Here is a 48,541-nt window from a genome sequence, read left to right as displayed (position 1 = left end):
GAGGACGTACTCGCGGGGGGCTTCCTTGGCGAGGGTGGCGGCGTTGGTTTGCCTGGTTGCTTCTTGCTGGCGGGCCTGGGCTTCGGCACGGGCGTCGCGGCTGGCGCTCCAGCCCCACTGGGCGAGGAGGGCCAGGCATGTAGCCAGCAGGGGCAGGCCGAGCCAGATTTTCCATTTTTCCATCGAACTCACCTTCGGATTGCTAAAGACGGGTAGATCGGTCTGTATCAGGTAGAGCGTCCAGGCTGCCAGGGCGAGGACGAACATCAGTGAGCCCCACACCGCCGGAAGTTTCCAGCTTCGTTTGCATTTGGCATCCATTCTATCGTTTGCGGTCGTCATTTCGGCTTTTCGATCTTTTTCGACGGAGGACTCCGGCCGTCGGTGGTTTCAGCGATGACGACCTGGGGGCGTTCGGCGATGGATTTGACAAAGTCAGGAAAAATCCCTTTGGAATAGTAGTCTGAGCTGCCCTCGATGATCGCTTTGCGCGACTCGTCTTCAACGTCCAGATAACGCTTGTGGGTCAGACTAAATTCGTTCCAAGTGAGAATGCCGGGACGGATGGGGTCTCCTTTTCTGGGCTTCTTCAGCCTCCAGTCCGCCACCGCGCACAGATACCGATAAAACCCTGGGTCAGTGACAGCACGGCCTCGGCCGATGGCAATGTCGTAGGCGGTGACCTTGGCGTGGTTGGCCTTGCTGCCCCAGATTGCGCCGTGGAAGGAGCGTGGGCTGGTGGCTTGCTGGTGGCGCAGGCGGGCTTCGTTGGGGGTTTCCAGCCGGGTGATGGACAGGCGCCGCTCCCGTGTCACGACGGCCGTGATGAGTTTTATCTTGTCGCCTTGGGCCTTGTGCTCGTTCCAGCGGGCTTCCACGTCGGCCAATTGGTCTGGACCGAGCTTCAAACCGGGAGCGCCGTTACTGTCGGCTTCGCCGGGTTTAGGGGGGCGGGGGTCGTCGATGAGCTGCCGTGGTGCACTTTCGATCCCATAGTCGCTGGTCACCGCGATGGCTGCGTCGATAGGGTCGACGTTTTCACGAAGACTCCCGGCGACGGCAGGGTTGCTGCCGCCGTGGAGTTCGGCGGTATGCGGCTCTTTCAATTGTTCGCCATTGATCAGTCGGCGTGAGGCCAGTTGCTGGCGTCTGGCGGCCTGAAGATTTGGAGCGATTGCGTCGGAAGGGATGCGCTCCCGGTTCTCCAGGTTTTTGTCGAAGCGAGCACGTAGTGTGGTGACACTGCGGTCGGCGTGGGCGTGATCATCTTCTTCTCTCAGCGAAAGGATGAAGTCCTGGGGTGGCAGGCCCACCTGGAAGACTTGCTTCGTCCCGCCTATATCGCGCAGTTTTTGGGTGAAGACACGCTGCAGGAAGCTTGGGCCCAGTTCTTTTAGTGGCGATCGCTCGACACGTGCCCCTGGGCCAGGTTGCAGCGTCTCATTGGGTTCAAGTGCTTGCCGGCGCTGTCCGATAGTCTTGCCCACCCCGATCGAGCGTTCATCGAGTAATTGATGGGGCACACCCTGCCAGCCGATGCCCTGTACGTTTGGCAGCGCAACGGTCATGTCCTCGGGGCAGAAGTAGAGGTAAACCTTGCCCCGGTTGTCCCGGTCCTCGGTCACTTTCCACGCCTTGGTGTGGAGGCCGCCGCGTTCCATGCGTTCGAGTTCGTCGGCGCTCCATGTTTCCTTGCGCCCGGCTGCCACGCCATGGACGATGTTGACCAGGGTTTTGAGCCGGGCTCGGACGCTTTGCAGTCCTTTGAGGGCTTCGTAGAGGCCCTGCATGGCTGTGTCTTCGCCACCGGGTATGACGGGTTCGGCGTCTTCTTTTGGGGCCTTGTTGTCCAGCTTGCCGCTGTCCTCGGCGGGCTTCTTGCCCGCCTTTTTGGTGTGGGTTTCCCGGTTGTACTCTTCAGAGGAATGGGGCTCCAGACTGTAGGGCGGATGGGTCAGGATGAGGGTGTCGGCGGGCTGCTCACCTTCTTCCATCAGGAAGGCCTGGGCCAGCAGCGAGATGAGGCAGCCCTGGCTGTGGGCGATGATGGTGACGGTCTCGGGCACGTCGTCGCCGTAGTCGCGGATCATTGCCACCAGGGCCGCCAGGCGCTGGGCGGCGAGCACGAGATACATCCGCCCTGGGCCACCGCGCAGCGGGCGATAGGGGTCGCGGGATCCCATTTCGGCGTATTCGTTGAATTTGGCAGGGGTACCCCTGTTCCACATGTCGGCGAGGTTGGTTGTGGCGTTTGCGAAGGGGCCGCCGCCCTTGCTGCGGTCGAGGTCGAGGCGGTTGCCGTAGTCATCCACCAACTGGCCGTTGATGGTTCTGTTCCGGTCTGATTTTGCGTCCCGATACCCCCAATAAAACGGAATCACCGGGCTATACGTCTTGGGCTTGATGCTGCGCTTGAAGAACACCGCGTCCGGGTCGGCTTCGAGCTTCTTGCTGTCCTCAAGGCCAGGCATGCGGTATTCGGCGGCGGTGTAGGGCGGCTGGCAGTTCTTGGATGCATCTGGTTGCCAGCCCAGGCGCCGGGCGAGGCCTTCAAGGAGGCCTTCCTCGACGGCCTGGTAGCTGTTGCCCACGTCGTTGACGCCGTGCACCACGATGCAGGCGCCTACGTGCTCGGCGGGAACATCGACGCACTTGGGGAGAGTGCTGGAGCTGAGCACCGCGGTCTGCCGAAAGATCGGGAAATCGGCTTTCGGGTAGCGTGCCTTGGGCCTGCTCATGCCTTGCTCCCGGCGCTGATGGTGGCGATGTGCATGGCGTCCCGCTCGGCGAGGCTGGTGCGGCCTTCGGCGTCGGTGATGCCTTCGACGACGCTGCCGTCGGACAGCTCTATCTTGTAGGGCTGCTCGGCGAGGGGTGGGCTGTGGGGGTTGCTGGCGTTGCGGCGCAGGACGAAGCTGGCCTGGACGGCCTCCTGGGTGAACTCGGGTTTTTGCGCGGCGACGGTCTGCGGGCCGGCGTGGGGAAAACTGGCAGCGTGCTGCTTGATGGCGCCATTGGTGCCGAGGGTGATGCCGTCGCCGATCTTGATGAAGCTGCCGTCCTCGGCCACCAGGGTGATGCTGCGGGCGGTGATGCGGGTTTCCTGGCCGGCGTTGAGGTTGATGTTGAGGGCGGACTCTAGGCGGGTGTTGTCGTGCTGGCTCTGCATGACGAACTCGCCCTGGTGGGCGATGTGGTGGATGCCGCCGCCGTGGGCGAACTGGCGGATGCCCTGGCCGGCATTGACGGCGTAGTGCTGGCCGGCGGCGATCTGCACATGATGCTGGGCGACGGTGTCGGCGTTGTGCCCGGCGTACTGGGCGATGGTTTCGGGCGTGGTGTGGACGATGCCCTGGGGCGCCGTGAGGGCGATGAAGGCGGTGTCGGCGGGCTCGGCCTTGGGGGCGGTGTTGGTGCCGTTCTCCCACTGCTTGGCGAGGGTGTGCAGCGCTGCCTGGCCGTCGGCCTCGGGCGGGCGGCCCTGGTGCCGCGCGGCGTAGTCGCCCATGCTCTTGAAGAGCTCGAGGCCGGATTCCATGAGGGCCAGGGCTTCGGCGTAGTCGAGCTGCCCGCCGCTGCTGCCAAGGCGCTTCCAGGCGCTGAGCAGGATGCCGCGGGCGGCGCGGGTGGCGGCGGCGCCGTCGGTGCGCAGCTCGAGGCCTTCGCCGCGGGGCTCGGCCTTGCCGTCCTGGCGGGGGTGGACGATGTAGCCGAGGTTGAGCTGGCTGTGGGTGAAGTCGCAGTGGGCCTGGAAGCGGGGCTGCCCCGGCGTGCTGTCGTGAAGCACATGGGTGGCGCGGCTGCCCTTGATCTCGATGCTGCGGTTGCCGGAGAGGTGGCGGTTGCCGGGCAGGTTGCCGCTGTCGTGAAAGCGGGGCGGCGGGTTGGCGGGGCTGTGCACCGCGTGGGTGATGATGGGCTTGTCCGGGTCGCCACCCATGAACGAGACGATCACCTCGTCCCCCCGGCGGGGGAGCTGGATGAAGCCCTGGCGGGCGCTGGCGGCGGGGGTGGCCACCCGCACGGGGGCGCTATCGCCGGGCGTGCCGCTGGTGCCGGCGCCGGCGGCGTGGCTGTGGTCGGTGGCCCGCAAGCCCTGAAACTGCACGTGTACCCGGCCGTGTTCGTCGCAATACACCTCCTCGCCCTCCGGGCACACGACGACGGCGCTCATGGGGGGCAGGCTGGGCCAATGCAGGGCGGGGTCGAACGCCGGGCTGAGCGGGGTGTGGCGGGGGATGGCGCAGAAGGTGTTGGCGTAGCGGCGGGCTTCGTCGTGCTGGCCGATGTTGGGGCGGGTCAGCTCCCAGCCGCTGGCGGCGATGAGGCTGTCGAGGGCGTCGGCGATGTCTTTGGGAAGGTTGTTGCTGCCCCAGTGGCTAACCTGGGTGAACAGGAATTCATTGCCGGCGGCCTCGGACGGGCCGGCGAGTGGCAGCTCGCCCGGGATCTCGTCGATGGCGGCCCAGGTGAGGCAGGCCAGGTCGCGGGCGGTGCTGGCGCCCGACACGGCGGTGGCGTTCATTTCGTGGTGCTGCATGCGCAGCAAGGTGAGCTGCTGGTGGTGGGTGGTGCCGTCGGCCCAGTGGGGCGGCTCGATGCGGACGTCGGTGAGGGCGCGGGCGAGGGCGTCGCCCTGCTCATCCAGGTGGGCCATCGAGCGGGTGTCGGCCCGCAGTGGCTGCTGCTGCGTGTAGCTCCAGGCGGCACGCTCGACGAGGCTGGGGACGACCCGGCCGACGGGGCTCCACAGGGTGATGTCGTCGTGCTCGCGAACCGCGGTGCCGGTGTGGCAGCGTAGGCGGCCGGCCGGGTTGGCGGGGAGCTGGGCGCTGTCGTCGACCAGCACCAGGGTGTGGCGCGGCGGGTCGGTGGGGCTGGTTTCGGCCTCGGCCCGAACGCCCCAGGCGATGCCGTGCTTGCGCCACAGGCGCATCAGGAAGGCCGGGTCGGATTCGTTCCACTGGATGCTCATCTCCCGCTGGGGGTAGCGGTCGGGGGTGAGCTGGCGGGTGTCGAAGTCGAAGCAGCCGGCCAGCACCGGGCTGTGCGCGCGCCATTCGCCGAGGAGCTGCTCGGTGATCTCGATGACGTTCTTGCGGAGGTAGATGCGGCTGTTGCGGCCGGCGCCCATGAAGGTGCAGGCATCGACGGCTTCGATGAGCCAGGTTTGCAGGCTGCCGTCGAACTGCCCCGGCTGGGCGCGCACGATGAGGGCGTTGAAGGCACGCAGGCGGCCGCTGTCGGTGACCACCTGGAGCTGAAGGGGCTGGCCCAGGAACTGCCAGGGTGGGATGTCGGCCCGGGTGGTGACGCACAAGAGGCGCAGGCTGAGGCTGGTGGCCGCACAGGTGGCCTCGCTGGCGTGGAAGCGGTGGACCATCAGCGTGTGGGCGAGGGGGGCGTCGGCGCCGCCGATGCGCAGCCGCAACGGGCGGTTGGCCTGGGCGAGGCCGAGGTTCTGGAGCCAGGCATGAAGCAGCCCGCCAGGGCTCGGGGTCGAGGTCGAGGAGGACGACATCTGGCCTTCCTTTGCTGGTTTGAGGGTGTGGGTGCCTGGGCCCTGCCCTTGGCGTGCCGCGAGATGACTTTGAAGTAATCGTAATGGCATTTAGCTGTAAAAGTAAACAGGTTCGAGGGCCCCTGGGCCCGAAGCCGCTCCGAGGCCCGGGCGGGCTTGCCGGTGCCCGCTCCGGTTAGGGAAACTCCCGATGCCCCGCGGGCGCTTCCGCCAGCACGATGCGGGGACATGCCAAACGACGAACTCCCCCCTTCCGCGCCGCCTGCCGCGTCCCGCGCCGCCCGCCCCGACTGGTACTGGTCGGCGCCCTATATCGCCGTGCTGATCTTTGCGTTGGCGATGCTGGTGCTCGTCTGGGTGCTGCAGCGCCAGGAGGGTGAGACCCAGCGCAACGCGCTGGCCCGCGACGTGCAGTGGGCCGAGCAGACGATGCGCCTCCACATGCAGGGCACCGAAGACTTCCTGGGCCAGCTGGCCCGGGAGCTGGCCGCCGGCACGCTGGATGCCGACGGTTTCCAGGTGCGCGCCAACCAGCACATCGCCAACAACCCCGAGCTGGTGAATGTGGTGTGGGTGGCCGCCGACCTGCGGGTGAAGTGGGCCGCCCCCTTCGACACCACCGACTGGCTGGTGGGCGATGCCCTCTCGCCGGAGCAGGTGGTGGTGCTGGCGCGGGCCCGGGAGCTCGGCCGGGCGGTATATGGCGAGGCCTACGTGAATGCCCGCAACATGGCGGTGCTCGAGGTGTACCTGCCGGTGCAGGATGGCCGCAAGCGCCTCGGGGTGGTGGTCGCGGTGTATTCCATCGAGCGCATGGTGGCGCACCTGGTGCCGAGCTGGTTCGGCGAGAAATACCGCCTCACCTTCAGCGGCCCGCAGGGCGAGACACTGGCTACCAACTCGGCGGTGCGCTCCCTCGACGAGAGCTTCGCCTTCGGCGTGTCCCTCGACCCGCCCGGCAACGGGCTGTCGCTGCAGGCCATCGCCTACCGCACCGAGGGCGAGCTGCCGCGGGGCTTCCCGATTGCGGTGATCGTCGCGCTGTCGTTCTTCGTGCTGTGGAGCCTGTGGCTCTTGCGCATGCACATGCTGAGCCGGGTGCGGGTCGAGAAGGAGCGCGACCGGCTGTTCAACCTGTCCCTCGACATGCTCGCGGTGCTCGGCCACGACGGTGTGTTCCGGCGCTGCAACCCGGCCTTCGAGCGGGTGCTGGGCTACGCGCAGCCCGAGGTGCTGGGCCACTCGCTGCTCGACTTCATCCACGCCGAGGATGTGGCCGACACCGTCGCCCACCTGCGCAGCCTTGCGTCGGGCACTCCCGGTGCCTTCGAGAACCGCTGCCGTTGTGCCGACGGCGGTTACAAGTGGCTGGCCTGGAGCGTGAACTCGGTGCCCGAGGAGAAGCTGATGTACGCCGTGGCCCACGACATCACCGGGCGCAAGGCGGCCGAGGATGCACTGCGGGCCCAGTCGGCCTTTCGCCAGGCGATGGAGGAATCCCTCGTCACCGGCCTGCGGGCCATCGACATGAGCGGCAAGATCATTTATGTGAACCCGGCCTTCTGCCGCATGACCGGCTGGTCGCGGGAGGAACTCGTCGGCGCGGTAGCGCCTTTCCCCTACTGGCCGCGGGACAGCATCGAGACCCTGCAGCACAACCTGGCGCTCACTCTCAGCGGCGACGCGCCGGCCACCGGTTTCGAGATGCGCATGCGCCGCAAGAACGGCGAGGAGATGGACGCCCGCTTCTATATCTCGCCGCTGATCGACGGCGACGGGCACCAGTCGGGCTGGATGGCCTCGATCACCGACATCACCGAACCCAAGCGGGTGCGCGCCGAGCTCGAGGCGTCCCACGAGCGTTTCGTGGCGGTGCTCGATGGCCTGGATGCTGCCGTCTATGTGGCCGACGCGGCCAACGACGAGATCCTGTTCGCCAACCGGGCCTTCAAGAGCATCTACGGCTTCGACGCGGTGGGGCGCATCGTCGCCACCTTCGGCCTGCCCAGCCCGCCCGACACCCTGTGGTACGACGTCGACCCGCGCCGCCTCACCCCCGACCACGTGCCCCGCGAGCTCTACGACGGCGAGCTGCGCAACGCCCTGTCGGGTCGCTGGTACCACATCCGCGAGCGGGCCATCCGCTGGGTGGACGGCCGCGTGGTGCGCATGGCGATCGCCACCGACATCACCGACCGCAAGCGCGTCGACGAGGAAAACCGCGCCCAGCAGGAGCGCCTGCAGCGCACCTCGCGCCTCATCACGATGGGCGAGATGGCCTCCACGCTGGCCCACGAGCTCAACCAGCCGCTAGCCGCCATCGCCAACTATTCGGCCGGCTGCGTCAATCGCCTGCAGTCGGGCGACTACCGCCGCGAGGACATCCTGACCGCAATGCAGAAGGCCAGCGCCCAGGCCGAGCGGGCCGGCAAGATCATCCGGCGGGTGCGCGAGTTCGTCAAAAAGAGCGAGCCTCGCCGCCATCCGGTGGCGCTGGGCGGGGTGGTGGAGGACGCCATCGGTTTTGTCGAGATCGACGCCCGGCGCCACGGCGCCCAGGTGATCAGCCAGGTGCCGGCCGACCTGCCGCCGGTGTTTGCCGACGCGGTGATGATCGAGCAGGTGGTGCTCAACCTCGTCAAGAACGGCATCGAGGCCATGCGCGACATGCCGGCCGACGAGCGCATCGTCACCGTCTCGGCCCGCCCTGTGGATGACAATCAGGTGGAGGTCGAGGTGGCTGACCGCGGCCCGGGCCTCTCGGACGAGGCGCGTGAGCGCCTGTTCACCCCCTTCTACACCACCAAGGCCGAGGGCATGGGCATGGGGCTCAACATCTGCCGCTCCATCGTCGAGTTTCACGAAGGGCACCTGTGGGTGGACGCGAACCCCGCCGGAGGCTGTATCTTCCGCTTCACGCTGCCCCTGGAGACTCACCGTGAAACCGCAATCCCCGTTGTCTGAACAGATCATCTACCTCGTCGATGACGACGAAGCCCTGCGCGACTCCCTCGTCTGGCTGCTCGAATCCCAGGGCTTCAAGGTCGAGGCCTTCGCCTCGGCGGAGGCTTTTCTGAGAGTCTGGCGGCCCGAGTTCAACGGCTGCCTGCTGCTCGACGTGCGGATGCCCGGGATGAGCGGCCTTGAGCTCCACGAGCGCCTGCGCGCCCACTATTGCACGCTGCCGGTGATCTTCATCACCGGCCACGGCGACGTGCCGATGGCGGTGGCAGCGCTCAAGAAGGGCGCCGTCGATTTCATCGAGAAGCCCTTCAACGACGCCGAGCTGCTGCGCATCGTCAACCAGTGCCTGGCCAACGAACAGGAGAGCCGCGCCCGTCGCCGCCAGGACGCCGAGGTCTCGCGCCGCCTCGACCAGCTCACCCAGCGCGAGCGCGAGGTGCTCGACCTGATCATCGTCGGCAAGCTCAACAAGCAGATCGCCGACGTGCTGGGCATCAGCATCAAGACCGTCGAGGTGCACCGCGCCCGGGTGATGGAGAAGATGGCCGCCCAGTCGCTGGCCGAGCTCGTCCAGAACGTGATGGCGATCGAGGGCAGCCGGCAGGCGTAGTGATACAAAAATATTGCTTTTAAGGTTTTGGCTGTATCGTCTTGTTGACCTGCCTCAAGCCGGCCCCGCGTCCATGCTCCTAGACTTCCAGGCTTTATCTGCCGGAGTCCAGCTTCATGGGAAACGCCCTGTCTGCCGAGGTGGCGAGCCGCCTGTTCCTGTCGGGTAACGACGCCGTCGCCCACGCCGTGCGCGACGCCGGCGTCCGCGTCGCCGCCGCCTACCCGGGCACGCCCAGCACCGAGATCCTCGAGGTCGTGGCGCGCTTCCCCGGCCTCTACGCCGAATGGTCGCCCAACGAGAAGGTCGCCCTCGAGGTCGCCCTCGGTGCCTCGATGATGGGCGCCCGGGCCTTCAGCGCAATGAAGCACGTGGGCCTCAACGTGGCCTCCGACGCGCTGATGACCCTCACCGTCACCGGCGTCGAAGGTGGCCTCGTGATCGCCGTGGCCGACGACGTGGGCATGTCCTCGTCCCAGAACGAGCAGGATTCGCGCTTCTGGGGGCGCTTTGCGCACATCCCGGTGTTCGAGCCCGCCGACTCCCAGGAGGCCTACGACATGACCCGGGCCGCCTACCGCCTGTCGGAAGCCTTCAAGGTGCCGGTGCTGCTGCGCCTCACCACCCGCATCTGCCACGTCAAGGGGCGGGTCGAGCTGTCGGCCGCCGAAACCCATGAGCCCGGCGGCTTCACCAAGGACCCGCGGCGCTGGGTGATGGTGCCCGGCAACGCCAAGCCGCGCCTGCCGCTGATGTTCGAGCGCGAGGCCGCCCTGGCCGCCGAAGCCGAAGCCTCGCCCCTCAACCGCCTCGAGGCGGGCAGCGACCGGCGCATCGGCTTCGTCACCTCCGGCCCGGCCTACATGCACGTGCGCGAGGCCTTCCCCGACGCGCCGGTGCTGAAGCTCGGCCTCAGCTACCCGCCGCCGCTGACCAAGGTGCGCGAGCTCGCCGCCCTGGTCGAAACCCTGGTCGTGGTCGAAGAGACCGAGCCGCTGCTCGAGAACGAACTCCGCGCCGCCGGCATCCGCTGCGAAGGCAAGAACCTGCTGCCGCGCCTGGGCGAGCTCGCCCCCGAGGTGCTGCGCCGCGGCATCGCCACATTACGCGGCGACGTGGTGGCCGACGCGCCGGCGCTGCCGGCCCAGCAGGTCTTCCCGCGGCCGCCCACCATGTGCGTGGCCTGCCCGCATCTGGGCATCTATTACACCCTGTCGCAGCTGCGCAACATCATCATCTCGGGCGACATCGGCTGCTACACCCTGGGCGCCGGCCACCCCTGGAACGCCCTCGACACCTGCATCTCGATGGGCGCCTCGATGGGCATGGCGCTGGGCATGGACAAGGGCCGCGGCGCGGCCGACCAGAACAAGAAGATCGTCGCCGTCATCGGCGACTCGACCTTCATGCACATGGGTATGCAGGGCCTGCTCGACATCACCTACAACCGGGGCAACGTCACCATCCTGCTCCTCGACAACCGCGCGGTGGGCATGACCGGCGGCCAGGACAACCCGGCCACCGGCCGCGACATCCACGGCATCGAGGCGCCGCGGGTCGACTTCCCCCGCATCTGCGAGGCCCTCGGCGTCAAGAAGGAACGCATCCGCGTTGTCGACCCCTATCAGCTGCCGGTGCTCTTCAAGGCCCTGCGCGAGGAGACCAAGATCGAGGAGCCGTCGGTCATCATCACCGACCGCCCCTGCGTGCTGATCGACGACTACAAAAAGACGCCGCCCTACGCGGTGACCGAAGACAAATGCACCGGCTGCGGCAACTGCCTCGACGTGGGCTGCCCGGCCATCCACGTGACCCGCCGCGGCAAGGAGGTCAAGGCCTCGGGCAAGGAGGTCGACCTGGCCTTCGTGCGCATCGAAACCAGCGCCTGCACCGGCTGCGGCCTGTGCGTGCAGCCCTGCGCGCCCGAGGCCATCGCCCATTCGGTGCCGGTGATGCCGGTGCGCTTCATGCAACGCAGCGGAGGAGCCGCCTGATGAGCCGCAACACCAACATCCTCGTCTGCGGGATCGGCGGGCAGGGCGTGATGACCGCCACCGAGATCCTCGCCGAAGCCGCGCTGGCCCTCGGCTTCGACGCCAAGAAGACCGAAGTGGCGGGCATGAGCCAGCGGGGCGGGGTGGTCGTCTCCCACCTGCGCTTTGGCGCCAAGGTGCTGTCGCCGCAGATCGCCCCGGGCGAGGCCGACCTGCTGGTCGGCTTCGAGGCCGCCGAAACTTTGCGCTGGGTGCACATGCTGCGCCCCGGCGCGCCGGTGCTCACCAACACCTCGCGGCTGACGCCGCCGGTGGTTGAGTGTGGCGTGTTCGACTATCCGGACGACCCGGTCGGCCAGCTGCGTACCCTCGGCGTGCCGCTGCAGGCCTTCGATGCCGCCGAGATCGCCCAGGAGTTCGGTGACATCCGGCTCGGCAACACCGTGATGCTGGGCGCCATGTCCGACCACCTGCCGTTTCCCGCGGCAGTGCTGCGGGAGGCCGTGGCGGCGCGCTTCGCCCACAAGAAGCCGGGCCTGCTCGACATGAACATGCGGGCTTTCGACGCAGGCCGCGAGCGGGCCGCGGCGCTCACCGGCCAGGGCTGCGTGGCCGCCTGAGCCCCACCCGGCGCCTGCCGCGCGACTGCGGTGGGCGCAGCTAAGTCGTGGTAGACTCTCGGGTTTTTCTGAGGGCGGTGTGGCATGACGGCTCGCATTATTGACGGTAACGCGCTTTCCGCGAAGCTTCGCGGCGAACTCGCCGCGAAGGCGGCAGCGCTGACGGCCCAGGGCACCCAGCCCTGCCTCGCGGTGATCCTGGTGGGCGGCGACCCCGCCTCGGCGGTTTACGTGCGCAACAAGGTGGCCGGCTGCGAGAAGGCCGGCATCAAGTCCCTCAAGTTCGAATACCCCCAGGATGCGGCCCCCGCCGACGTGCTGGGCAAGATCGCCGAGCTCAACGCTGACCCGTCGGTGCACGGCATCCTGGTGCAGCTGCCGCTGCCCAAGCACTTCGACGAAAAAGCCGTGCTCGAGGCGATCAAGGTTGAAAAGGACGTGGACGGCTTCCACGCCGAGAACGTCGGCCGCCTCTCTCAGGGCCAGGAAGCCTTCGTGCCGTGCACGCCCAACGGCGTGATGGAGATGCTGAAGAGCATCGAAGCGCCCCTGCGCGGCGCCGAAGCCGTCGTGATCGGCCGCTCCAACATCGTCGGCAAGCCGATGGCGATGCTCCTCACCGCCGCCGGCGCCACCGTCACCGTGTGCCACTCGGGCACCCGCGACCTCAACTTCCACACCCGCCGCGCCGACATCCTGGTGGCCGCCATCGGCAAGCCCAGGTTCGTCACCGGCGACATGGTCAAGCCCGGCGCCATCGTCATCGACGTGGGCATCAACCGCCTGCAGGACGGCCCGGATGCCGGCAAGCTGTGCGGCGACGTGGATTTCGACTCCGCCAAGGAAGTCGCCGGCGCCATCACCCCGGTGCCCGGCGGTGTCGGCCCGATGACCATCACCATGCTGCTCGTCAACACCGTGGTCTCCGCCGAGCGGGCGCTGGCCAAGAGCCGGGGCTGAGCGCCGCCCAGGGCCGCCTGGCGGCCCGGCGCTCCCCGCCTTGCGTTCATCAACATCCGAACACACAACACACCAATGAATAGCTCCTCCCCCGTCATCGGCATCGTCATGGGCTCCAACTCCGACTGGCCGACGATGCAGGCCGCGGCCAAGGTTTTGAAAGACTTCGGCGTGCCCTTCGAAGCCCGCGTCGTCTCGGCTCATCGCACGCCCGATCTGATGTTCGAGTACGCCGAACAGGCCCGCGCGCGCGGCCTGAAGGCGATCATCGCCGGGGCCGGCGGCGCCGCCCACCTGCCGGGCATGATCGCCGCCAAGACCACGCTGCCGGTGCTCGGCGTGCCGGTGCAGTCCAAGGCCCTGTCGGGCAAGGATTCCCTGCTCTCCATCGTGCAGATGCCCAAGGGCATCCCGGTGGCCACCTTCGCCATCGGCGAGGCCGGCGCCGCCAACGCAGGCCTGTTTGCGGTGGCCCTGCTGGCTGCCACTGACGCCGCCCTGGCCGACAAGCTCGACGCCTTCCGCGCCGAGCAGACCGCCAGCGTGCTGGCCATGAACCTCGACCCGATCTGAAGCAGGACGTGACGCGATGATCCTCCCGCCCGCCACCCTCGGCATGCTCGGCGGCGGCCAGCTCGGCCGCTTCTTCGTCGCCGCCGCCCACGAGATGGGCTACAAGATCTGGGTGCTCGACCCCGACCCCAACAGCCCGGCCGGCCTCATCGCCGACCGTCACCTGCAGGCCGCCTACGACGACTACGCCGCGCTCGACGTGCTGGCCGAAGGCTGCGCCGCGGTGACCACCGAGTTCGAGAACGTCCCGGCGGACACCCTGGATTACCTCGCCAAGTTCGTGCCGGTGCGACCTGGCGCCTCGGCGGTGGCGGTGTGCCAGAACCGCATCGCCGAAAAGAGCTTCCTGCGCGACAACGGCCTGCCCCACGGCCCCTTCGCGGTCATTAACGTGGACGCCGACATCGCCGCGGCGCCGGCCAGCCTCTACCCGGCCATCCTCAAGGTGGCCCGCTTCGGCTACGACGGCAAGGGCCAGGCCCGCGTCGCCAACGCCGCCGAGGCGCTGCACGCCTTCCACGCCTTCAAGGGCGAGCCCTGCGTGCTCGAACAGATGCTGAGCCTCGACTACGAGGTGTCGGTGGTGCTGGCCCGCGACGAGAATGGCCGCGTCAAGTGCTTCCCCACCGTCGAGAACCGCCACACCAACGGCATCCTCGACGTCTCCATCGCGCCGGCGCGGGCCTCCGCCTGCCAGCGCGACGCCGCCCAGGAATACGCCGAGCGCATCGCCGAACGGCTGGGCTTCATCGGCACGCTGGCGGTTGAATTCTTCGTCAGCCGCGGCGAGCTGGTGGTCAACGAGATGGCCCCGCGCCCCCACAACAGCGGTCACCACACCATCGACGCCTGCGTCACCAGCCAGTACGAGCAGCAGGTGCGCGCCCTGTGCGGCCTGCCGCTGGGCGAAGCGCGCCAGCACAGCGCCTCGGTCATGGTCAATCTCCTCGGCGAGCTGTGGTATGACGGCGGCGAGCCCCACGGCCGCTACCGCGAGCCCGACTGGTCGCTGCTCCACGCCGTGCCCGGCCTGCGCCTGCATCTCTACGCCAAGCACCACGCCCGCCATGGCCGCAAGATGGGCCACTTCACGGTGATCGGCAGCGACGCCGACGACGTGCTCGCCAAGGCCCTGGCCGCCCGCCAGGCCATCGGCATCCGGGGCGATTGAGCGCGGCCATGAACGACATCCAGCGTGCGGTCCAGCTCCTGCGCCAGGGCGAACTCGTCGCGCTGCCCACCGAAACGGTGTATGGCCTTGGTGCCGACGCCCTCAATCCGGACGCCGTTGCCAAGATCTTCGCCGCCAAGGGCCGCCCGTCCGACCACCCGCTTATTGTTCATCTGGCCGACGCCAGCCAGATCATGACCTGGGCGCGGGAAGTCCCGAAAGACGCCATCGCCCTCGCGCGGGCCTTCTGGCCCGGCCCGCTCACCCTGATCCTCAAGAGAGACGAGAGCGTGCCCGACCTCGTCACCGGCGGGCAGGACACCGTCGGCCTGCGGGTGCCCAACCACCCGGTGGCGCTCGAGCTGCTGCGCGCCTTCGGCTCCGGTGTCGCCGCGCCGTCGGCCAACCGCTTCGGCCGCATCAGCCCGACCACCGCCGCTCACGTGCGCCAGGAGCTCGGCGAGCGGGTCGCGCTGATCCTCGACGGCGGCGCCTGCGCGGTGGGGCTCGAATCCACCATCGTCGACCTCTCCCGCGGCGTGCCCTTCATCCTGCGGCCCGGCGCCATCGGCGCCGACGACATCGCCCGCGTTCTCGGCCGCCGCCCGCGCCTGCGTGGCGAAGTCGAGGCTGGGAACGCAGCGGAGGAGGGCGCCACGCCCCGCGTGTCCGGCGCGCTCGCCGCCCACTACGCGCCGCGCACCCCGCTCGAACTCGTCGCCACCGATGCCCTGGCCGCCCAGGCCCGCCCCGGCGACGCGGTGCTGGCCCGCTGCGCCGCGCCCGCAAGCCTCGCCGAAGGTGTTGCGTGGGCCCAGGCCCCCGCCGACCCCGCCGGCTACGGCCACGATCTCTATGCCCAGCTGCGCCGCCTCGACGAATCCGGCGCCGCCCGCATCCTCGTCGAAGCCCCACCCGCCAGCCCCGACTGGGCTGCCGTCGCCGACCGCCTCGGCCGCGCCGCCGTGGGCTCCGGCGAAGACGACGAAACCTGAGCTTCAAGCTGCAAGGGGGGCTTTTCAGCGGCAGGAAGCATCGTTATAATGCGCGGCTTACGTGGGCCGATAGCTCAGCTGGGAGAGCGCCGCGTTCGCAATGCGGAGGTCGTGAGTTCGATCCTCATTCGGTCCACCACTCATTCAGTACAAAACAGCCTGTTGCGCTTTGAGCGTGACAGGCTGTTTTGCTTTGTGCGCTCCGTTGGGCGGGTGTGGTTTGTCCAGGATGAAGCGATTGGCTGCGGCCGACTCGCGGCCCGTGGAACCAATGACGGCAGCTCGGCCGGAGCGGTCGTTCGAGCGGAAGCCTGTGTAGGTCGGCAATGCGCCGGTTACCTGCCTCTTAATCGCAAACTGCCATGAGCGACAGCGTCCCATTCCGGCGAGTACGTACTACCGATCCATAGCGGTCTGCCTCGACTGAGAAAAGTCAGTGCTCAGCGTCGAAGTGAGCGCTGTGCGTGACTTTTCGTTGAGGTCGTCCCAACTGAAGTCTTATACGCTACGGGGCATCGCTTGGACATCCGCTTCAATTTGCTTGTCAATCCATTCCTTCGTGACGCCATGAGACTCCCAAGCGGACAACCAGTATTCATCCATCACTTGATCTACCTTGGCAAGGTGGATCCATATGTCGATCAGCTCGTCGATCATTTTCTTTCGGCCCGCGGGAGACATGTGATTGATGTCGTGCTCCCTGAAGAAGTGATGAGCGAGGTGATTTCTGTATTTCAGAGCAAGATTAAGATCTGCAACAAAAGCGTCTGGAAATGAATGCCACCGCTTAGTAACCTTGACGACCTGTCCAAAGGTCTTCTCGTCGAATGACTCATATAGTTGGATTACATCGGCAGCGCTAATCCCAAGATTTCCCTGAATCAACAAGGCAACTGCAAGATTCAGTACGCCATGCTCAAGTACATTGGCTTTGTAGAAAGCCAACCCAAAGAAGGCATAAATCTCCTTTGGATCATCGTAGTCCGGTGTGGGCGGAGTGAGCTTGGTCATGACGTAAAAAATTTAATATGGTCGCACCATAGCAGTGAAGTCGAGAAGGGAACCCAAATTGTGGGTTCCTTTCGATGGAATTGTTAGCCGAATGTGGCTCAAAATGGAATGCTGTCGAGATCGTCTGCTATTGCCCGCTGGCTTGATGACGTGAATGCGCCAACTTTATCGATTGTGCTTCTAAGGTTTTTCTTCTCGAACTCAGACAAAGATGAGCGCTCAAGTATTTCTTTAATTTGCGCGTCTGTTGCTATTGACCACGATTCAAAAAGCCGAATTTGGTCAATTTTTTTATCAGACGAGAGGCCGGCTAGAGCTTTCGACATGCTCTGTAGTAATTTTTCTCTATGTGCTGGCTTCTTCAGCAGGGTTTGAACAATTTCATCCGCAACAGCCTTTGGCTGCTTGCCTTTGATTTGAAGGCCCTGGTACTTTCCAAAAAATCCAAAGGGATCCATGCCCGCACGCAACGGAATAATGTCTACTCTTCTTCCTAACGCATAGCCAACTTCTTGGGCGCACCAATCAGACTCTTTGAATCCTGGCTCTACAACGGCAATTAGAACTTCCATTGTTTCAAGGCCCGCCTCAACTTCCTCGCGCCACTCTCTAGATGCTTCAATATCCTCATGGGCAACAAATGCTGATATCCCCCAGTTAGAAAGATTAGACTTTAACGCAGACATGCGTGCGCGATTTGAAGAGAGGTGGCTTATGAATGCTTTGACAAAACCATCTCCCCAGAAATCTGCGACTGTTGTTGGGGGTGACAAAAATATTCTTTTGTGCTTTTCTGGAGCCTTATTTGAATACCAAAGATCTATATCAAAGTATTCAATTATCTCGGCGATACTTGAACTGTCCGAATTGAATACTTCATCAATTACTTGTATTGCGCAACTCTCGTAGTCATCGTCACCAAAACTCAATGCACGTAGAAGACGGGGGTGATCAGTTACAGCTTTTAAGTTACCTGTGATTTGTCCCAGGCTATACCAGTCGCTTTCCGAAAATGACTCTACAGCGTACTTGGCAATCACAGCGACCTTCTTGCGATCGGTGGGTGTCATAGAAATTTCGCCTATTTCAAGATGGCCGGCGTTGCGCGGCTTTATATTTCAGCATCGAGCGACCAATGAGAGCGAGGTTGAACGCCATCTTAGATATTGTTCTCAACATAAGCATCGGTAAGACTGTCAGGTTTTATCAAAAGAAAAGCTGCGAATAACATTCGGCGATCAATGCCGAGGCACGCTACTTTTGACACAGGTACGCCGCGGACGGAACCCCGTTCGTCGTCTCGATAACGAGACGGTTGATCGCTTGGCGGTCGGCGCTGACTGTCTCAAGTTTTACTACGATCTCTTCGCTACGGCGAAGGCCATCTTGGAGCGCATGTTTTCCAACCTTGGCAGCCGACTTCACATCAGAGCGCCTTTCATTGATGGTGCTACCGAGGGTGAATGTTGCGCTGATCAACTCGCAATCGTCCTTTACCGACTTCGACAATCTATCTTGTAACGAACTTATCTCCTTGATGCTCTTCTTGATCTGCTCGAGGCGAGGCTCAAGTGTCTTGCTGCTATCATGGTAAATTGAGCAAAGATACCAGTTTGCCAGTCGTGCCTCATTGCAAAGTATCAACTCCTCGCCTAAACGGCTAAGGCGTTTGTGCTTGGCAAGCGCACTTGTGTATTCGCCTTCACAACCGACAGAGTCACGTTCAAGTTCAATTCTTGACTCGCGTTTTGCCTGTTCGACGAGTGACATGCTTGCGCGATCAAGCTCGATGTCGAAGCGCTCCAATTCAGCCCTTGTACGCTCAAGAAACTCGCCATTTTCGACGGCTTTTCTCGCCACTTCGAGATAATTGATTGCGCTTTTGATCACTGCGAGACGCTCTTCTTCTAGGAAGCTCTGAATGCTGTCCACTTTGGATTCAACGCGTTTCAGCGTTGCGCTAATGTCGGCCAAGTGCTTCTGAGCAACAACAACGGAAGCGAGTTGCCAGATGGCAGCGGCATTGGCAATATTCTGTAAGTTGCTTGGTTCGTAAAGGCGCGCGTGCTCAAATCCCTTGCCTGCCTTGGCAATTGCGCGAAGGCCGTTACCGTCAGTTGCTGCAAGCATCTGGCCGTTGATCACTACTTCCATCAGTTGCTTGCTGTGGGTCGCTACAGCAGTGACTACTGAGGGCGCTACCTGCATGAGCGGCTCTACGAGGGACTTGAGTACTCCAGATACTACATGCTGAGGCAATCTGGTCGCATTACGCAGCAGTTCCATGTTTGGATCCGAGTCGTCCAGTTTGGTCATCGACATCACTTCCTGATCACCATTGGCAACAACTACTTTTACTGGCGCCACGCCGTCGGCCGAGGGAGCTTCCGGATGCTCATCATGGGGCGTTGTACCAGCGCTTCTCGCACGGATCTTCATCCATACGACAGTCAGACCGATCCCGAGCGCTAAGCACGCCAAGCTAACAATGACTATTTCCAAGACCATCTCTCCTTCATGAAGGAACACCACGCTGCAAGCTGATCATGCTTAACGCATTGACGGGGCCATTAGGCCCAATAGGTGTACATACTATCAGGATGGACGGTTGTGTCTGCGCCTTGTGTGCTCTGGCGCAGATAGGGAGTGCCGCCATGCGGCAACGCCAAGGTCACGGCATTGCACTTGGTGGGTTGGTAGCGCTAGTAGCGCCAAGGCGGCGCGCCGACTGATTTCACCGAAGTTTCGCGATCAGACTGCCATTTGTTATAAGTCAGCAAGGGTCGGGTACTGGTGGTCGGAGCTGGGTGATTCGGACATCTGAGCGTCAGGTAACTGATGCACTGCTGACTGATTCAGTACGAACCATGAGCGTCCGCAAAGGCCGACAAGCCGCCACATCGAGCACTGACACATCCCTTCGCGGGGGGCCGCCGCCTGTCAGGCTGTCAGCGCCAAACCCACCGGGACGAGTCCGGCCCGCTGTGGGACGTCGTCTGGATGGCCGCACGCTGGCGCCAGCCCCCCGCCGTGGTGGATGGTTTTGCGTCTCCGGGCGTGTGACGCGCTTGAAAGCTGGGTTGCCGGCGGGTGTTAGGCTGCTCGTTCTTGTAAGTGGCTGTTTTGTATTATTTTATTTTCTCTCTCCGACTCCCCCGACGATTCCGTGCACCCGCGCGATTTTCCAGTCAACCCACGCAATTCTTCATCCACCTGGCGCAGGCCATAGGAGACTCTCCGCACATTTCCGGCGACACGCCTTGAAGTTCGGGAGATCTCTCCTGACCCCTGCGCCAGGTCTTCCAACCCATGCGACGTTCTCCCCGGTGATTGCGCCATGCCCCTCGGCGTTTGCGCGGGTTGGCTGGAAAATTGCTCGGGTTGGCTGGAAAATCGCGCGGGTCTCCGCAGCGATTGCGCGGGACTCCTCGATGATTGCGCCACCCGTCGCGACGCTTGCGCGGGTTTCCTCGGCGATTGCGCCACGCGTCGGGGTGTTTGTGCGGGATGCCGCAGGTGCTTGACTAACTCGCCGGCCCGTATATAATCCGCGCCCTGTGTCCCGTGGAGGGATTCCCGAGCGGTCAAAGGGATCAGACTGTAAATCTGACGGCACTGCCTTCGAAGGTTCGAATCCTTCTCCCTCCACCATCCAGCACAAGCCAAAAGGTCCGCGCGAAAGCCCGGGCCTTTTTGTTTTTGTGCTGTGGGGGCGACTTCAGTCGCCCGCGGAGCTTGAATGAAGGATCAGGCGTCATTTGACCAGCTGCGGGCGACTGAAGTCGCCCCTACAAGTCGCCCCTACAAGTCGCCCCTACATGGCGCCGCAGCGCTTGTCCGCTTCAGCGCACGCTCAGGCTGATGCGGTCGTAGGCGCCGCTGTCGTCCAGCACGGTGATGTCGTAGCGGCCGGGTTCGGTGAGGCGTTGTTCGAAGCCTTTGCCGGCGGGCTGGCGGGCGCTGGGGCGGCCGTTGACCAGCCATACCACCTCGCTCCCCGGGCCGGTGCCGGCCGTCTGGCTGCGCACCGCGTGGCCGCGCACTTCGAGGTGGAGGAGCGGCGCGTCGCCGCCGGCGGAGCGGCGCAGGATCTCGCCGTTGCTCGCGCCGACGATCTTGAGGCCGCTCTCCGGCCTTGCCTGGCCGGCGCAGGACGCGGCCCACTGGGGCGGCAGCGCGCGGCGGCGCAGGTTGTCGTCCAGCCAGGGTTCCAGCACCGCCGGCCAGCGGGCCATCGGCCGGGTTTCGAGCGGGCCGGCGTGGCAGTCGGGGCGGGCGCGCAGCTGGCCGTCGGGGGTGAGCTGGATGTCGTAGCGGGCCTCGCCGCCGCGCAGGCGGTCGGGGAAGGTGGGCGGGGCGGCGTCGTTGAGGGTCCAGGCGAGGCGGCTCTGGTGGCACAGGCGGTCGTCCACGCCGGCGGCGCGGGTGCCGAGGGGCCAGCAGATGCGTTCCTGCTTCACGCCGTGCGGCGGTGTGCGCGGTGCTGGCGGGCCGGCGTCGAGGGCGTTGAAGAGGTCCACCAGCAGCGGGGCCGCGATGTTGGCGCCGAAGAAGCCCGGGTTGGGGGTGCCGTCGGGCCGGCCGACCCACACGCCGATGGTGTAGCGGTCGGAGACGCCCACCGACCACGCGTCCCGGAAGCCGAAGCTGGTGCCGGTCTTCCAGGCGATGCCGCGGCGGATGCCGGCGCCGCTTTCCACCGCCCGGCCCAGCGGGCCGCCCGATTCGAGCAGGTCGCGGATGATGAAGGCGGCGCCGGCCGACAGCATGCGCTGCTCTTCGACGGGGGCGTCCGGCGTGTAGCGCGGCTTGCCGGCGAGGCCCTGGCGGGCGAAGGCGGTGTAGGCGCCGACCAGCTGCTCAAGGCGGGTGCTGGCGCCGCCGAGGATCACCGCCAGGTTGGGCTCGCCGCCCTTGGCAAATTCCAGCTTCAGCCCGCCCCGCCGCAAGAGCGCCACGAAGCGCACCGGGTCGAGGCGCTCCAGCACCTCGACGGCCGGCACGTTGAGGGATTTGGTGAGGGCCTCGGAGACGCTCACCGGGCCGTGGAAGGATTGCTGGAAGTTGCCCGGCTGGTAGCCGCCGAAGGACTGGGGCACGTCGGCCAGCAGGGATTCGGAGTGGATCAGGCCCTCGTCGAGGGCCAGACCGTACAGAAAGGGCTTGAGCGTCGAGCCGGGCGAGCGGGCGGCCTGCACCATGTCCACGTGGCTGAAGCGCTCGGCGTCGCTGAAGTCGGCCGAGCCGGCGTAGGCGCGCACCTCCAGGCTGGCGTTGTCGACCACCAGCGCCGCCATCGACACCCGCGCCGGCAGCCCGCCGAGCCGGTCGGCCAGCAGCAGCTCGACGGTCTGCTGGGCCTGGGCGTCGAGGGTGGTGTCGAGGCGCGGGCGGCCGGCGGCGGTTCTCTTGAGGCGTTCGGCGAGCAGCGGGGCGAGCAGCGGCTCGCGCAGGGCCTGGGCGTAGGCGGGCTCCTGCAGGGCGTCGGCGATGTCGGCCTCGCGCCACGTGCCGCGCATGCGCTGGAGCACCTTGTCGCGGGCGGCGCGGGCGGCGGCGGGGTGGCGGTCGGGGCGCAGCAGCGACGGGGCCTGGGGCAGCACCACCAGCAGCGCGGCCTCGGCGTGGGTGAGGCGGCGGGCGGGCTTGCCGAGGTAGGCGCGGCTGGCGGCCTCGACGCCTTCGAGCACGCCGCCCATCGGGGCGTGGTTGAGGTATAGGGTGAGGATCTCGTCCTTCGACAGCCGGGCTTCGAGCTGCAGCGCGCGCAGGATCTGGCGGCCCTTGCCGGTCAGGCTGCGCGGTGTGGGCTCGAGGATGCGGGCGACCTGCATGGTGATCGTCGAGCCGCCCGAGACGATGCGACCGTTGATGGCCCACTGGCCGGCGGCGCGCGCGAGCGCGAAGGGATTGACCCCCGGGTGCCAGCGAAAATAGCGGTCTTCGTAGCGCAGCAGGGCTTCGTGGTAGGCGGGCGCCACGTCGCCCAGCGCCACCGGGTGGCGCCACACGTGGTTGCGGTCGGGGAAGGCGCGCAGTGGCGTGCCGTCGCGGGCCACGATGAGCAGGGCCTGGCCCGTGTCGTGGCCGGGCAGGGGTGGCGGCAAGAGCTGGTCGGCGATCAGCATCGCCCCCAGCAGCACAGCCAGGCCGTGGCGCAGGGGGCGGAAGCGGAGTGGGAGGCCCGCGGCCACGGGGCTACTTGCCGTCGATCACCGTCAGGCTGCCGTCGCCTTCGGCCAGCCCGTAGGTGTCGGGCCGGTACATGTCTTCGGCGTACACCGGCGGAACAATGAACTTGCCGGGGGTGACCACCCGGGCCCGGTAGAACAGGTTGATCTCGCCCTGCAGGCGCACGGCGGCCACGAAGCGGTCGTCGCGGAACTCGACGTGCTGGATGCGCCGGTCGGCCATCGCGGCGGCGGGGTCGATGCCGGCGATGCTGACCGCGCCCATCGCCTCGCCCTGCGCGATGTTGAGGTTCTCGATCTCCAGCCCGGCCGGGATGTGGTCCACCACCAGGCCGTTGCCGATGTGCACCTTCGGCCTGACCTGAACGCGCACCAGCACGCTCTCGCCCACCTTCAGCGGCCGTGCCCCGATGGGCGTGCCGTCGCCGGCGTGGAGCGTGCGGACCAGGGCGATGGCGTCGCTGCGGGCAGCGGGCATCTTCGCCGGGTGGCCGCCGATCGCCAACTCGACGAAGAGCTTGTCGCGGTGGGTGTTGCGGATCGCCAGCCCGCCGGCGAGGGCGGCGGCATCGAGGGGGCGGATCTGGCTGCCGGGGCCGCTCACGCTGGCGGGCTTGCCGTTGCCGACTTCGGCCGTCCAGGCGACGCCCTGGCCACGGCTGCCGAGCTCGCGACCGATGAGGAAGAGGGCGAGCTTCTCCTGGGTGCTGGTCCAGGTGTTCTTCTCGAGCTCGGCGGCGGTGAGGGCGACCAGGCTGGCGCTGCCGGCAGCGTTGATCTTGTGGCGCTGCAGCAGCGTGTACGACAGCGCCGCGTCGCGCAGCGGGCTGCCGTAGTCGCCCCACCAGGGGCCGGTGTCGCGGGGCTTGGCGATGCCTTCGGCGATGGCGGTGTTGCCGCGGGCGTCGTCGCCCATCAGCTTGAGGGCGATGCCGAGCTGGACCAGCGCCAGGCCGGAGTGGGCCTGGGCGCGCAGCTCATAAAGCTGGCGCAGGGTGGCCAGCGGCGCCTTCGATTCCCGCGCCAGCACGTAGGCGCCGTAGGCGAGCACGCCGAAGCGGCCGCTGCCGGCGTAGCGGCGGTCCTGCCAGATGGCGTCGGCGTTGTAGCTGGGCTTGCCGGTGGGCAGGCCGGCGACGCCCTCCTGCAGCGCGCGCAGCAGGAAGTCGGTGGCCTTTTGCTGCATCTGCGCCGGCACGTTGAAGCCCTGCTCGCGGGCGTCGAGCAGGAAGTGGGTGACGTAGGCCGACAGCCAGTATTCGTACTCGGAGACATTGCCCCACAGGCTGAAACCGCCGCTCGGCGCCTGCATGGCGCCGAGGCGGGCGATGGCCTTTTCGAGCATGGCGGCGCGCTGCTCGCGGCTGAAGGGCTTGAGGCCGAAGCGGCGGGCGCTGTCTTCGTCGACGAACACGTGGGGGTAGGCGGTGCTGGTGGTCTGCTCGGTGCAGCCGTAGGGGTACACCAGCAGGCCGCGGATGGCGCTGCGCACGTCGATGGGCGGCTGGTCCGACAGGGTGAGGTGGGCCTCGACGGAGGCGCGCAGGAAGCCGCCGGTGTCGGCGTCCTTGATGTTGAGGGTCTCGCCGGGGGCGACGGTGAAGCGGCGGCTGATCTGCTGGCGCGGCGTGGGGGCCTGGACCTGCAGCGCGAACTGGCGGCTGAGCTTGATCGGCCCGCCGCTCACATTCACCTGCACACCCGCCAGGCCGAAGGCGCTGCCGGCCTCGACCGGGAAGCGCAGGGTCTGCCGGCGCTGGTCGGGGAGCGTGACGGTGCTGCTGGCGTTCTGGATGCGCAGGCCGTCGGGGGAGCTGACCTCAACTTTGAAGGTCTGCGCAGCACCCGAGAGATTGTGCAGATCCAGGGCGATCACTGCGCTGTCGCCCACCGTGAGGAAGCGCGGCGTGGCGAGCTCGGCCACCAGCGGCGCAGCCACCTGCACCTCGGCCTCGGCGCTGCCGAACTGCTCCGGCGTGGCGACCACCGCCATCAGGCGCAGGCTACCGTTGAAGTCGGGCACCGGCAGCGTGACCTCGGCCTCGCCCTGGGCGTCGAGGCTGACCGGGCCGGAGAACAGGTCGATCAGCTTCACCTTTTTAGGCAGGCTGGTGGTGGGCTTGGGCGCCGCGTCGCCGCCGAACTTGAGCTTGCCCTTGCGGCCGGCCATCTTCTCGATGAGGCGGCCATACACGTCGTACTGGTCGGCGCCGTAGCGCTGCTTGCCGAAGAAGTGGCCGTGGGGGTCGGGCGTGGCGAAGCGGGTGATGTTGAGGATGCCCACATCCACCGCCGACAGGGTGAGCAGGGCCTGCTGCCCCTTGGCGGCGGGCACCTTGACCTTCACCTTGAGGGGCGTCTCGGGGAGCATCTTTTTGGGCGCATCGAGGCTCACCGCCAGCTTGCGCTCGCCCCGCTCGAGGGGCAGGTGGACGAGGCCGAGGGCGCGCGCCGGGGTGACCTTCTCGCCGGCGCTGCCGGGGCGCAGCACCATTACCGACACGTAGAGGTCGTGGCGGCGCCAGGCCTTGTCGAGGGGGATGTCGATGGTGCTGCCGCCGTCGGGCATCGCGATGCGCTGGGTCCACAGGGTTTGGTCGGCCTCGACGCTGATCAGGGCCTGGCCACCGTGGGGCGGGGTGATGGTGAGTTTGGCGGTGTCGCCGTCCCGGTAGGCGGGCTTGTCGAGCTTGAGGGCGACCCGGTCGGGGCGGATGCCCTGGTCTTCGTCGTTGCGGGCGCTCCAGCCGGCGTAGAAGCGGTACTTGAGCGTCTTGCCGGTTTCGGGGTCGGCGATCTCGAGGCGGTAGCGGCCGTACTTGACCGGCACCTCCAGCTTGCCGCGGCCGCCGGCGGGCACGCTGACGCTGCGGGTGGCGACGAGTTCGTCGGTTTCGGTGAAGCCGGAATGCCAGCCGCGCTGGTCGTCGAAGCGCCAGTAGTAGTCGCGGTTCTCGCGGAACAGGCGGGCCGGCAGGCTGGCGCCGAGGAGCTTGGCGCTGCGGTCGGCGCGGATCACCTCGAAGGGCGCCTGGCTGCCCTCGCGGGCGTAGTCGCCCTGGAACAGCGGGCGCACGCCCACCAGCACCGGCGCCGGCCAGTAGGTGCGCTCGACCGAGCGGATCACCGGGCGGCCGCCGCTCTCCAGCAGGCTGAGGGTGGCACGCACGGTGAAGGGCGACTGGCGCTCGGCCACCGGGGCGAGGTCGATGTCGAGGTGGCCCTTGCCGGCTTCGTCGAGGGCGCTTTCGTCCAGCTCGGCGCGGCTCCTGGCGCTGTCTTCGTTGGCGTCGCCGAACTCGAAGCCGGGGAGCTGCTGGGCCAGCGGGTTCTTGTGCCGTTCGTACTGCACCACGCCGAGCAGGCGGTTGCCGGCGGCGGGGGCGCCGTAGAGGTAGCTGCCCTGCACGGCCAGCGCGAAGGGTTGCTTCGCGTCGAGGTTGGGGTGGCTGGGGGTGAGCTCGAGCTTCATGCGTTCGGGCAGGAACTCCTCGACGTTGAAGCGGTAGCTGTTGGTGGGCAGCTTGTCGGCCGGGTCGGCGCGCAGTTCGAGCACCCAGGCGCCGGTGGGGGCGTCGGTGGGGAGTTCGATGGCGCGCCGGTAGTAGCCGCTGACACCACCTGAGCCGGCGTCCGGCTGCCAGCTGGCGGTGAACTGGCTCTTGCCGTCGGGCCGCTTGAGGATGGCCTGCACCGGCTGGGGCGGCACCGGGCGGCCGTCGGCGTCGCGGGCGAGCACCGACAGCTCGAAGCGCTCGCCAGGCCGATACAGGTTGCGGCCAGACCACGGGAACAGGCGCACCGGGCGCCCGGGCAGGCCGGCGATGTCGAATTCGGAGAGGTCGAGGGCCGGCTCGCGGGTGGCAATCAGCGACAGCTGCTGGCCGTGGCGCGCGACGATCACGCGGGCGTCTTTTGGGCGCTCGGCGAAGCTGGCGCGGCCGTCGCCGTCGGTCTCGCCGCGGGCCAGCACCTTGCCGGCCGCGTCGAGCCACTGGATCTCGACGTTGCGGCGGCCCTTGCCATCGGTGAGGGCGCTGACCACCGCGTCGGCGCCCTTGTCGAACAGGCGCAGGTGCAGGCCCAGGTCGCTGACGTAGAAGTAGCTCACCTGGTAGTCGTGGCGGAAGCGGTTGGGCTGGCTCATCACCGCGATGTAAACGCCGGGCTCCTGGAGCGGCTTGATGTCTTCGACCGGGATGAAGGTGACGCTGCGCCGGTTGGGCTGCTGCTCGGTGACGAAGCGGCCGGCGTACACGCTGTCGGTGAGGCCGTGGAGGCTGTCGAGGTCCCAGTTGCCGACGGCGCCGCGCAGGCTGAGGCGGCGGTTCTCGTAGTCTTCTTCTTCGCCTTCCTCATCGGTGTCGTCGCCCGGCGCGGGTTTGGGCGCCCGGGCCTGGCTGATGACCCGGTCGAGGAAGCGCGGCAGCTGGTCGGGCCGCACCCGCAGGAACTGGATGTCCACCTCGGGCACGTTGACGGTGACGACCGGCAGGCCGCCATTTTGTTTGGCTGGCAGCACCATGCCGCGGCTGGCGAAGTAATAGGCCGGCGAGACGGCCGCGGTGCGCAGCGACAGGCGCGCTTCGGCGTCGAGCCGGGCATCGCTGCGGGCCGGCAGGCCGGCGGCCACCTTCACCACGTAGCGGGTCTGGGGCTTGATGTGGGGGAAGAACAGCAGGCGCGGGTTGTCGCCCACCGTCCAGGCGCCCTTGACCCGCTTGCCGCCGTCGGTGGCCACGTCCTTGGGGTCGGCGCTGGCCGGGGCGGCGGCTGCGGCGTCGGCGCCCTGATCGTCGCCATCCTCGCCGGCGTCATCGGTGCCGCTGCCGAGCACCTCGCCGTCCCGCGGCGGCATCTCGAAGACTTCGATCTCGCCGTCGTAGGCGTGGCGGGGGTCGAGGGGCAGGCTGAAGGTGAGGGCGAGGGCCGGGGAGCCGTCGAAATCACGGCTCGCCAGCTCGACGAGGCGGAAGGGGCCGCCGCCGTCGGCCTCATCGCCGGCGCCGGAGCGCGTGAAAAGGTAGAACCCGGCGGCCACGGCAACGGCCAGCGCGACCAGGACGGGAATCAGGGCAAAGCCCCGGCGGGTGGAGGCGATCACGGGCGGCTTCCTTTCGGGCGGGCGCCACCGGGCGCCGGCCTGCATGACGTGAGATTCACCCGCCAATCTACACGACTGCGGCCCCCGGTGGCCGGGATGAAGGCCACATCCGCGGCGGGCGGCGACGCCTGCGGGCACCGGCTGCGCGGTAGCGCCGGCGACGTATAATCCGGAGCCCGAAACCTGTGCGCCGGCACATGCGCCGTGCGTTGATGCGCCGGGTGAGCCGTGGGGCAAGGCTTCCAGGCTCATGGGGCGGCGGTGCTGCCGTGCCTCGTTTCATCGTCCTGTTCAAATATCCCGGCCCTTGCCGGAAGTTCGAGATCCAGCCTGTGGAAAATACACCCGTCGAAATTCTCGTCGTCGATGACGACCCGGTGGCCTGTGCGCGGCTCAAGGCTTATTTCACGGCCGAGGGCTACGCGGTGTTCGTCGCCAATGACGGCGGTGGAATGTGGCGGGTTCTCGACAGCGAGGCGATCTCGGTGGTGCTGCTCGACGTGGGCCTGCCCGGCAAGGACGGGCTGGAGCTGGCGCGGGAGCTCCGCGCCCACGACGAGGGGCTCGGCATCATTTTGGTGAGTGGCCGCGGCGACGACGTGGACAAGATCGTCGGCCTCGAGTCGGGCGCCGACGACTACGTGACCAAGCCCTTCAATTCGCGGGAGCTGCTGGCGCGGGTGAAGATCGTGCTGCGTGGCCTGCGCGGGCGCGGGCCGAAGGGGGGCGGCGGCGAAACGATCAGCTTTGGCCGTTGGACCTTCGACATCGCCCACCGCCGCCTGCAGGGCAGCGACGGGAAGCGCGAGATCCTGACCCGCGGTGAGTTCGACCTGCTGGCGGCGCTGGCCGGCCACCCGGGCGTCGTGCTGAGCCGCGAACGCCTGATGCAGACCGTGAGCCACCGCAGCTGGGACCCCAACGACCGGACAATAGACGTGTTGATCTCGCGCCTGCGCGACAAGCTCGAGGACGACCCCAAGCACCCCGAGATCATCACCACGGTGCGCGGCGAAGGCTACGTGCTGATCGCCGGAGACGGCGGCCGCTAGCCGCCCGCGCCAGCGTCGTCGTCGGCGAGTTGGGCCTGGAGGGCGTCGCAGCTGGCGAGGCAGTCCTCCATGAGCTGCTCCAGGGCGGCAGCCATGGGCTCGCTGGCCACGGTTTCACCGTTGGCGGCGGTTTCGATCTCCCGGCTGGTGGCCATCACCTTGCTCATGCCCAGGTTCGAGGCGGCGCTGCGCAGGCGGTGGGCGCGCTTGCCCAGGGCGGCCCAGTCGTGGGCGCGGCGGGCGCTTTCCAGTTCGTCGAAGGCCGCAGGGAGATCGTCGGAGAACAGCTTGAGCAGCTCGGCCATGGTGCCGGCGCCTAGGGTGTCGATTTCGGCGGCGAGAAACACCGGGTCGAGCAGGCCGGGGGCGTCGGCGGTGGGCTCGTTGCCGGCGGGGCTGTCTTCCAGCGGGCTGGTGGCAGCCTTGAGGCTGCGGGCGAGGGTGTCGAGCGAGAACGGCTTGCCCATGAAGAGCGACGAGGCCGCTGCCGCACCGGCGGCCGCCATCTGGGGCGAAACATGCGCCGACATCACGATGAGCGGCACGCCGGCCCAGCGGCCACCGTCGAGCTGGCGGATGTCTTCGGCCACCTCGAGGCCGGAGCGGCCCGGCAGGCTGATGTCCATCAGGATCGCGTCCACCTGCGCGCCCGGGGCCTGCAGCAGTTCAAGGGCTGCGGTGCCGTCGCCGGCGGTGAGCGGCTGGTGGCCCAGCAGCTCGAGATAGCGGGTGCACACCAGGCGGTTGATCTCGTCGTCCTCGACGACCAGCACCGTCAGCGGCCGCAGCGCGGCGCATGGGGCGGCAGCGTCGTCGGCGGGGGCTGGCAGGCTGTCGGCGATCTCGAAGTCGAGGCTGAAGCGCACGCAGGTGCCCTGGCCGAGCTGGCTTTCCAGCGAGATCTCGCCGCCCATCGCCTCCACCAGGCGCTGGCAGATCGCCAGGCCCAGGCCGGCGCCGCCGTGCTGGCGGCGGGCGGTGTCCTCGACCTGAAAGAACGGTTTGAACACCTCGGCGGCCTTGTCGGCCGGGATGCCGATGCCGGTGTCGCAGACCGTGAAGGCGAGCCGGGCCGGGCCCCCGGCCTCGGCGGGCGCTGCCGCCACGCTTACGGTGACCGAGCCTTCGTCGGTGAACTTGATGGCGTTGCCGATGATGTTGAGGAGGAGCTGGTTGAGCTTGCGCCGGTCGCCAACCACCAGCCGCGGCACCTCGGCCGCCACGTCGCGGATGAGCGCGATGCCCTTGCCGGTGGCCTGCACCGATTGCAGCGACAGCATGTCGTCGATGGTTTCGCGCAGGTCGAAGGGCTCGCGTTGCAGGTCGAGCTTGCCGGCCTCGATCCGCGAGAAGCTGAGCATGTCCTCGAGGATCTCGAGCAGCGTGAGGTTGGCGTAGCCGATCGTGTCGAGATACTGGCGCTGGCGGCTGTCGAGGGGGCTCTCGCGGAGCAGGCGCACGATGCCGAGCACGCCGCTGAGCGGGGTGCGCAGCTCGTGGCTGAGGGTGCCGAGGAAGACGCCCTTGGCCTTGTTGGCTTCTTCGGCGACCTGGCGGGCCACGGCGTGTTCGGCCACCTCGCGGGCGAGCAGGGCGTTGCTATGTTTAAGTTCGGCGGTGCGCTCGGCGACCTGGCTCTCGAGCACCTGCTGGTGGCGCCGCAGCTCGTCTTCGAGGCGCAGCCGCTCGCGGGCGTTCTCGCGGAACTGCTCGAGGGCCCGCCCGAGGGGGGCCAGCGGGTCCTGGTCGCCGGTGGCGATGGTGACGTCGTAGTCGCCGGTGCTGAGGGCGCGGACGGCGGTTTCCATGCCGTTCAGGCGGCCCAGCAGGTGGTAGCGGAAGACCGCCCAGACGGTGACGATCAGCGTGAAGAACATCAGCCCGGCGACCACCACGAAGATGATCAGCCCCCGGTCGACGGCCTGCCGGGCCTGGGCGCCGGCGGTGCCCATGGCCTTGCTGCCGACGCCGACCAGCTCGCTGGCCTGCCGGTTGAGTTCGCCCCCCAGCTGGCGCCCCCGGGCGCGCAGCTGGCCCAGGGCCTGCTGTTCCTCCAGGCGCTGGCGGTGGATGCGGAAGGGGTTGTCGACGTCGTCGCCCGCCAGGTGGCGGTAGTGTTCGAGGCTGCGCTCGCGCTGGCTGGGGTCGCGCAGGTCGTCGATGCGCCGCTTGAGGGGCGTGAGGCTGGCGGCGAAGGCCTGGTTGAGCTGGGCCACGCCTTCGGGGCTGGTCTGGGCTTCGACCTGCGCCAGCAGGGTCTGCAGCTTGAAGCACAAGAGCTGGAACTGGGACATCCGCTCCATGCCGTCGATGTCGACCTCGATCAGGCGGTCGAGGGCGTCGAAGAGCCGCGGTGGCTTGCTGCCGCCGTCGATCAGCCGGTAGAGGTTGGCGATGTTGGCGGTGGTGGTGGTCGAGGCGTTCGCCACCAGGGATTCCGACAGGCTGACCAGGGCCATCAGGCTCTCGCGGCGGCGCATGATCGCGGTGCGCTCGGCCTCCTCGGTGTCGAGGCGGTGCAGCGTTTGGGCGGTCTGCTGGCGGAGGTTGCCGGTGATCGCCACCACGGTCGCGCGCATCGCGGCGCCGAGTTGCGGGTCGAAGCCCTGGGCGTCGAGCTGCGCCAGGGCCTCGGCCATGTTGCCGAGCTGTTCCTCGAGCAGGCTGCCGATCTGCCTGGCCTCCTGGTGGCTGTCGACCCGCGGCAGCTGGTCCACCAGCGCGCTGATGCTTTCAACCCTGGCGCCGCTCGCCCGGGCGGCGGAAGTCCTGCGCTGGGAGCCGCCGTTCTCCTATGCCAGCCCCGCCACGCGGCAGCCCTACGCTCCGCCGGCCAAGGCCCGCCGGGCCTGGAAGCTGTGTGTGGTGGTGCCCCACCTGAAGGACGCCTACTGGCTGGCGGTCAACTACGGGATGATCGACGAGGCCCGGCGGCTCGGCGTGCACATGCAGGTGCTCGAGGCCGGTGGCTACCCCAACCTGGAGCGCCAGCGCAGCCTGCTCCAGGCCTGCGCCGAGGCGGCCGACATGGATGCGATGATCCTGGGCACGGTGTCCTTCGACGGGCTGTCGGATCTGCTGCGCGACGTGAGCCGCAAGAAGCCGGTGCTGGCCACCGTCAACGACATCGCTGACGCGGGCCTCGCCGCCAAGGTGGGAGTGTCGTGGTACGACATGGGGCGGCAGGTCGGCGAGTATCTGGCCGGGCTGCCCCACCCGGGCCAGGCCAGGGTGCCGATCGCCTGGTTCCCCGGGCCGCGGGACGCCGGCTGGGTGCCGTTTGTGGACAAGGGCTTCCGCGACGCGATCCGCGACAGCCCGATCGCCATCGTCAGCACCGGCTGGGGCGACACGGACAAGACGGTGCAGCGCGACCTCGTCCAGGAGGCCCTCGATGCCCACCCCGAGGTGCGCTACCTGGTGGGTAACGCGATGATGGCCGAGGCGGCGGTAGGGGTGCTGCGGGGGCGCCAGCCAGAGGGCGGGCCGGGCGGTCGGGCGGGCGACATCGGGGTGCTGTCCACCTACTTCACGCCGGGTGTCTATCGGGGCATCGTGCGCGGCAAGATCATGGCTGCGCCCACCGATTCGCCGGTGCTGCAGGGGCGGCTGTCGGTGGATCAGGCGGTGGAGCTGCTGGAAGGGCGGCGCTACGCGCGGCACATGGGGCCGGTGATCCGGCTGGTGGACCGCCGCAGCCTGCCCCACCTCGACCTCGATGAGTCGATGCCGCCGCCCACCTTCACGCCCCAGTTCCGCTACCCGCCGCGCTGAGCTGCGCGGGGCCGGCGCTCAGCTGCCCGGTTTGTCGAGCTGGGCGGTGGCCTCGGCCTCCTTCATGCCGTCCCGGAAGCCCTTGACGGCGCCGCCCAGGTCTTCGCCCATGTTGCGCAGCTTCTTGGTGCCGAAGACCAGCATCACGATCACCAGCACGATCAGCCAGTGCCAAACTGAAAAACTGCCCATTTTTTGATTCCTTGCCTGAGAGGGTTGGTTGCGGTGGCGGGGCGTTCAGCCCCCGGTGGCGGACATCATGCGGATGAGGCGGTGCTGCGTGTTGCCGAAGTCGTGGCGGGCGGGCTTGTGGGCGAGGCCGGCCTGCAGCGCGGCGAGGATCTCGGTGTCGCTGTGGCCGCTGCGCATCAGCTGGCGGAAATCCACCGCCTCGTCGCGGCCGAGGCACAGGTGCAGGGTGCCGTTGGCGGCCAGCCGGATGCGGTTGCAGGTGTCGCAGAAGTGCTGCGAGATCGCGGTGATGAAGCCGATCTTGAACTTGCGGTCCGGCGACACCAGGTAGCGCGCCGGCCCGCCGCCGGGCACCACGCCGTCGATGAGGCCGAACTGTTCGCGCATGCGCTGCATCACCGGCCGCAGGTCGATGAAGCCGGCGTTCTGGCCGGACTGGCCGACCGGCATGGTCTCGATCAGGCGCAGGATGAAGCCCCGCGCGATGCAGTATTCGGTCATTGCCTCGATCTCGTCGTGGGAGGTGTCGGGCAGCGCGACCATGTTGATCTTGATCTGCCTGAAGCCCAGCCCGCGGGCTGCTTCCAGCCCGTCGAGGATCTGCGGCAGCACGTCGCGTCGGGCGATCTGCGCCACGCGGTTGCGGTCTAGGGAATCCAGGCTCACGTTGAGCCGCGCCACGCCGGCGCGCCGCAGCTCGCCGGCGAACTCGGCGAGCCGGGTGCCGTTGGTGGACAGGGACAGGTCGCGGATGCCCGGCACCGCGGCCAGGCGCGCGGCGAGCTCGGGCAGGTTGCGGCGCAGCAGGGGCTCGCCGCCGGTCAGCCGGATGTGCTCGACGCCCTGGCGGGCAAAGACGCCGGCGAGCCGCTCGAGCTCGTCGAAGCTCAGCCACTCGCGGGGTTCGTCGTCGCTCTGGAAACCTTCGGGCATGCAGTAGGTGCAGCGCAGGTCGCAGCGGTCGGTGACGGACAGCCGGAGATAGCTGATGTGTCTGCCTGAACCGTCGATGAGCATCGCGTCCTCGTCTGGTCAAAGGGCCCGGGGCGCTGCGCCTCGGGCCGGGGTGGAAAGTCGGCGGGCGCTCAGAAGCTCTTCGAGACCGCGAACACGACGCGTTGGTCGAAGATCTTCAGGCCAGCCGGCGAGCCATACACCTTGTGGCCGGAGGTGATGTCGGTGTCGTGGTAGCGCAGATCGAAGGTGAGGCCGACGAACTTCTTGCTCACGCCGAGGTTCCAGTGGTGCCAGCCCTGGGCGCCGGTGCCGTCGAGCTGCTGGTAGCCGTAGCTGCCGTCGAGGGTGACGCCGTAGGGCAGGGCCATCTTGGGATGGACGGCGTAGTTGATGCCCTTCCAGCCGTCCACGCCGAACCAGTCGTTGAGGGTGGGGGTGACCTCGAACTTCAGGTTGAAGTCGCCGAACTGCTTCCAGGCGTACATGTACAGCTCGGTGTAGTTGTACTTGTTGGCGCCCGGATACTGGTAGTCGAAGACCATCACGTTGTAGCCGATGTCGGCGGCGCTGATGGTGCCGGTCTTGCCGATGTAGGGGCCGACCACGGCGCTGATGTCGGGGGCGCTGGCGAACTTGTTGGTGGAGCCGAAGAAGCCGGCATAGTAGCCGCTCGGGTGGCTCCAGGTGATCGAGCCCTGGATGGCGGGGATCTGGCCGTCGTTGGTCTCGGATTCGCCGCGGAAGACGTAGTCGGTGGCGAACTTCATGTTGGCGCCGAAGGTGCCGCCGAAGAGCGTCTCGGCGTCGTCGGCGGCCATGGCGGAGTGGGTCAGGGCCACGGCCATGCCGGCGATGGCAAGTCTGGAAAGCTGTTTCATTTGATGCTCCCTGGTCGTCAGATGGACGGTGATTCGAACTGTCAGTGCAAATCGCTTCAGGGCGGATGATGGCGATCCGGTATGAACGGCAGTCCCCGGAAACGTGAATGCAAGGGCGCATCGTGTTAATGGGGCGAGGGCGCGCCAGGGGTGGGTGTACCCCGCGCCGGCGCCGGGATTCAGGGCCGTGCGGGGGTGGGCGGCGGTGGTTGTTGGCGGGCCTGTTAACGTCGGTTAACACAAAGGCGGCCCAGGCTTACGAAACCGTGCCGAACTGTTCATCGCCGGTGGCTAAGCTTGTCTCCGTGGAAGGCTTCATGGCGAAGCCGATCTTTACGGGAGATGCGGTCATGGCTGTTTCGAGAAGAGAGTTTCTGAAGGCGTCCGTTGCCACCAGCGTTGCTGCGGGCAGCCTCAGCTGGTTCGGCGCGAGCGAGGTGTTCGGTGCCGACACGGTGGTGATCCCCAGCGCGAGCCACTGGGGGCCGTTCAAGGCGGTGGTCAAGAAGGGCGTGCTGGTGGGCATGCAGCCGCTGCCCGGCATCGATGCGATGCCCACCAAGATGCTCACCGAGGGCCTGATCAGCCGCGTCTATCACAAGAGCCGCGTGAAGTACCCGATGGTCCGCAAGTCCTACCTGGCCAACCCGATGGGCGACACCAAGCCCCATCTGCGCGGCAAGGAGCCGTTTGTGCGGGTGACCTGGGAGGAGATCCTGGCCCTCACCGCCAACGCCATCCTCACCACCGCCGAGAAGAACGGCAACGAGGCCCTTTTCAGCTCGAGCTACGGCGGCTGGTCCCACGCCGGCCTGCTGCGCCCGCAGGTGCTGCAGGGGCGCCTGTTCGGCCTGATCGGCGGCCATTCGGTGACCACCGGCGACTATTCGGGCGGCGCCTCGCAGATCAGCCTGCCCCACATCATCGGCGACATGGAGGTGTATTCGCCCCAGACCGCCTGGGAGGTGATCGCCGAGCATACCGAGGTGGTGGTGTGGATCGGCTGCGACCCGTGGAAGAACAACCGAATCGAATACACGGTGGCTGACCACCAGATGTTCCCGCGCTGGAAGCAGATCAAGGAGCGCGGCGTCAAGTTCATCTCGATCAACCCGCAATACACGCCCACCGACAACGCGCTGGGCTCGGAATGGGTGAAGATCATCCCCAACACCGACACCGCGCTGTTCCTGGCGATGGCCTACCACGTCTATACGACGGGCAAGTACGACAAGGCCTACCTGGGCAAGTACACCGTGGGCTTCGACAAGTTCCTGCCCTACCTGCTGGGCAAGGACGCCGACGGCACGCCGCCTAAGACCCCCGAATGGGCCGCCAAGATCACCGGCATCCCGGCGCAGAGGATCGTCGAGCTGGCCGAGCTCTTTGCCAGCAAGCGCACCCAGTTTGCCGGTGCCTGGTCGCTGCAGCGCGCCCACCACGGCGAGATGACCCACTGGGCGATCATCAACTTCGCGGCGATGCTGGGCAAGATCGGCAAGCCGGGCGAAGGCGTCGGCTTCAGCTGGCATTACGGCGGCGGCGGCATGCCCCAGTCCACCAAGGCCATGCCGGTCGGCCTGTCCCAGGGCCGCAACCCGGTGAAGGCGCGCTGCCCGGCCTCGCGGATCAGCGAGATGCTGATGAACCCCGGCAAGAAATACACCCGCGACGGCGCGGTGCACACTTACCCGGACGCGCGCCTGATCTACAACGCCGGCAACAACTTCATGTCCCACCAGCAGAACACCAACGAGCTGATCCGGGCCATGAACAAGCAGGTGCACACGGTGATCAACCAGGACCCGTGGTGGTGCGCCTCGTCGCGCTTTGCCGACATCGTGCTGCCGGCCACCTCGGCGCTGGAGCGCCCCGACATCAGCAGCGGCGGCACCTACAGCAACGACAAGATCTACGCGATGCGCCAGGTGATCCAGCCCTTCGGCGAGAGCCTCGACGACTTCGAGATCTTCAGCCGCCTCGGCGAGCTGATGGGTGTCGGCTACCAGTTCACCGAAGGCCAGACGGTGATGCAGATCCTCGAGAACGCCTACAAGAACGCCGAGACCAAGGTGCCGTTTGCCGAGTTCTGGGAGAAGGGCATCGTGCATCTCGAGGTGCCCGAGAAGATGCGCCAGTGGGTGCGCCACGGTGATTTCTACACCGACCCGGTCAAGAGCCCGCTGCACACCAAGTCGGGCAAGATCGAGCTGTACTGCGACGAGATTGCCAGCTTCAAGGTGCCCGACTGCCCGCCGATCCCGAAATTCCTCGAGCCGGCCGAATACCTCGGCAACGCCAAGGCGGGCCAGGTGCACGTGGTCAGCCCGCACCCCTTCAACCGGGTGCATAGCCAGATGGCCCAGGCCGACGTGCGCAAGTACGAGAACGTGAAGGGCCGCCAGCATGTGCGCATCAGCGTCGAAGACGCCGCTGCCAACGGAATCAAGAGCGGCGATTTGGTGGAGCTCTACAACGAGCGCGGCGCGCTGATCGCTGGCGCGGTGGTTACCGACCAGATCATGAAGGGCGTGGTCAGCCTCGAGGAGGGCAACTGGATCCAGCTCGACTCCCGCGGCCGCTGCAACAGCGGGGCGATCAACATGATCACCACCAGCGTCGCCTCCAGCGGCCTCAGCCAGGCTACCAGCGCCAACACCTGCATCGCCAGCCTCAAGAAGTGCACCGATGCCGAGGGCGAGAACAAGGCCTACGACCCGCCGCCCGTCGAGCGCAGCGGCAAGCTGGCCCTCAACGTGGCCGGGATGAAGCTGGTCGAGCGCGCCGCCAAGCTGAAGGGCGTCACGATGGCCAACATGACGCCGGGTGAAAAGCTGTTCTACGAGCGTTGCACCCTGTGCCACGTGCCCCGCGAGCCGGGCGACTACACCAAGAAGCAGTGGCACGGCATCACACAGAGCATGTTCCCGCGGGCCGGCCTGAACGACCAGGAGAAAGACATCGTCCTGAAGTTCCTGGAGGCCAACGCCAAGGACGCCGGCCCGATGTAAACCTGTAGTTACCCAGTCGAAGCAGGCCGCGGTGGCCTGCTTCTTTCATGTGAAGATCTGAAGGAAAGCAACAATGAAATCCCTCTCCATGGCCCTTTTCGTCCTTGTCGCCGCGGGCCTCGCCGGCCAGGCTGCTGCCAGCCCGGAGCTCGCCAAATCGAAGAACTGCATGGGCTGCCATGCCGTCGAGCGCAAGATGGTCGGCCCCGCCTACAAGGACGTCGCCGCGAAGTACAAGGGCGACAAGAAGGCCGCCGAGGCCCTCGCCGCGACGATCAAGGCCGGCGGCTCCGGCAAGTGGGGCCCGGTGCCGATGCCGCCCAACAACGTGACCGACGACGAGGCGAAGAAGCTCGCCAGCTGGGTGCTGTCCCTCTGAGGCATGCGCGGGCTGGGTGATGTAAAGAACAATCTCCCGGCCCGCTCGCCCGGCGGGGTGGATCAGACGGACTTGTCAGGGAGTTTTTCCATGAGTGTGCGTATCCAGTACTTCGCCGGCCTCCGGGAGGCCCTCGGCATGGGCGGCGAGGAGGTCGAGCTGCCAGCCGGCGTTGCCACGGTCGGCGCCCTGCGGGACTGGCTGGCAGGGCAGGGGCGCGACGCCCTGGCCACCGCGAAGAACCTGCGCTGCGCGGTCAATCAGCAGATGGCGGGTTTCGGCGTGGCCGTGAAGAGCGGCGACGAGGTGGCTTTCTTTCCGCCGGTGACCGGCGGTTGAGCGCTGACCCGCTTCCAGGCAAAAGGACAAAAGGCCCTGCGGGGCCTTTTGTCCATGTGCGCTCCGGGCCGACTCAAGGCAACTCCCCCGGCTGGAGCGCCGCGAGCATCGGGCGGCGGGCCGCCCGCCCGTGACCGCGCTCGCAACGGGCGCCCCGGCGTGTCGCCACGCTGGCCGGGCGTTGAATCAAATTTTGTTGTAAGTAAAACTCAAGGAGTTACAATAAAAACAAGACGTCCCTGGAGAAGGCCATGCTTGCCGTAACCGCCAGTGCCACCGACAGCATCGACCGCAAGGCCATTGCCGGCATGTTGATGAAGCTGTTCGACCACTGGAAGCTCAGCACCGAGGAGCAGCTCGACGCCCTGGGCTTCTCGGTCACCAACCGGGCTGCGCTGGCCCGCTACCGCCGCGGCGAGCCGATTTCGGGCAGCCGCGACACCCTCGAGCGGGCCGGCCATCTGCTGGCCATCCACAAGAACCTGCGCCTGCTGTTTCCCCTCGACCGCGATCTGGCCTACGCGTGGATCAAGACCCGCAACCGGGCCTTCGACAATCGCTCCCCCATCGAGGTGATCCGCGAGTTCGGCTTTGCCGGCCTGCTGATGGTGCTGGCCTACCTCGACCGGGCCCGCGGCCAATGAGCGAGGACGTCTTTGCCCACGCTGGCTTGGCCGAGACCCACGCCGACCTGATGCGCAACATCGTCTCGCTGCGCGTCTCCCAGGACCTCTTCGACGATCTCTCCGACCGCCCCGCCGACTGGGATGCGGCGATCGCCCTGGAGGTGGCCACCAAGCCGCCCGCGTTCACCTCGGCCCAGCCGGTGCTCCACCGCCCCTTCGAGGAAGCCCGCTGGAACGACGCGATCCATTACCCCTTCCGGCACTGGATGCGCAGCCGCTATTCGGACGGCAGTTTCGGCGTGTGGTACGGCGCCGACAGCATCGAGACCACCGTCCACGAGACCGTCCACCACTGGCGCAGCGGCTTTTTGCAGGACGCCGGCTTCACCCGGCCGGGCATCCGGGTCGAGCGCAAGTTGTACCGGGTGCGCTGCGATGCGGCGCTGCTCGATCTGCGGCCCGCGCTCGCCCATGCGCCGGCGCTGGTCGACCCGGCCGATTACAGCCTGACCCAACAGATCGGTGCACGCCTGAACCGGGAGGGCCACCCGGGCCTGGTGTCGCGCTCGGCCCGTTGCGATGGCGACATCCACGGGGTGCTCAACCCCTGCGTGTTGTCCGATCCGCGCCAGGTGTGCTTTCTCACTTACTCCACCACCGACACCGGTGTGGTGGTGGAGCGGGAGCCGGGGCGGGTGTGGATGCGTCTGGTGGCTTGAGCTTCGTGATGCACCTGTTTATTAGAAAAATCTAATTTACGGTTAGACTGAAACCCATGACGCCTTCTGCCATGCCGCCCCCGGCCTGTCGCGCCTGTGTTTGCCCCGCCCCCGGGCGAGCGCGGGGCGCCTCGTCGGCTTGGCCCGGAGGGCGTTCGCGGGGCTCTGGCCTTGCCCTCGGCGGCGGGGGTTGCCGCAGGAGGCCAGGCCGGTGAGCGGGCTGGCCTTTGCCGGGGCGCTGCTTGCGCTGGCCGTGCTTGGCCTGAACTGGCTGATCCGCCGCAGCCTCGCGGCGCCGCGGTTGCCTGAGGCGGGCGAGCCCGTGGGGCTGCGGTGGCAGGCGGTGCACATCGCCACGCTGCGTGGGCGCAGGCTTTTCGGGTGGTTCATCCCGGCCGGCGAGGGTGCCCCTGCGCTGGCCATCATCCATGGCTGGGGCGGCAACGCCGAGCTGATGTTGCCCCTGGCCGCGCCGCTGCACCGGGCCGGCTATGCGCTCCTGTTTTTTGACGCCCGCTGCCATGGCCGCAGCGACGACGACAGCTTCGCGTCGCTGCCGCGCTTTGCCGAAGATCTCGGCGCCGCCGTCGACTGGCTGCGCGGCCGGCCGGAGGTGGCGCCGGAGCGGGTCGGCGTGATCGGCCACTCGGTGGGGGCCGGTGCGGCGCTGCTGCTGGCGTCGCGACGCCACGACCTGGCCGCGGTGATCAGCCTGGCCGCGTTTGCCCACCCGGCCGCGATGATGCGGCGCTGGCTGGCGGCCAAGGGGGTTCCGTATTGGCCGGTGGGCGCCTATATCCTGTGGTACGTCCAGCGGGTGATCGGCCACCGCTTCGACGACATCGCGCCCTGCCACACGATCGCCCGGGTGAGCTGCCCGGTGCTCATCGCCCACGGGTGCGACGACGCGGTGGTGCCGGTCGCCGAGGCCGAGCAGATCCACGCCAGCCGTGGTGCCGCCCGCGCCCAGTTGCTGCTGATGCCCGGCAGCCACGACGAGTACGCCGATCTGGAGCGTCACCTGGACACGCTGACCGGCTTTCTCGATGGAGCCATGGGGCCGCGCTGAGGCCAGGCAACTTTTCTGCTGCGCCCGCGGTCCATCGATATGCTGCAGACGTCTAATCGCGACAACATCAAATCCAAAGGGAGAGACTGCCATGCCCATCAATCAGGAAAGCGTGTGGACCAAGCGTTACCAGGATGCCGGCGAAGATTATCTTTTCGGCACCGAGCCGAACCGCTTCCTGGCCCATCGGGCCGACCTGCTCCAGGAGGGCCGCACGGCCTTGTCGGTGGCCGACGGCGAAGGCCGTAATTCGGTGTGGCTGGCGGAGCAGGGGCTGGAGGTGACGGCCGTCGAGATCTCGTCGGTGGCGGTGCACAAGGCCCGCCGCCTCGCCGCCGGGCGCAAGGTGCAGGTGGATTTCATGCAGGCCGACATGCTGGCGCCGGGCTGGCCGCCTGCCGCGCTGCAGGGGGCCTTCGACTGGGTGGTCGGGATCTTCATCCAGTTCGTCGGCCCGGAATGGCGGGAGCGCCAGTTCGAGGTCATGAAGCAGCTCACCCGTCCGGGCGGGCGCATCCTGCTGCAGGGCTACACGCCGAAGCAGCTTGAATACCGCACCGGCGGCCCCTCGGCGGTCGAGAACCTCTACACGCCGGAGATCCTGCGCGAAGCCTTCGCCGACTGGACGATGGAAGAGCTGGTCGAGTACGAGGAAGACGTGAACGAGGGGGCCGGCCACCGGGGCCGTTCGGCACTCATCGGCCTCGTGGCCCGCAAACCCTGAACTCCGGGCCCGCCAGCCCCGGTTGCGGCGGGCGGGGCGCCGCCTCGTAACGAGGGGCTCGGGAATCAGACGGCGATTCGTAGGATAATGGCGCGCGCGCCTGCCGGCGCCGCAGAATCCGGGGCTGCCGGCAAGGCGTCCGCGCAAAAACCGTACGACCGCCGGGCGGGCCAGGGGCTTCACCCGGTTTGATGGGAATTTCGATGATTTCAGCTAACAAGATGCGGGCGGCCTGTTTTGCCGTCACGGCGGCGGCCTTGGCGGCAATGTCCGGCCCGGCGGCGGCGATGTCTCCCTTGACGCCGGTCGAGTGGAGCACCCTTCCCGACTACTGCAAGGCCTGGATCCTGCGCTCCGGTTACAAGCAGATCGTTCCGCCCAGCAACACGCTGCCCCTGAGCTGGGCGAATTCGATGCCGAACATTTACGGCCTGGCCGGTCCGCATCACTTCTGCATGGGCCTGGTTTACCTGGAGCGGGCGAAGATCGGCAAGGCCCGCTATCAGCAGGCCATTGGCGAACTGACCTACAGCCAGAGCGAGATGGAGCCGGGCGAACCCGGTTACCCCTATGCGACCAGCTACGTGGCGACCGCGTACTACCGGTCCGGCGACCGGGCCAGGGCGAGCTCGCTGTGGCAGGGCTGCATCCAGGCGCAGCCGCAGAACCGCCTCTGTTATCTGTCGATGGCCGATGCCCTGTTTTCCGAAAAACGCTTCAAGGAAGCCCTCGAGCTGCTCCTCAAGTATGACGAGATGAAGGACGGCGAGTATCCGGATGCGGAGCATTTCATCGCCCGCGCCCTCTACGAGAACAAGCGTTATGCCGAGGCGCTCACGCACGCGGAGCGCGCCTCCGAGTTGGGTTATCCGTCGAGTGGCTTGCGCGACAAGCTCCGGGCGATCGCGGGCGGCCGTAGCGGTGCTGGGGCCAAGCCCTGATGGAGGCGCTGTGTGCCGTGCTGGCCAGGGCCATGGAGGTCACCCCCGAGCTCATCGGGGCGGAGACCGAATTCCGCAAGCTGGGTACCTGGGATTCGTTCGCGGCGCTGGCGCTGATCTACGGAATCGAGGAGCGCTTCGGGGTGCTGATCGGCTATGGCATGCTCAACACGACGGTGACGGTGGCCGACCTGATGGCGCTCATCGAGTCGGGCCGCCGCTAGGGCTCAGCGCAGCTTGAAGCTCTCGGGGATGGGCTTCGGTGCCAGTTTTTCGGCGGCGATCTCGAGGGCATACAGCGTCCCGCCCGTCACCAGCCAGGCGTTGATCCAGTCGGGCATCGTGCCTTCTCCAGACCACGTCAGCGCTCGGTTGGAGGGGTGCATGTAGCGAATGTGCGGCGCCTCCGGCTGCACCGCGGGTGCTGGCGGCGGCGCGGCGGCGTCTGGCTTGGCCGCCTGCGCCGCTTCCCGGGCGGCTTCCTTGGCGGCTTCTGCCGCGGCCTTCTTCTCGGCAGCTTTCCTTGCCGTTTCCTTTTTGGCGGCTTCCTTCTTCTCGGCGATCTCGCGTGAGGCTTCGGCGGCCTTTTCTGCTGCGGCTCGTTCTGCAGCCTCGGCGGCGGCCTGGGCCTGACGTGCGGCTTCGGCCTCGGCCTCGGCTTCGGCGGCCTGGCGGGCCCGTTCCTGCTCTTCCTGCTCGCGTTTGACGATCTCGGCCTTGATCTGCTCGGCGAGTGCTTCGAGTTCGGGGAGGTCGTAAGACTTCAGTTCGGTCATGGATGGCGTGGCGTTACAGCGGCGATGCGAGGGGCTGGCGGGAACCTGCCCGGAGTGGCGTCCGGGGCAGCGCCGGCAGATGTCCCGCCCTTTTCTGGCTATCTTTGCCCGGGCGGCGCGGCAGCACCTGCGCCCGGACGCCAGGAGCGTTGCCGGCAGAGGTTTTCCGCGAGGTCGTGAAGTTAGCACCATAGCTTCTCCTGCGCCATATGGAGAAGCAGGAAAGTCACGTCGCCAGCGGCCTTCCGGCGCTTGCCGTCACAGCTTGTAGCAAGGGCGGCGCAGGGGGAGGCGTGTCTTCGTCGGCCTCACCCCGGCCGGCCATGAAAAAGCCCCGCCAGGCATCTGCCGGGCGGGGCTGCTGCGAAGGCTTTGCGGCCGCGCTTATTCTGATTCCGGGCGCATCTGCGGGAACAGGATGACGTCGCGGATCGCCGGGCTGTCGGTGAGCAGCATCACCAGGCGGTCGATGCCGATGCCGCAGCCGCCGGTGGGGGGCAGGCCGTACTCCAGCGCGCGGATGTAGTCGGCGTCGTAGTACATGGCCTCCTCGTCGCCGGCCTCCTTGGCCTGGGCCTGGGCCTGGAAGCGGGCGGCCTGGTCTTCGGGGTCGTTGAGCTCGGAGAAGCCGTTGGCGATCTCGCGGCCGACGATGAAGAGCTCGAAGCGCTCGGTGATCTCCGGGTTGGTGTCGGAGGCACGGGCCAGCGGGCTCACTTCGACCGGGTAGTCGATGATGAAGGTCGGCTCCCAGGTTTCGGCTTCGGCGCAGGCTTCGAAGAGCTGCAGCTGCAGGCTGCCGAGGCCGCCCGGCTTCACCTTCTCGCCGAAATCGTTGATCTTCTGCTTGAGCCAGGCGGCGTCGGCCAGCTGGGCGTCGGTGAAGCCGGGGTGGTGCTTGCGGATGGCTTCGACGATGGTCAGGCGGTGGAAGGGCCTGGAGAGGTCGAGCTCGCGGCCCTGGTACTGGAACACTTCGGTGCCCAGGGCCTCGCGGGCGGCGTGGCGGAGCAGGCCTTCGGTGAAGTCCATGAGGCTGCGGTAATCTGCGTAGGCCTCGTAGAACTCCATCATCGTGAATTCGGGGTTGTGGCGGGGCGACAGGCCTTCGTTGCGGAAGTTGCGGTTGACTTCGAAGACCTTCTCGAAGCCGCCCACCACCAGGCGCTTGAGGTAGAGCTCCGGCGCGATGCGCAGGAACTGCTGCATGTCGAGGGCGTTGTGGTGGGTGACGAAGGGCTTGGCCGCCGCGCCGCCGGGGATCGGATGCATCATCGGCGTCTCGACCTCGAGGAAGCCGTGGCCGGTCATGTAGTTGCGGATCGACTGCACCAGGCGGCTGCGGGCCACGAAGGTGTGGCGGGACTCCTCGCTCATGATGAGGTCCACATAGCGCTGGCGGTACTTGGTCTCGGTGTCGGTGAGGCCGTGGAACTTGTCGGGCAGCGGGCGCAGGCTCTTGGTGAGGAGGCGGATCTCGCTGCTCTTGACCGACAGCTCGCCGGTCTTGGTGCGGAACAGGGTGCCCTGGGTGCCGACAATGTCGCCGATGTCCCAGCGCTTGAAGTCGGCATAGCCTTCTTCGCCCAGCGCGTCGCGGGTGACGTAGAGCTGGATGCGGCCGGAGAGGTCCTGGATGGTGATGAAGCTGGCCTTGCCCATCACGCGCTTGAGCATGATGCGGCCGGCGACCTTCACGTCCACCGGCATCGCTTCGAGCTCTTCGGCGGTTTTCTCGCCATAGACTTCGTCGAGTTTGCCGGCGGTGTTTTCCCGGGAGAAATCGTTCGGATACGCCTTGCCGGTGGCGCGCCATTCGGCGAGCTTCTGGCGGCGTTCGGCGATCAGGTGGTTTTCGTCCTGGGCGGGCGTGTTGGTCTGGTCGGACATTTTGGGCTCTTCAATCAACGGAATCGGGGCGCGGCACGGCCGCGGCAGCATCGACAAAACGCTGCAAAGCCCTGAATTTTGACACAAACCGGGGCGCCCGTCGCGGGCGGTGCGGCGGGCGGGCTACAGGAAGATCTCGTCCACGTCGGACTGGATCAGCGCCTGGGAGGCCGGCGTGGTGATGCGCAGCTTGCCGCTCATGATGAGCTCGTCGAAGCCATTGACCTGATTGCGCCCGTTGCGCTTGGAGTAATACAGCGCCTCGTCGGCGCGGCCGAGGAGGTCGGCGGGGGAGAGGCGCGGGTCGATGCGGGCAAAGCCCACCGAGCAGGCCACCCGGCCGACCTGCGGAAAATCATGCCGCTCAACCGCCAGCCGGAAGCGGGTGAAGATGTTGTGCACGTGGTCCTCGGCCACGTTGCGGAGCATCACCACGAACTCCTCGCCGCCGAAGCGGAACAGCTTGTCGTTGCTGCGGAAGGTCTGGCGCATGAGGTCGGCGATGCGCAGCAGCACCTCGTCGCCGAAGAGGTGGCCGAAGTTGTCGTTGATCTTCTTGAAGTGGTCGATATCCACCACCCCGAGCCAGCACGGCTGGGCCACCGTCTGGCCGGCCTCGCGGCGTTCGAGGGGGATCTTGCGGGCCTGCTCGGCGAGCTCGGCGGCGGCGATCAGGCGCTCGAAGTCGTCGTCGAAGGTCTTGCGGTTGAGCAGCCGGGTGAGCGTGTCGAGGTTGGCGTAATCCCACTGCTGGTGCTGGTTCTCGAAGCAGCGCAGGAAGAGGCTGAGGGCGTTGCAGGCGGCGTCGCGGGGCTTGGTCGGGCTGTGGATCTCGAGCACCCAGCGGGCCTGCCCCAGCGCACCGACGGCAAAGGCCAGCCGCCACATGTCGCCCTCCTGGACGATGGCGTGGCCGAAATCGGTGTGCAGGCAGTTGGCTAGCAGCGGGTCGACGGGCAGCCACGATTGCCCGTCGCAGACGTCGTCCCAGTAAGTGTCGGTGCCATCCGAGACGCAGCAGCCGAGCAGGCTGACGGTGAGGTCGGGGGGCGTGAAGCGCACCGCGAAGAGCAGCCCGTAGCTGCCCTCCATGAATCGAATTGCATATTCGGCAGCGGTGCGGAAGATGCTGCGCAGGTCCTTGGTGCGCGACAGCGCCTCGGCCCCCTCGAGAAGCTCGATGAGGTTGGGCAGCGGAGGCGAGGAGGGCTGGCTGGCGCGCACGGGCGAAGGACGTGTGAAGTGTCGTGAGCTTTTAACGTCTGGCCAGCGGGAATCTGAAGTGCTGCCCGCAGCCCGGCCCGCGGCTACAGGTAGCCTTCCTGCTCGCCTTTGCCGGACAGCTGCAGCAGGGTTTCGGCCAGCGCCGCCAGCTCGGGCGGCAGCGGCGCGCCGGCGCCGAGGCTGGCCAGCAGCTGGCGGTCGCGCTCGTCGAGCGGGCGGTGGATGGGCAGCCCGAGGAGCTCGGCCGGCCCCATCCGCCAGGGTTGCCAGGGCAGGCCGGCGGCCGACCACAGGCCGCCGGCCTGGAGCGCGATGGCGATGCCGTCCGGGTCCGGGTCGCAGGCGATGCGGGCCGGGGCGGGCAGGTGCTGGAGTAGCGTGGCCACCGCCTGCTGCCACCAGGACGGCGGGTAGCCCGGCAGCCACAGCGCCCCCTCGTCGGCCGCGCAGCTGCGCGCGACCCGCTCGAAGCTGCTGAGGTTTTCGACCACATGCCACACCCGCGGCGGCTGGCGGGCGGCGATGATGGCGGCCACGCTGGCCGGCGTGAGGGCCGCGAAGTCGGGCATCGCGCCCAGGGCGATCTCGCCGCCGGGGAGGCTGAGGACCGACGGGGCCTTGAGGCGCAGCAGGGGCGTGTGGGTGCTGATGCGGAAATCCGCCAGGCCGACCTCGTCGGCGAGCCAGGTTTTTTCGGCCTCGGTGATCTGCTTGGTGTGGCCGCGGGCGAACAGTGCGAAGTCGCGCCAGGTGCCGCTGCGTTGTTCGGCGCTCCAGGCGTCGAGGGCCAGGAGGAGCTCCAGCCGGGGCAGGCCGCGGGACGGGGGCAGGGCGTCGAGGGCCTCGGCGGCGCGGGCCAGCGCCGGGTGGCCGAGCGGCTGGCTGCGGGCTTCGAGGTAGGCCCGCCTTGCCGCATCCGGCTCGGCCAGGCCGAGGGCGGCGCGGAGGGCCGCCGGGGCGAGGAAGCGGACCAGCCTGGGCCACCAGTGGCCGCGCTCGTGGCTCTCCTCGATCTCCACCGCGCCGCCCTGCAGCAGGCGCTGGAGCAGCCGGTCGGCGAGCATCGTGCGGGCGGCGCCGGCGCTGGCCAGGAGGGTGCTGTGGCGGGTGGACTTGTCGCCGGCGCGGCGCACCCATTCGGCGAGGAGTTGGCGTTCGTCGGCGGGCCAGGCATCGAGGCCGAGGCCCGCGGGGGGCGGATCGGCCCGGCGCAGGCGCTTGCCCTTCAGGCTGGAGCGCTTCGGGTCGGACAGGCGCAGGCTGCGGATGCCGTCGCCGTCGGGCGGGCTCCAGCCGTCGTCAGCCCGGCCCTCGTCAGACATGGCGCTGGATCAGCCCGATGGGCGGGGCCCAGTCGTCGCCGGGTTTCTTCTTGCGGGTGACCAGGGTGAGCTGGGCCGGGGCGAAGACGTTGGCGTTGTGGGTGACCGGCGAGGTGATCAGGTACTGGGCGCGGGTGGCGCGCAGGAAGCTGCCGACCCGGTCGATGTTGGCGATGTCGAGGTGGGCGAAGGGCTCGTCGATGAACACGAAGCCGCCGGGGCGGGCGTCGTCCATCAGCAGCGCGATGAGCAGGATCAGCGACTTCATCACCTGCTGGCCGCCCGAGGCTTCGCCGTCGTTGAGGCCGACGGCGCCCTTGCGGTCGAAGTCGAAGCGCACCTCGAGGCCGGCTGACGACAGGCCGGTGTCGTCGTTCTCGAGATGGGGCACCGGGCAGTCCACGTCCACGTTGGCGAGATCGCCCAGGGCGCGCAGGTTCTTGCCGTACTGGCGCACGGTGGCACGCAGCTTGGCGATGTAGGCGGCGCGGGCCTCGGTGGTGATCTGGCGGGTGGCGCTGGCGTGGCGCTCGCGCTCGTGGAACTGGGCTTCGCGCTCGCCCACATCGGCGCGCAGGCGGGCGGCGAGGGTGAGCACGGTGTCGTCGGTGATCCACTCGCCGCCGCTGAGGCGCTGGCGCAGGCGCTCGAGTTCGGTGCGGGCGCCGCGGGCGTCGCCGTATTTGTCGGCCAGGCGCTGGTTGTCCTGCGGGTCGCGCCAGTCGGCCGGCATGCCGCGGCGCAGCGCGCGCAGGCGCTGGATGCGGCGGGCCTGCTCGCGGCGGCGGGGGGCGGCGTCCTGGGTCAGCTCGTTGATGCGGCGGGCGACGCCGGCGATGTCGCGCTTGCGGCGGTCGACTTCGATGTCGATGCCGCGCAGGCGCTGGTCGATGGCCTCGACCTCGCCCTTGGCCTCGGCGCGGGCGGCGATGGCGGCGGTGAGGCGCGCGCGGG

Annotated in this window: 35 protein-coding genes, 2 tRNA genes and 1 pseudogene; 21 read left to right on the top strand and 17 right to left on the bottom strand. The window is 67.4% G+C overall.

From position 1 onward, the window contains the following. The 3 genes from ZRA01_RS11250 to ZRA01_RS11240 all read right to left on the bottom strand — a co-directional run. A partial coding sequence (locus ZRA01_RS11250; RefSeq protein WP_141352188.1) for a hypothetical protein occupies positions 1 to 267 on the bottom strand: 267 nt, incomplete at its 3' end. A gap of 71 nt (positions 268 to 338) precedes the next feature. After that, positions 339 to 2,738, bottom strand: a complete 2,400-nt coding sequence (locus ZRA01_RS20540; protein WP_170182953.1) for a T6SS effector phospholipase Tle3 domain-containing protein — start codon at positions 2,736 to 2,738, stop codon at positions 339 to 341. Continuing rightward, positions 2,735 to 5,521, bottom strand: a complete 2,787-nt coding sequence (locus ZRA01_RS11240; protein ID WP_170182952.1) for a type VI secretion system Vgr family protein — start codon at positions 5,519 to 5,521, stop codon at positions 2,735 to 2,737. Before ZRA01_RS11240 ends, ZRA01_RS20540 begins: the two co-directional genes overlap by 4 nt. A 228-nt stretch (positions 5,522 to 5,749) precedes the next feature. Between ZRA01_RS11240 and ZRA01_RS11235 the strand changes: the two genes are divergently transcribed. From ZRA01_RS11235 to ZRA01_RS11195, 9 genes are all read left to right on the top strand, one after another. Next, positions 5,750 to 8,485 (top strand): PAS domain S-box protein, encoded by a 2,736-nt coding sequence (locus ZRA01_RS11235; RefSeq protein ID WP_141352184.1) that lies wholly within the window; start codon positions 5,750 to 5,752, stop codon positions 8,483 to 8,485. Beyond that, on the top strand, positions 8,460 to 9,095 hold the full coding sequence (locus tag ZRA01_RS11230) for a response regulator transcription factor (RefSeq protein WP_141352182.1): 636 nt from the start codon (positions 8,460 to 8,462) through the stop codon (positions 9,093 to 9,095). The genes ZRA01_RS11235 and ZRA01_RS11230 overlap by 26 nt, the downstream gene beginning before the upstream one ends. A 116-nt stretch (positions 9,096 to 9,211) precedes the next feature. Beyond that, positions 9,212 to 11,089, top strand: a complete 1,878-nt coding sequence (locus ZRA01_RS11225; RefSeq protein WP_141352180.1) for a thiamine pyrophosphate-dependent enzyme — start codon at positions 9,212 to 9,214, stop codon at positions 11,087 to 11,089. Beyond that, positions 11,089 to 11,709 carry an indolepyruvate oxidoreductase subunit beta gene (locus ZRA01_RS11220; RefSeq protein WP_141352178.1) on the top strand — a complete coding sequence of 207 codons (621 nt, stop codon included), beginning with the start codon at positions 11,089 to 11,091 and terminating at the stop codon, positions 11,707 to 11,709. The genes ZRA01_RS11225 and ZRA01_RS11220 overlap by 1 nt, the downstream gene beginning before the upstream one ends. 84 nt (positions 11,710 to 11,793) lie before the next feature. Beyond that, on the top strand, positions 11,794 to 12,669 hold the full coding sequence (folD, locus tag ZRA01_RS11215) for a bifunctional methylenetetrahydrofolate dehydrogenase/methenyltetrahydrofolate cyclohydrolase FolD (protein ID WP_141352176.1): 876 nt from the start codon (positions 11,794 to 11,796) through the stop codon (positions 12,667 to 12,669). 75 nt (positions 12,670 to 12,744) lie between these two features. Beyond that, positions 12,745 to 13,242 carry a 5-(carboxyamino)imidazole ribonucleotide mutase gene (gene purE / locus ZRA01_RS11210; protein WP_141352174.1) on the top strand — a complete coding sequence of 166 codons (498 nt, stop codon included), beginning with the start codon at positions 12,745 to 12,747 and terminating at the stop codon, positions 13,240 to 13,242. Between the two features lie 16 nt (positions 13,243 to 13,258). Beyond that, positions 13,259 to 14,413, top strand: coding sequence for a 5-(carboxyamino)imidazole ribonucleotide synthase (locus tag ZRA01_RS11205; RefSeq protein ID WP_141352172.1), 1,155 nt, complete (start codon positions 13,259 to 13,261; stop codon positions 14,411 to 14,413). 8 nt (positions 14,414 to 14,421) lie between these two features. After that, complete coding sequence (locus ZRA01_RS11200) at positions 14,422 to 15,408, top strand: L-threonylcarbamoyladenylate synthase (protein ID WP_141352170.1); 987 nt, start codon at positions 14,422 to 14,424, stop codon at positions 15,406 to 15,408. A 63-nt stretch (positions 15,409 to 15,471) separates the two neighbouring features. Then, positions 15,472 to 15,547, top strand: a tRNA-Ala gene (locus ZRA01_RS11195). Positions 15,548 to 15,906: 359 nt separating this feature from the next. Here the strand turns inward: ZRA01_RS11195 and ZRA01_RS11190 are convergent. The 3 genes from ZRA01_RS11190 to ZRA01_RS11180 form a co-directional block, all read right to left on the bottom strand. Then, entirely contained in the window at positions 15,907 to 16,419 is a 513-nt protein-coding gene (locus tag ZRA01_RS11190; protein ID WP_141352168.1) for a hypothetical protein, read from the bottom strand. 98 nt (positions 16,420 to 16,517) lie between these two features. Then, on the bottom strand, positions 16,518 to 17,489 hold the full coding sequence (locus ZRA01_RS11185; protein WP_141352166.1) for a TIR domain-containing protein: 972 nt from the start codon (positions 17,487 to 17,489) through the stop codon (positions 16,518 to 16,520). A gap of 184 nt (positions 17,490 to 17,673) precedes the next feature. Continuing rightward, a complete protein-coding gene (locus tag ZRA01_RS11180; protein ID WP_141352164.1) occupies positions 17,674 to 18,921 on the bottom strand; it encodes a hypothetical protein in 1,248 nt (415 codons plus the stop codon). Positions 18,922 to 19,985: 1,064 nt separating this feature from the next. On the opposite strand from ZRA01_RS11180, the gene ZRA01_RS11175 reads away from it, so the two are divergent. Then, a tRNA-Tyr gene (locus ZRA01_RS11175) sits at positions 19,986 to 20,070 on the top strand. 191 nt (positions 20,071 to 20,261) lie between these two features. Here ZRA01_RS11175 and pbpC read toward each other — a convergent pair. Next, entirely contained in the window at positions 20,262 to 22,613 is a 2,352-nt protein-coding gene (pbpC, locus tag ZRA01_RS11170) for a penicillin-binding protein 1C (RefSeq protein ID WP_246093644.1), read from the bottom strand. 4 nt (positions 22,614 to 22,617) lie between these two features. Then, on the bottom strand, positions 22,618 to 27,714 hold the full coding sequence (locus tag ZRA01_RS11165; protein ID WP_246093643.1) for an alpha-2-macroglobulin family protein: 5,097 nt from the start codon (positions 27,712 to 27,714) through the stop codon (positions 22,618 to 22,620). Between the two features lie 332 nt (positions 27,715 to 28,046). Between ZRA01_RS11165 and ZRA01_RS11160 the strand changes: the two genes are divergently transcribed. Continuing rightward, the gene (locus tag ZRA01_RS11160) at positions 28,047 to 28,766 is read left to right on the top strand and encodes a response regulator (RefSeq protein WP_246093642.1); all 720 of its coding nucleotides are present in this window, start codon (positions 28,047 to 28,049) and stop codon (positions 28,764 to 28,766) included. Here ZRA01_RS11160 and ZRA01_RS11155 read toward each other — a convergent pair. Further along, positions 28,763 to 31,483, bottom strand: coding sequence for an ATP-binding protein (locus tag ZRA01_RS11155; protein ID WP_141352160.1), 2,721 nt, complete (start codon positions 31,481 to 31,483; stop codon positions 28,763 to 28,765). The genes ZRA01_RS11160 and ZRA01_RS11155 overlap by 4 nt on opposite strands. Positions 31,484 to 31,493: 10 nt before the next feature. Here ZRA01_RS11155 and torT point away from each other — a divergent pair, with 10 nt between their 5' ends. Continuing rightward, positions 31,494 to 32,540, top strand: a complete 1,047-nt coding sequence (gene torT, locus ZRA01_RS11150) for a TMAO reductase system periplasmic protein TorT (RefSeq protein ID WP_141352158.1) — start codon at positions 31,494 to 31,496, stop codon at positions 32,538 to 32,540. 18 nt (positions 32,541 to 32,558) lie between these two features. Here the strand turns inward: torT and tatA are convergent, their stop codons facing one another. The 3 genes from tatA to ZRA01_RS11135 form a co-directional block, all read right to left on the bottom strand. Beyond that, the gene (tatA, locus tag ZRA01_RS11145; RefSeq protein ID WP_141352155.1) at positions 32,559 to 32,732 is read right to left on the bottom strand and encodes a Sec-independent protein translocase subunit TatA; all 174 of its coding nucleotides are present in this window, start codon (positions 32,730 to 32,732) and stop codon (positions 32,559 to 32,561) included. 45 nt (positions 32,733 to 32,777) lie between these two features. After that, positions 32,778 to 33,749 carry a GTP 3',8-cyclase MoaA gene (moaA, locus tag ZRA01_RS11140; RefSeq protein WP_141352153.1) on the bottom strand — a complete coding sequence of 324 codons (972 nt, stop codon included), beginning with the start codon at positions 33,747 to 33,749 and terminating at the stop codon, positions 32,778 to 32,780. A gap of 68 nt (positions 33,750 to 33,817) precedes the next feature. Further along, positions 33,818 to 34,567 (bottom strand): TorF family putative porin, encoded by a 750-nt coding sequence (locus tag ZRA01_RS11135; RefSeq protein ID WP_141352151.1) that lies wholly within the window; start codon positions 34,565 to 34,567, stop codon positions 33,818 to 33,820. Between the two features lie 317 nt (positions 34,568 to 34,884). Here ZRA01_RS11135 and ZRA01_RS11130 point away from each other — a divergent pair, with 317 nt between their 5' ends. The 9 genes from ZRA01_RS11130 (at position 34,885) to ZRA01_RS11090 (ending at position 42,599) form a co-directional block, all read left to right on the top strand. Next, positions 34,885 to 37,578, top strand: coding sequence for a molybdopterin-dependent oxidoreductase (locus tag ZRA01_RS11130; RefSeq protein WP_246093641.1), 2,694 nt, complete (start codon positions 34,885 to 34,887; stop codon positions 37,576 to 37,578). Between the two features lie 73 nt (positions 37,579 to 37,651). Next, positions 37,652 to 37,957: a c-type cytochrome gene (locus tag ZRA01_RS11125; RefSeq protein ID WP_174851609.1), complete on the top strand. Its 306-nt coding sequence runs from the start codon at positions 37,652 to 37,654 to the stop codon at positions 37,955 to 37,957. Between the two features lie 90 nt (positions 37,958 to 38,047). After that, positions 38,048 to 38,296 carry a molybdopterin converting factor subunit 1 gene (moaD, locus tag ZRA01_RS11120; protein ID WP_141352149.1) on the top strand — a complete coding sequence of 83 codons (249 nt, stop codon included), beginning with the start codon at positions 38,048 to 38,050 and terminating at the stop codon, positions 38,294 to 38,296. Between the two features lie 251 nt (positions 38,297 to 38,547). After that, positions 38,548 to 38,940 (top strand): MbcA/ParS/Xre antitoxin family protein, encoded by a 393-nt coding sequence (locus ZRA01_RS11115; protein WP_141352147.1) that lies wholly within the window; start codon positions 38,548 to 38,550, stop codon positions 38,938 to 38,940. Then, positions 38,937 to 39,641, top strand: coding sequence for an RES family NAD+ phosphorylase (locus ZRA01_RS11110; protein ID WP_141352145.1), 705 nt, complete (start codon positions 38,937 to 38,939; stop codon positions 39,639 to 39,641). Before ZRA01_RS11115 ends, ZRA01_RS11110 begins: the two co-directional genes overlap by 4 nt. Before the next feature lie 211 nt (positions 39,642 to 39,852). Beyond that, on the top strand, positions 39,853 to 40,710 hold the full coding sequence (locus ZRA01_RS11105) for an alpha/beta hydrolase (protein ID WP_141352143.1): 858 nt from the start codon (positions 39,853 to 39,855) through the stop codon (positions 40,708 to 40,710). 91 nt (positions 40,711 to 40,801) lie between these two features. After that, positions 40,802 to 41,434 carry an SAM-dependent methyltransferase gene (locus tag ZRA01_RS11100; protein WP_141352141.1) on the top strand — a complete coding sequence of 211 codons (633 nt, stop codon included), beginning with the start codon at positions 40,802 to 40,804 and terminating at the stop codon, positions 41,432 to 41,434. A gap of 203 nt (positions 41,435 to 41,637) precedes the next feature. Then, positions 41,638 to 42,375 carry a tetratricopeptide repeat protein gene (locus tag ZRA01_RS11095; RefSeq protein WP_170182951.1) on the top strand — a complete coding sequence of 246 codons (738 nt, stop codon included), beginning with the start codon at positions 41,638 to 41,640 and terminating at the stop codon, positions 42,373 to 42,375. Then, positions 42,375 to 42,599: an acyl carrier protein gene (locus tag ZRA01_RS11090; protein ID WP_141352137.1), complete on the top strand. Its 225-nt coding sequence runs from the start codon at positions 42,375 to 42,377 to the stop codon at positions 42,597 to 42,599. Before ZRA01_RS11095 ends, ZRA01_RS11090 begins: the two co-directional genes overlap by 1 nt. Before the next feature lie 3 nt (positions 42,600 to 42,602). On the opposite strand, the gene ZRA01_RS11085 is transcribed toward ZRA01_RS11090, so the two are convergent. The 5 genes and pseudogenes from ZRA01_RS11085 to ZRA01_RS11065 form a co-directional block, all read right to left on the bottom strand. Next, complete coding sequence (locus ZRA01_RS11085) at positions 42,603 to 43,151, bottom strand: H-NS family nucleoid-associated regulatory protein (protein ID WP_141352135.1); 549 nt, start codon at positions 43,149 to 43,151, stop codon at positions 42,603 to 42,605. A gap of 384 nt (positions 43,152 to 43,535) precedes the next feature. Then, positions 43,536 to 45,041, bottom strand: coding sequence for a lysine--tRNA ligase (gene lysS / locus ZRA01_RS11080; RefSeq protein ID WP_141352133.1), 1,506 nt, complete (start codon positions 45,039 to 45,041; stop codon positions 43,536 to 43,538). A 123-nt stretch (positions 45,042 to 45,164) separates the two neighbouring features. Next, a complete protein-coding gene (locus tag ZRA01_RS11075) occupies positions 45,165 to 46,265 on the bottom strand; it encodes a GGDEF domain-containing protein (RefSeq protein ID WP_141352131.1) in 1,101 nt (366 codons plus the stop codon). Positions 46,266 to 46,348: 83 nt separating this feature from the next. Continuing rightward, positions 46,349 to 47,587 (bottom strand): hypothetical protein, encoded by a 1,239-nt coding sequence (locus ZRA01_RS11070; RefSeq protein ID WP_141352129.1) that lies wholly within the window; start codon positions 47,585 to 47,587, stop codon positions 46,349 to 46,351. Further along, positions 47,580 to 48,541 (bottom strand): annotated as a pseudogene (locus ZRA01_RS11065) (chromosome segregation protein SMC); the annotation flags it as partial. The gene ZRA01_RS11070 and the pseudogene ZRA01_RS11065, both read right to left, overlap by 8 nt.

The sequence above is a fragment of the Zoogloea ramigera genome, assembly GCF_006539865.1.
In the GTDB taxonomy this organism is placed as follows: Bacteria; Pseudomonadota; Gammaproteobacteria; order Burkholderiales; family Rhodocyclaceae; genus Zoogloea; species Zoogloea ramigera.
The sequence above is the reverse complement of the archived record's forward strand: the minus strand, read 5'-3'. Positions and strand labels throughout refer to the sequence as shown.

Bases quoted from the DNA above. Each gene is read 5' to 3' on its own strand.
- ZRA01_RS20540 (WP_170182953.1), bottom strand. From the start codon at position 2,738: ATGAGCAGGCCCAAGGCACGCTACCCGAAAGCCGATTTCCCGATCTTT.
- ZRA01_RS11240 (WP_170182952.1), bottom strand. From the start codon at position 5,521: ATGTCGTCCTCCTCGACCTCGACCCCGAGCCCTGGCGGGCTGCTTCAT.
- ZRA01_RS11235 (WP_141352184.1), top strand. From the start codon at position 5,750: ATGCCAAACGACGAACTCCCCCCTTCCGCGCCGCCTGCCGCGTCCCGC.
- ZRA01_RS11225 (WP_141352180.1), top strand. From the start codon at position 9,212: ATGGGAAACGCCCTGTCTGCCGAGGTGGCGAGCCGCCTGTTCCTGTCG.
- ZRA01_RS11220 (WP_141352178.1), top strand. From the start codon at position 11,089: ATGAGCCGCAACACCAACATCCTCGTCTGCGGGATCGGCGGGCAGGGC.
- folD (WP_141352176.1), top strand. From the start codon at position 11,794: ATGACGGCTCGCATTATTGACGGTAACGCGCTTTCCGCGAAGCTTCGC.
- purE (WP_141352174.1), top strand. From the start codon at position 12,745: ATGAATAGCTCCTCCCCCGTCATCGGCATCGTCATGGGCTCCAACTCC.
- ZRA01_RS11205 (WP_141352172.1), top strand. From the start codon at position 13,259: ATGATCCTCCCGCCCGCCACCCTCGGCATGCTCGGCGGCGGCCAGCTC.
- ZRA01_RS11200 (WP_141352170.1), top strand. From the start codon at position 14,422: ATGAACGACATCCAGCGTGCGGTCCAGCTCCTGCGCCAGGGCGAACTC.
- ZRA01_RS11190 (WP_141352168.1), bottom strand. From the start codon at position 16,419: ATGACCAAGCTCACTCCGCCCACACCGGACTACGATGATCCAAAGGAG.
- ZRA01_RS11185 (WP_141352166.1), bottom strand. From the start codon at position 17,489: ATGACACCCACCGATCGCAAGAAGGTCGCTGTGATTGCCAAGTACGCT.
- torT (WP_141352158.1), top strand. From the start codon at position 31,494: ATGCTTTCAACCCTGGCGCCGCTCGCCCGGGCGGCGGAAGTCCTGCGC.
- tatA (WP_141352155.1), bottom strand. From the start codon at position 32,732: ATGGGCAGTTTTTCAGTTTGGCACTGGCTGATCGTGCTGGTGATCGTG.
- moaA (WP_141352153.1), bottom strand. From the start codon at position 33,749: ATGCTCATCGACGGTTCAGGCAGACACATCAGCTATCTCCGGCTGTCC.
- ZRA01_RS11135 (WP_141352151.1), bottom strand. From the start codon at position 34,567: ATGAAACAGCTTTCCAGACTTGCCATCGCCGGCATGGCCGTGGCCCTG.
- ZRA01_RS11130 (WP_246093641.1), top strand. From the start codon at position 34,885: ATGGCGAAGCCGATCTTTACGGGAGATGCGGTCATGGCTGTTTCGAGA.
- ZRA01_RS11125 (WP_174851609.1), top strand. From the start codon at position 37,652: ATGAAATCCCTCTCCATGGCCCTTTTCGTCCTTGTCGCCGCGGGCCTC.
- moaD (WP_141352149.1), top strand. From the start codon at position 38,048: ATGAGTGTGCGTATCCAGTACTTCGCCGGCCTCCGGGAGGCCCTCGGC.
- ZRA01_RS11115 (WP_141352147.1), top strand. From the start codon at position 38,548: ATGCTTGCCGTAACCGCCAGTGCCACCGACAGCATCGACCGCAAGGCC.
- ZRA01_RS11110 (WP_141352145.1), top strand. From the start codon at position 38,937: ATGAGCGAGGACGTCTTTGCCCACGCTGGCTTGGCCGAGACCCACGCC.
- ZRA01_RS11100 (WP_141352141.1), top strand. From the start codon at position 40,802: ATGCCCATCAATCAGGAAAGCGTGTGGACCAAGCGTTACCAGGATGCC.
- ZRA01_RS11095 (WP_170182951.1), top strand. From the start codon at position 41,638: ATGATTTCAGCTAACAAGATGCGGGCGGCCTGTTTTGCCGTCACGGCG.
- ZRA01_RS11090 (WP_141352137.1), top strand. From the start codon at position 42,375: ATGGAGGCGCTGTGTGCCGTGCTGGCCAGGGCCATGGAGGTCACCCCC.
- ZRA01_RS11085 (WP_141352135.1), bottom strand. From the start codon at position 43,151: ATGACCGAACTGAAGTCTTACGACCTCCCCGAACTCGAAGCACTCGCC.
- lysS (WP_141352133.1), bottom strand. From the start codon at position 45,041: ATGTCCGACCAGACCAACACGCCCGCCCAGGACGAAAACCACCTGATC.
- ZRA01_RS11070 (WP_141352129.1), bottom strand. From the start codon at position 47,587: ATGTCTGACGAGGGCCGGGCTGACGACGGCTGGAGCCCGCCCGACGGC.